The following is a 57,671-nucleotide window of genomic DNA, read 5'->3' on the forward strand; positions in this document are numbered from 1 at the left end:
GCTAGGAGCGAGAAGCTAGCAAATAGGTGGTTACACTGCTGAAAGACCAAGTGTGCTCCTAACTTCTAACTTCTCGCTCCTAGCTTCTGCTAATTACCGGCCAAGGTACACCATGAGCACCGAAATATCAGCGGGCGAAACGCCGCTGATGCGAGCCGCCTGTCCGATAGTCTCGGGTTGCACCTTGAGCAGCTTCTCGCGCGCTTCGTGCGAGAGAGCCGGCATGGCTTTATAATCGAGGCGGCCCTGAATCACGAAGTTTTCCAGCTCGGCGGCTCGGATGGCCTGCTGGTTTTCCTTCTCGATATAGGTTTCGTATTTCACCAGAATCACGGCCTGCTCTAGGGCCTCGGGACCGTACGGCGCCAAGGCCAGCGTGAGGCCAGGCAGCACGCTACTCAGGTTGGGCAACTCGATGTTGGGCCGACGCAGCAGGTTGATGGCGCGGGTCCGCTCACTGATGGTAGCCGACCCTAGCTCCGCCAGGAAACCATTGATTTCGGTGGGCTCGATGGCGAAGGTGCGCAACGTTTCCAGCACGTCGGCGGTCTGCCGCTCTTTCTCACGCACCAGTTCCATCCGCTCTTCCGAAGCCAGCCCCAGCGCGTAGCCCAGCGGCGTCAGGCGCAAATCGGCGTTGTCTTGGCGCAGCAGAATGCGGTGCTCAGCGCGGCTCGTGAACATGCGGTAGGGCTCGTCGGTGCCTTTGTTTACCAGGTCGTCGATGAGCACCCCAATGTAGGCTTCGCTCCGCTTCAGGATGAACGGCTCTTTGCCGTGCACCCGGTTGTGGGCATTGATGCCGGCCATCAAGCCTTGGCAAGCCGCTTCCTCGTAGCCCGTGGTGCCGTTGATCTGGCCCGCGAAGTAGAGGTTGCGCACCTGCTTGGTTTCCAAGGTCAGGTTGAGCTGGGTTGGCGGGAAAAAGTCGTACTCGATGGCGTAGCCGGGGCGGAACATCTTGGCCTTTTCGAAGCCCACGATTTTGCGGAGGGCGCGGTATTGCACGTCTTCGGGCAGGCTGCTCGAAAAGCCGTTCACGTACACTTCCACCGTGCTCCAGCCTTCGGGCTCCACGAAAATCTGGTGCCGGTCTTTGTCGGCGAAGCGGTTGATTTTGTCTTCCACCGAAGGGCAATAGCGCGGCCCTAAGCCTTTGATGCGGCCCTGGAACATCGGCGACTTCTCGAAGCCTTCGCGCAGGATTTCGTGCACCTCGGAGTTGGTGTAGGTGATGTAGCACGGGCGCTGCTTCACCAGCGGCGGCGTGGGCAAGTAGCTGAATTTGCTGGCTACCTCGTCGCCGGGCTGCTCCTCCATTTTCGAGTAGTCGAGGCTGCGGCCATCTACGCGGGGCGGAGTACCGGTTTTCATGCGGCCCGCCTCGAAGCCTAGCTCCTTGAGCTGCTCGGTGATGCCAGTGCTGCCTTTCTCGGCAGCGCGGCCACCCCCAAAGCTTTTCTCGCCAATATGAATCAGGCCGTTCAGGAAAGTGCCGTTGGTGAGCACCACCGCTTTGCTGCGGAACTCGATGCCAAGCTGGGTTTTCACCCCGACTACGGTATCATTTTCCACCAGCAGGCCGGTTACGGCTTCCTGCCAGAAGTCCACGTTCAACGTCTGCTCCAGTGTGTTGCGCCACTCCTCGGCAAAGCGCATCCTATCGGACTGCGCCCGGGGGCTCCACATGGCGGGGCCTTTCGAGCGGTTCAGCATCCGAAACTGAATCATCGTTTTGTCGGTGATGATGCCCGACTGGCCGCCGAGGGCGTCCACTTCGCGCACAATCTGGCCCTTGGCCACGCCCCCCATGGCTGGGTTGCACGACATCTGCGCGATGGTGTTCATGTTCATCGTCACGAGCAGGACCTTGGAGCCCAGGTTGGCGGCGGCGGCGGCGGCTTCGCAGCCCGCGTGCCCCGCTCCTACTACAATAACGTCGTATTCTTCTTGCTGAAACATAAGAGTAGCGCCAAGCTCCGGCTTGGCGAGGCATATGGAATGTTGGTACTAACAGCAAATGCCGCGCAGGTCGTTCAACAACAGCAGCAGCTCACCGAGCTAGTGCTGGGAGTTACCTGCAAAAACGCCCGCGTTGCGGCGGGCCTTCCGTTGAAATCAGGAATGAAAAACGAAGCGCAACTTGCTAGAAACCTGTACAAAGATAGGTAGTTGCCGTGGTTGTTGCGCGGAGTTGCGTGGTTTACTCGGGGTCGTGGGCACCTAGTTCCTCATCGAGCATCTCGGCCATTAGGCTGGCTGAGTGGGCGGCCACAGCGTCCCACGAAAACGGCAGCCACTCGCTGTTCAGGCAATCGTACACTTCGGTGGCTGCCACGCTGGGGAACAGCTTGTAGTCGAACTTAGGGTAGTTGTGAACCAGGTAGCCGGGGTAGTAGAACGTTGTCTGCAACTGGCGGGCGTGGTTGATTTTCAGCAGCATCAGGTACTTGCCCAAACTGTATTTGCGGTAGCTGGGGTCGTAAAAGTTCATGATGCCGGCCAGGGTGCGGGTGCCACTATCGAAGATGCCGGCGGCAATGAGCTGCTGGCCGTCCCGGATTTCAATCATCTCGGTGGTGAAGATGCTGTGCGTGGCCCCGCCCAGCAGAAACGAATCCACGGTTTCCGGCGCGTCGAAGGTGATGGAGCTGCGGTATAGGGCGTAGAGGGCTTCCAACTCGGGTGTGATGCGCAGCGGCCGGATTGTAACGGAAAACTTCTCGTTGAGGCGCAACAGCCGCCGCTGCTCGGGGCCGTACTGCACATCGGCTAGCCGCAGCCGGAGCCAGTGCACTGTGTGGTATTCGCCTTCTACGGCCAGTAAGCGGCAGGTGAACAAGTCCTGCACCATGCGGTAGTAGCCCAGGCCCAGGTAATAATCCAGCATGAGGCCGCTTACAACAGGCATGTAGGAAGAACTGGCAGACATAGCAGAGGTAAATAAGTACAACTGCCATTCCGACGCAGGAGGAATCTGAGTAAACCCATTGAACGATTACACTCAGATTCCTCCTGCGTCGGAATGACAGGGCTGGTACGCAAAAAACGCCCGCTGGAAGGCGGGCGTTTCACTCAGTGAAAGTACGGTTGATTTACTTAAAAAGCGCGCAACGACAGGCAGTAATCCTCTTTGGCCCGCATGGCGGTCTGGCTGATTAAGTCCTTATCGGCGTAGCCTAACAAGTGCAGCACGCCGTGAATCATGACGCGGTGCAACTCATCAATAAACGGAATACCCAACTGCTGCGCGTTTTCGCGCACCCGCTCCACCGATATAAAAATGTCGCCCTCAATCATATCGGCGTCATCGGCATTATCGAAGGTGATGACGTCGGTGTAGGTGTCGTGGTCGAGGTACTCGACGTTCACGCGGTGCAGGTATTCATCGGAGCAGAAAATGTAGGTGAGCTGCACCAACTCGTACTCATGCACTTCTATCACCCGCTCAATCCAGGAGCCCAGCGCCTCGGCGTCGGCCAGTTCAAAAGGCACGTCCTCCACCAGAAACTCAATTCCGTGCGACTCGTGCGAATCTTGGGGCAAACCGCTGTTCATTTCGTGTTCGGTACCGGGCGGGTGCTGGTTCATGCCTAATGAGAACTGCTGGATGTACTGTCTTCCTGGACATCGGCTGCCTCCGAAGGGGCAGATAGCAGGAAGGTAAGCTGCACGTTACGGCCTTCTTTGGTGAATTCCACCTCGTCGGCCAAATGGCGAATCAAAAAGATGCCGCGGCCACCGGGGTTTTCCAGGTTTTCGGGGGCGGTGGGGTCAATCAGGTTGTTATAATCGAACCCTTGGCCTTCGTCTTCCACTTCAAACTTCACGCGGTCCGTGTCCACGTACAGCGACAGATACACATTCTTGTCCTTATCGAACTTGTTGCCGTGGCGGATAGCGTTGTTTACGGCCTCCGTCACCGCCACCATGATATTGCCATAAATATCATCTTCGATGTGGAAGGTGTCCTTCGAGTTGTCGATGAAACTCTCCACGACGCGAATGTTCTCGACCAGCGAGGGAATCTGAATTTTGACTTGCTTCATATACAGGTGTGAGGAACGGCAGGGCGCAAACTTAGCGGAACGCTATTTCATTTTCTGAAAATATTCGCTGACCTCTCGTTGATAATAAGGAGTAAGGGTGGTAGGCACAGTACGAAGCAGCTCGGTCTGGCGTTCCTTTTGGCGTTTGTATTGCTGGAAAGCAGGCGGAAATACGGGTGGTTGGTTTTGGGCGGACTGCGCCTCGCGCTTGTCGTCCTGGTCCCGTTCCCGCGCCGATTTCTCGGCTTCCAGTAACCGGGTCAGGATCTGACGCTGGCGCATGACCGTCTGTTCTGTCAGGCGCTTGTTTACGAGGTCGGTTTCGGTTTGTTCCATCATTTTTTTCAGCTCCCCGGTACCGTTACCGCCCAGGTCACCTTTGCCATCTTTTCCGCCCTGTTTGCCGCCGGGCTTGGTGCCTTTCTGCTGTTTTTCCAGCTCCTGTAAGGCCTGCCGCAGCATCTGCTGTTGGGCCGCCAGCTTGGCTAAATCTTCGCTCAGGGCGCGGCCCTGCTTGCCGCTTTGCTGCAACTGCTGAATCTGCTGGTTGAGTTGCTCTTGCATCTTGCCCATGCGGCCGGCTTGGCCCTGGCCGGGCTTCTGCCCTTTTTTCTTGCTTTTGCCGGGCTTGCCGTCGCCGGACTGGGGCTGGCCCATCATGCTTTCGCGCTGCTCCTGCTGCATCTGTTGCAGCGCCGAGTTCAGCATCAGGGCCAGGTTGTTCATGCTGGTCATAGCCTGCTGCTGGCTGGCGGTGGCGCGGCCCACGTTGCGCTGTCGGATGTGCTCCAACGACTCGTCCATGCGGCCGTTCATCTCGCCTACCTCGCGCGTCACGAAACTTTGAATCTTCGGTTCTTTCTTGGCTAATGCATATAGAGAGTCCTGCACCACGCGAGCGTCGTCCTTGAGCTTGCGCTGGTTTTGGCCGAGCTGCACAAAGCGCGGGTCACTCTGGTCCACCTTGCGAAAGTCCTTCATCAAGTTTTCCTCGTCGAAGCTGAGCTTGAGCAGGTTCTCCAGAATGTCGCGCAGGTCGTCGATATTCTGAGCCTGCTGGTCCTGTTCTTCCTGGTCCATCTGCTGCTGCATCTTCTGGGCCATTTTCTTCATGCCACTGGCAGCCTGGCTCTGGTTTTGGCTGGCTTTCTTGTTCTGGTTTTTGGAGAGCTGCTGCTCACTCTGCTCCATCTGCTCGTCTACCTCCTTCTGCTCAGGCTTCATTTCCTCGGCGCCGTTCTCGTTGCCGAGCTGGTCGTCCATCTTTTTCAGGTCTTGCAGGTCTTTCTTCAGTTCCTCGAACTGCTGCTTGTTGTCTTGCTGCTGCTTTTTCAGGTCTTCCTGCTTTTGCTGCTGCTGTTGTTTGCTGTCCTTGCTGTCGGCGTTGTCTTTGTCGTTTTTCTGCGTTTCCTCGGCCAGCTTTTCCTGCTCCTTAGCTAGCTCTTGCAGCTTATCGAGGGCTTCTTCCTGCTTCTGCTCGAACTGTAGCTGCTTGAACATTTCCAGTGCCCGTTCCAGCTCTTTCTGTAAGGTGTTTTCCTTGTTTTCCAGCTGTTGTAGCAGTTTCTGCATGTCGGGCTGGTTCATATCCTTTTGCTGTTCCAGCAGTTTCTGGAGCTCGTCGTACAGCTTCTTGGTTTCGGGGTCGAGCAGGCTTTCCATCAGCTTTTGCAGCTCCTTGGCCTTCTCGGCTAGCTCCTGGCTTTTGGGGTCTAGCTCGTCCTGCTTTTGGGTCAACTCCTCGAACAGCTTCTTCATGTCGGCCATCTGCTGGTCCATCTGCTGCTTCTGGTTCAGCATGTCCTGGAGCTGCTTTTTGTCCTGGAAGTTTAGCTCGCGCTTGGTTTTGAGCTTGTCCTGGCTTTTGGCTAGCTCCCGCTCCAGCTTCTTGCTTTCCTGCGCAGATTTGCTCAGTTGGCTTTGCACCGATTCCGACTGCGAGTTCATCTGGTCGCGCAGCTCTTGCTTGCTAGGCAGCCGGAACTCCGCCGCCCGCGTCCTAGCCGACTTGGCACCGTGTACGCCGTCGTTGTCCCACACCTGCACGAAGTACTCCAGCCGGTCGCCGGGCTGCATTTTCAGCGGCCGCAAATCCCACTGATACGCATAGGTTTGGGCCGGACCACCCGTTAGCGGCAGTGCCCGCGCCTGAAATGCCGCATTAGGCCGGGCCTTGCTGGTGATGCGGTAGTGCAGTTGCAAGCGCGAAAGGCCATAGTCGTCGCGCACGGAGCCGCCCAGCGCGAGGTAGCGCAACGATACCGTATCGGTGAAGCTTTCCAGGCTAATTTCCGGCACTTGGTCGGGTATGGCAGTCAGCTGGTATTCGATAGGGTCGCGGTTGAGGCTGGCCGGGTTTTGCAAGCGCAGCGCGTAGTTCTGGGTGCGCATCACCCGGTGCGAAGCCGTAAACTCTTCGCCGCTTTCCTGGGCCGTTACGGTTTCGTCGGGGCTCTTGAACAGCAGTTGCAGCTGGTCGGTAGCTTGGGTGGCAAACTGCCAGCGCACAGTGCTGCCCTCGGGTACGGTGAGGTTACCGGTGTTCTGAATGGTTTCGGCGGGCTTGCCAATGTAGGCCGGGTAGGTTACCTGCACCTTGAAGTCACGCAGATTGGGCCGCTGGCGCAAGGTCAGGTCGTAGTCCTCAGACGTGACATTGGCCGCCGTAAGCTGGAACTCCACGTCCTGCTGTAACTGGTCGAACTGATAAGTGAAGTGGTTGCCGCGTTCCTTGGTGAGGCGCCGCTCCCGGCCGCCGTACACGATGCTCACCTCGTTGGGCAGAGCCTCGCCTTCCACGCGCACATCTAGCTTGAAGTCTTCGCCCTGGAACGCTGTGAGACTTTTGTTTTCCACCACAAACGCAAACGGCGCGGGCGGCGCGTACTTCTGGCGGTAATTGAGAATCCGAGCCGTACCCTGCACAAACAGCGCCGGGTACACCAGCAGCAGCAGCATAATCACGCCCGCCGGCACGGCCACGTATTTCCAGAGCGGCCGGGTTTGCTTCTGAATATCAATGCCTTCCTCAAACCGGAAGCCGGCTAACTGCCCGGCCCGCTGCTCCAAGCTGGCGGCAATCAGAGCGTTGCCCTGGGCCTTGTCCTGAAGCTGCAAAGCGTTCAGCAGCTTATCCTGAATATCGGGGAACAGCTCCCCTACCCGCTGGGCAGCTTGCTCATCACTCAGCAAGCGGCGCAGGTTGGTAAGGGCTGCCAATGGCTGCCAGATCCAGCGCACGAAGGCGTACACCGACAATCCCAGAAAACCGAACAACAGGCCGCCCCGCACCCAGGTAGGTAAGTAGAGGAAGTATTCGAGCGTATTCAGGACCAGAAACAAACTTAGCAGCAATGCCCCAGCTACCAGCGCCCCACGCACTAGCAGGGAGAGGTAGAACTTGCGCTTGAAAGCTTCGAGGCGGGCCAGCACTTCCCGCAAAGCCGATGAAGTAGATAGTGGTTCTTGAGGCACAGGCATAACTATTCAAAAGGCCGTTGTCAGCCTGGGAAAGATACAGAATAAGCGCACGGGCTGCACACCCACGCCCGTAGAACCGGGTTTGCTGCTTGCCGGTTCCGGCCGGTGGCATTCGCCAGCCTACTCCTCCGCAATGATGCGCTGCAAGTCTAGCAGGTTGGTGTAGTTGGGCCGGATGAAACCCTGCTCCGGGTCGTCCAGGTCACGGATAGACTGGATGGTAAACACTGAAATAACCACAAACAAAATCGGTACGAAGTAGTGCCGGTCGTGCTGCCAGCCGTTGGTGAAGCCCACCAGCACACCAATGGCCCACGACGAAATCAGCAGCAACCTGATGATGGAGTTAGGCGTCCGTTCCTGAAAAGAATAATGCAGCCGAAAAACGTTGACGTTGAACCTATTGTAAGCCGGCAGTAGCAATTGTAAATCGGTGTGGGACAACTGCTGAGTGCGTACTGTTTCCACAAGCTGCTGCCAGAAGCGCCGGTTGATGACCGCTAGCTTTTGGGTGTGAGTTTCCTTTATCAAATGCCCCGGCTGGTGTTCTTGCAGCTCTAGCGCCAAAAACCGCAGCAAATAGCTCCGCACCGAGTCGCGGGCAACAGGCGGCAACAGCTGGCTTTCCCGGTACAGCTCCGCCACCGCATCCGACGACTGATGAATGAGGTTAGTGCGCTCCTTGAGGGAGTTATTGGACGAAAGCAGTGTGAACGACAGAATCAGCCCGAACATGGTAATGAGGGCGCTTTCAATGCCCGATGCCTTCCACTCCCGGTTCAGGCGGCGGTAGCGCACATCAGCAAACCAGTAGCCAACACAAACGGCCGCCAGCAGTGAGAAGAAGTACGCCGCCGACAGCCACACGGCATTGAACAAGCTGTGCCACATAAGCAGGAAGTGAAAGTGAACTAGGAACAAGCTTCCGCTGGCCGTTCCTCTACCGAACTATAAGGTAGCAGGTTACTTGGCACTGAAGCTATAAGTCTCTTCAACAAGGCGGGCGGAGTGGTTGTACAGCTATTGTTGGTGGGTGATATAACGCACGCTATGAAAGAGATTATTTGAGCAGTCTGACTTCTTCAATAAATAGCAGACAAGACAAAGTTTGTTGGTACTTTCAAGACAATAAATTATTAGATAGTTTATATTAAAGACTTGTGCACAATATTGAAATTAGCCTTGATAATGACCTGCGTATCTAGCTAATAATCACTACGGTTGAGGTTAATTGATTCCCGGAATGAGAATAAGATTCTTTATTTGAAACTAATAAATAGGATATTTAGAAGTATTTTTAAAAATCTTATTTGTACTAAATTGTTAAGATATAACTATGTCTATCGTGTTTTTACTAAGGTTTGTAGAGCGTAGAGGTGCATTCATCTAAGGCGGAGCACAGTGAACGGAGTATGAATCTGTTGTTTAAGTGCAAATAGGCGTGATTTCGTTCTATAAATTTGCATCATAATCTGAGAGACACACCGACCTACTGCCCTACTTTATGAAACTAAGTGCCAACCCTTTTCACCCTACTACTGGCGAACTGCTTGCTACGTACCGGGATGCTTACCTACGCGGAGACCTCACCAGCAAGAACACGGAAGCTGTTGATGCTTATCTAAAAGCTAACTCTAAGAGCGGCGACGCTATCCTGCGTCGTTATTATGAAATGAAGCAGCTAGGCCACACCGTAAAGCCAATGGGCTGGGTGGAGCGCCAGTTCGAGCTGATTCGGACCGAGCCGCAACGTTTTCGTCGCCGGGCTACGTCGTTGGTAGCAGGTAGCGCCCTGCTGGGCGGCGCCGTTTTTGCCGGCACCAGCCTACCCACCGATAGCACGCCAACCGATGTGGTGCCTACTATGGAGATGCCGGCCGAGCTTTTTGCTTCTACTGCCAGCACCGAGGCTTCGGCCATGCGCATGACCACAGTACGGGGCCGCATCCTCAACGAAAATGGCCAGCCGCTGATTGGCGCCACGGTTATCGACAAAACCAGCGGCCGGGGCGTGAGCACCGATGCTGCCGGCAACTACTCCTTGCCAGTGCGTGTGGGCCAAGCACCGCTGCTGCAATACGGCTACGCCGGTTATCAAGAAGAGGAGCTTCAGCTGAAGGGCCGTGGCACCCAGAACGTAACATTACTCCCCCGCGAAAAAGCCGCAAAAAAGCGGTGGTGGATTTTTTAATAAGCTGTTAGCGAGTTTAGCGTACCCAGTTTTTCTGAGCTTTTACCTGCATGCAATTTCCGTTTCTCAATAGACCTAGCATTCGTAAAGTCACGGTAGGGACGGCCGATGAGGCCGGCCGAGTGGCCCGGACGGTAATGGAAGGCCTGCTGGCCGAACTGCCGGAGCTACTATTGGCTTGCTTGGTGGAAGTGCCTTCGGGCCGCGTGGTAGCTTCTTATACCACCGCCGCCAACCTCAACCCCAATCAGATCAACTTGCGGTACGCCAAGCTGCTGCGCGCCACCGATGCCGCCCTCGCAACCCAACAGATTCCGGGAGGCCCTCTAACGGAAATGACCTTGCTGCTAGAGGACCAGCTTCATATCGTACGGCCGTTACCCAATAGTTCGTGGTACTGTTTTCTGGCAGTCCGATTCGCTGATACTAATCTTGGGATGGCCACCGAGATACTCCGTCGTCACACCTCAAAACTTTAATAAAATCCTTTAAAACTTTACCTCCTTACCATCATGACTTCTGCTAAACAAGCCGTAAAAGATATCCTGAACGAACTGCCTACCCTGCTCGCCGTTGCCGTTGTTGAAACCGAAACCGGTATGCCCCTGGCGTCGCACTCCAACCTCGCCGAGTTCGATATTGAAACTGCCGCTGCTTACAATACCGAAGTGGTGAAGCAGAAGCTGAAAGCTGTACAGGCCCTAAAACTGAACCAGACCGTACAGGATATTCTGCTCACGCTCACCGACCAGCTGCACGTTATTAAGTTGTCGCCTAAAGGTGACAAATTCATTTACCTGGCTGTGAACTCGCGCGACACCAACCTGGCCGTGGCTCGTCAGATTTTGAAAGCTCAAACCGCCGTTCTGAATTAATCAATCAACTCTCTCCCTATTCAGGAAAACCCGCTGGCATTGTCAGTGGGTTTTTTTATGCATCAACAAACACAAAATATCAGTTGGCAAATAATAGACGATGTAAAAATGCGGCACTGCGCGTCTCCTGCCAGAACGATTGGTATTGTGCATTCTAAACAACCTCAGTAACACCGAGACGTGAACCGAAGGTCGGCGTAGCCAAGTGTCGCGTCTCTACATCGTTCAATGATATGCTAATACGTTGTTGCTAGTGCGAGAAATAGGTAGCGGTGCTACGTATAAAGTCAGTAAAAAAGCCCGGCTCGTTTCCGAACCGGGCTTTCCACTACTTAAAGCGCAAGGCAATTATTTGCCTTTGCCTTTTGTGCCGTCTTCCGACGTTTTCTGCTTGCGCTTCTCTTTTTTGCCTTTGCCGTCCTTGGTTACCACTTTCACCTTTTCGGCGTCAAGGGCTGCGGGGGCAGGCGTGGCAGCTGGGGCCGGGGTAGCCACCGCCGGGCCCGATACCCGGTTGCCATCAAGGTCCAGTTCCACCACTTCATAGCCTAGCTCACTAAGACCAGGGAAAGCCTTGGCCCGGTCACCTACCACCACAATGTACATGTTGTCGGCGGGCAGGTACTTTTGGGCGCTGGCTTGCAGGTCTTCGCGCTTCAGGGCCTTCAGAATGTCGCTCTGCTGGCGCACGTAGTCGTTGGGTAGGTCATATTCCAGCAGGCGGCCCAGAAAGGCGGCTTTCTGCTGCGCGGTTTCGTAGCGCAAGGCATCTTGCTGGCCCACCGAGGCTTGTAAGAATTGTAGCTCCTCGTCGGTAGCGCCGTTGCGGTAGTTCTTGATTTCGCTCATAAACTCCTTCACCGAAGCCGCCGTGGCATCGGCGCGCACACCAGCGCTGGCCGTGTAGGGCCCCACGTAGCGCGTGCTTTGGAAGCCGGACCGGGCGCCGTAGGTGTAGCCTTTGTCTTCGCGCAGGTTCAAATTGATGCGCGAGTTGAAGGCACCGCCCAAGATGTAGTTGGCCAGATACGCCCGGTAATAGTCGCCGGTGGCATCATAGGGCAGATTGGTGAGGTAGCCCACCCGGATTTCCGACTGTGCGGCACCGTCCTTGTTCACGAAGTAGATGCGCGTTTTGTCGGGCTGCTGCGCGGTTTCGCCGGCGGGCAGCGTCACGTTTTTGCGGCCCCAGCTTTTCAAAAACGCCAGGCGCGGCGTTACGTCCTTCTGGTCTACGTCACCTACTAGCGTGAGGTAGCTCACGTTGGGCGCGTAGTTCTGCTGGTAGAACTGCTTCACGTCGTCGAGGGTAAGGCCCTGCACGGTGGATGCGCTACCTGAGGAAGGTACGCCCATAATGTCGCCAGGGCTGTAAAGCAGGCGGGCGTAGGCTTTGTTGGCAATTACTACGGGCTGAGTGTTCTGGTTGGCAATGCCTTCCAGGGTCTGCTTCTTCAGCCGGTCGAAATCAGCTTGGTCGAAGCGGGGGCGCAGCAGAATTTCCTCGGCCAGCGCCAGCGTAGCAGGCAGGTTTTTGGTGAGGCTGCTTACCACCATCGTGGTGTTGTCTTCACCGCCGTACACCCGGATGGTGCTGCCCAGCCGGTCGAGGGCCGCCGAAAGCTGCTCGCCGGTGTATTTCTGGGTGCCTTCGTTGAGCATAGACGCCGTAAGCGAAGCTACCCCCGCCTTATTGGGCGTGGCCTGTTCCAGCCGGTGGCCGCCGCGCATGGTCAGCAGCATGGTCACGGTCGGAATTTCGGCGTTGCGGCTACCCATCACCCGCAGGCCGTTCTCAAAGTCTTCGCGCCACACGGGCGGCACCTGCACCACGGGGTTGGTGCCGCTCTTGGGCTGCTTGCTCCGGTCGAAGCTGTCGGTGGCTTTCACGTATTTCAGCCCGGCGTACTCGTCTTTCGGCGCTTTGTAGCTGGCTTTGCTGACCGTGAAGTTGCTGGCTTTGGCCACCAGCTGGCCGCTGCCTTTGGGCACCACGCTCAGTATTACGGCGTGCTTGCCTTTGATGTATTGGTTGTACACCCGTAGCACATCGGCCTTGGTGAGGGCGCGCACGCGCTGTAGCTCCACGGGCAGCCGGTTGGGGTTGCCGGTGTAAGTTTGAAAGGCGGCCAGCTGACTCACTTTGCCGCTCACGCTGCTGAGGCCGTTGATCAGGCTGGCTTCGCGGCTGGCTTTAAAGCGGGCCACATCGTCGTCGGTTACACCACGCTTCTCAAATTCGGCCAGGGTGCGGCGCACCAGCACTTCCATGCTGTCGAGGCCCTTGCCCGGCAGGCTTCGGGCGCTGATAGTGAATTCACCAGCCAACTCAGAAGTGGGGTGATAGGCCTGGGCCTGCACTGCCTTTTGGGTTTTGATGAGGTTTTTGTAGAGCAACGACGTTTTGCCGCCCCCGATTATTTCGGCCAGCGCGTCAACAGCTACTTCATCGGGGTGGTATTGCGGCACGGTTGGGAATACCATTTCCAACAGCGGAAACCGCACGTTGTCCTCGTAGCTCACGTACCGGTCGGTGGCAAGCACTGGCGCCGGGAGCTTCACGTTTTGCACGGCTGGACCCCGGTTGATGGGGCCAAAATATTTCTCCACCAACTTCACCACTTCGGCCGGCTTCACGTCGCCGCCCACCGTGAGGGTCGCGTTGTTGGGGCCGTACCAGCGCAGAAAGAAGTTCTTGAGGTCGTCCACGTTGGAGCGGTCCAAGTCGGCCAGCGAGCCAATAACGGACCAGGAGTATGGGTGACCGTAGGGATAAAGGGTTTTGCTAACATACTCGCCGGCCTGGCCATAGGGGCGATTGTCTACGTTCTGGCCCCGCTCGTTTTTCACCGTGGAGCGCTGCACTTCAAACTTCTGCTGCGTTACGGCGTCTAGCAGAAAGCCCATCCGATCGGCTTCCAGCCACAGCGCGGTTTCCAACTGGTTGTTGGGTACGGTTTCATAATAGTTGGTGCGGTCCTGGCTGGTGGAGCCGTTGAGCGTGCCGCCCGCCGAGCTGACAATCTTGAAATGCTGCTCATCACCCACGTGGTCGGAGCCCTGGAACATCATGTGCTCGAAGAAGTGCGCGAAGCCCGATTTGCCAATCTGCTCCCGCGCTGACCCCACGTGGTAGGTTACATCTACGTGGGTGAGCGGGTCGGAGTGGTCTTCGTGGATAAGCAGCGTCAGGCCGTTGGGCAGCACGTACTTCTCGTACGGAATCACCATTTCCGAGCCGTTGCGGGTTACTTTTTCCACGAGGCGGGTGCCGCCGGTTGTGGCTGCGGCTGGTTTGGCGGCTGGTTTCTGCTGAGCTACAGTAGGCATTGCCAGAGTAAGGCCCAGGCCTAGCAGCCACATAGGTTTCAATCTCATAAAAAGGAGTACGAAGTAGGGGATGGAAAACGTGGTGAAGATAAGTAGCCAATAGACACTAGCAATTACCCGAAGACGCACGGCACAGCCGAGCTTGGCGAAGTCCCAAGCTACTCGCCTTTATTCGTGGAGAACATGCAACTTTCCACTTCTTACCAAGCTCTGTCAAACAACACAATTCCTAGTTTCGGTTTTGGTGGCTTCATGATAAATACATGTGCTCAGCGTAGCTTAACTGAAGAAATCGGCACTTATCTTTACTTGCTTATGCTGCTGCCATGCTTGTAACCAACCTTGAATACCTGCTGCTTTCCCACCGCCCCGATTTAGAGCAGGTATTTCTGCGTTGGACCCGTCCAGCCACTTCCGAGGAACATCGGGCGGGCTACCGGGCCGCCTTGGAAATGGCTAGCCGAGAAAAGGTAGGGCGCTGGCTGATTGACCTGCGCAGCCGTGGATTAGCCGAGCCAGCTGACTTCCGGTGGATTATTACTTCGTTTCGAGAGCAATTGGCTGCTGCTTTGCCGGGGACGCGCCCCAGTCTGGCATACTTAGTTCTGCCTTATCATGCCGAACTGCTCAGCCAGCGTTTAGCCGAAGAAATGGCTACCGATTCGGTGAATACGGTGGCTATCCGTGTCTTCACGGAAGAACAAGCCGCTCAAACGTGGTTGCAGAGCAAATAGGCTATCAAACAAGTGTCTAATTGTCAATTGATTATCTGTCTGGAATCAGTAGCATTTCTTACTGCTTCGTAGCCAATCTTAGGCATGTCTAGCCCTCTGCCCACTGGTAGCGGCGCTGTTTCCATTGGATGTAGCCGGGCCACAGCGTGTAGCCAATTACTGCCATCGACATCACGCACAGATAAGGCTCATACAGGAGCAACAAACCCAAGGACTCGCGGCGGCCAACTTGGCGCAGTGTAACGGCCAGAAACAGCATCTGGCACAGAATTTTGGCCGCATACAGGCTTACTACGAAGGAGAGCGGCAGCAAGCCCGGCCAGAACAGCACGAGGTAGAAGGCGCCATACAAGCCAAACAGAAACGAAAGCTGACTGGGCAGCCGAACGGCGCCTTTCATCCAGCGTTTGCGCTGCCACAGCAGGTGGCGCATGGTAGGTTGCGGTACTGTCACGCCGAGCACGCGCGTATCGCAGAGGTTGCGAAAGTGCCAGCCCTGCGCCACAATGCGCGAAAATAGCTGCAAGTCCTCGGTGATGCTGAATGCCAGCGCCTCGTAGCCCCCAATGGATTCGTAAGCGGCCCGCGTCACGAGCATGTTGTTGCCGACTGAGGTGATGGGCCAGCCCCGGTCAGAAAGCAGCCGGATTACATTGAGGCCGAACAACCAGTCGAGGCCCTGGAGGCGGCCGAAGTGGCTGCCTTCGGCGGTGGTAATACCTGTCACTACGCCCACCTTGTCGGTTTCGGTGGCAGCCAGCATGGCTTGCACCCAGTCGGGCGGCAGGGCCATGTCGGCGTCGGTGAGTAAGAAGTAGTCGGTGGTGGCGGCGCGGCAGAGGTGGGCCAGCGCGTTGCTTTTGCCGCGGGCCGTGCCGAGCTGGTGCCGCACGTGTAGGAGGCGGAATTGCGGCTTGCCTTCAATAAAGCGTGCTACCACGGCGGCGGTGTTGTCGGTGGAAGCGTCGTCGGCAATCAGAATTTCCAGCAACTCGGGTGGGTAGTTGAGGCTGGTTAGGGCGGTCAGGCACCGCTCGATGGTGGCTTCCTCGTTGCGGGCGGCTATCAAGATACTTACCCGTGGCCGAGCTGTGCTATTGGCGGGGGCAGGTCGGGCCAGCAACAGCAGTCCCAGAAATAATACGAACAGCCCAAAAAACAACCCAAAGAATAGCGCAACCAACAGCATACACAACCAGAAAATAAGAAAGGCCACCCCGCACGAATACCAGCAGCAAGCGCGGCCTGATTTGCTTATGATTGTACGGCGTAAAGCCGATTATCTACGGTAGATTAAATGCGGATTTTGGTTGGTTTTCACTCCGTATAAATGCGGAGTAAGAATTCAGGCTCCTGAAACAGAACGCAACAAAAAGCCCCAGCTGCGCAAAGGCAGCCGGGGCTTAGAAGATAGGCAAGTTGTAAGGTGCTACACCCGTGGGTCGAGCTGCACGGGCGTGTCATAGCCGGGGCCTTCCAGCGGCAGCGTAGTGGCGGGTAGTGGCTCGTCGTCGTCGCGCACCCAGAGCGTGAGGATGCCTGCCAGCACCATAGATGCGCCACCCAATGCAATGGTATGCAAGGTGTTGCCTTGGAAGAAGTACATGGTGCAGAACCCCAGAATAGTAGCGGCTACAATCTGCGGAATCACAATAAAGAAGTTGAAAACCCCCATATAATACCCCATTTTATTGGCCGGCAACGACCCCGCCAAGATGGCGTACGGCATACTCAGAATGCTGGCCCAGGCCACGCCTACCATGGCCATCGACACCATAATCAGGCTGGGGTTGGTGATAAGCTCCAACGATAGCAGGCCCAGGCCCCCAATCAGCAAGCACAGCAGGTGCGTGCGGCGGCGGCTGGTGCGCGCCGCAATAAGTGGAATGACAAACGCAAATACCGCGGCTACCCCGTTGCGCACCGATGAGGCCAAGCTCAGCCAGTCGGCGCCGTCGTTGTACTGCTCCTGCACCCGCTCCAGCTCCGCCCGGTCCGCGGCGGCTGGCTGGGCGTGCGTGAGGTAGTAGTTGGCCATGTTGATGGTGACAATCTTGCTGGGCTTATCGGCTTGGAACTGGTTGATTTCCTTGATGTCGGCCAGCAATGCACTCAGCTCTTTCTGGGCTTTGGCGTCGGTTTCGCGGCCGGCGGCTGTGCCAATGAAGGTAGAAACCCGGCCGTACAAGGCGTTGTCTACCTTCATGTTGTAGATGTTGCTGGTAACGGCGTTGGTGGAATATATCCACATCGAAAACAGCGCAAACCAGGTGAAAAACTGCACCAACGCGAGTTGGCGCATGGCCGTGGGCATCTTGAAAACCCCCATAAACGACTCGCGCAGTCCGTCCCAAATACCGGCTTCGGCGTTTTCCTTGCGGAAGGCTTCCATGTCTTCGGGCGGGGTTTCCTGGGTGGTAAATACCGTGTACATGACGGCCAGAATGAAGGCCAGCCCGCCCACGTAGAACGACCATTTCACCGAGTCGGGGATTTCGCCGTTGGCGGCGGTATTGCTCAGGTTAAACCAGTTCTTGAAAATCCAGGGCAAGGCCGCCGCAATAACCGACCCTACGCCAATAAAGAAGCTCTGCATGGCGAAGCCGCTGGTGCGCTGCTCGCCCGGCAACTTGTCGCCGACGAAGGCCCGGAACGGCTCCATGCTGATGTTGATGCTGGCATCCAGAATCCAGAGCATGCCGCCGGCCATCCACAGCGCCGACGAGTTAGGCATTATAAACAAGGCCAGCGTAGCCAGAATAGCGCCAATGGCAAAAAACGGCCGGCGGCGGCCCCAGCGCGGGCTCCAGGTCCGGTCGGAGTAATAGCCGATGATGGGTTGCACGAGCAGGCCGGTGAGCGGAGCCGCAATCCACAGAATTGGAATGTCGTCCTTGTTGGCGCCCAGCGTTTCAAAGATGCGACTAACATTAGAGTTTTGCAGCTCGAACCCGAACTGAATGCCCATAAAGCCGAAGCTCATGTTCCAGATTTGCCAGAAACTCAGGCGGGGTTTTTGGCGGGTTTCGGCAGATGCTGCCGCTACGCTGATAGCCATTAGTGTGGGAATTTTGGTGGGAGAACGGGAGGTGAAAAACTAACGATGAAACGTCATGCTGAGCTTGCCGAAGCATCTCTACCAGTTCGTTGCAACGGTTCAGACGAAGCGGTAGAGATGCTTCGGCAAGCTCAGCATGACGTTCTTTCTTAATTGCCTTTGGGCTTGATTTCGAAGATATAGGCGCTCAGCGGTGGTAGCGTGAGCGTGAGGTACTCGGTGGGGGGCGTGTTGTTCAGCAGGTCGGTGTAGGTGCAGAACCGGTCGGGGGCTAGGCCCATGAGTTTGCGGGCTTCCTGCGGAATGGTGATGGTAGGCTTGCTGGTTTTGTCGCGGCTGAAGTTCACCACGATAAGCAGGCGCTGCTTATCAGTGTAGCGCAGAAAGCTGTACACGTGCTGCTGGTCGTAATCTTTGCCGAGGTTGTTGGCGTCCTGCAACTCGTAGAACTTGCCTTTGCGGATGGCTTCGCTGGTGCTGGTCAGGTTGAGCAAGCGGCTGTAGAAGTTGCGCAGCTGCTTCTGGCTTTCCGAGAGCTTGCCACCATCAAACTTGCCGCCGTTCATCCATTTCTGGTGCTCCGGCACGCCCCAATAATCAAAGATGGTGGTGCGCCCATCCTGGCTGGAAAAGCCTTCGGCCCCCAGCGCCGGCTCGCCTACCTCCTGCCCCGAGTACACCATCACCGGCCCCGAACCCAGCGTAGCAGTAACCACCATGGCCGGAATGGCCGTGCGCGGGTCGGTGGCAAAGTCCTTAGAAGCAATGCGTTGCTCGTCGTGGTTTTCCAGGAAGCGCAGCATCTTCGACGAGAAGCCGCGGCTTTCTTCTTTCCAGACTTTGGTAATTTCCTCGGTGTTGCCGCCGCCGGTCATCAGGCGGCGCAGGGCGTCGTAGAGGCCCACTTTGTCATAGAGAAAGTCGAACTGGCCCTTCTCCAGGTAGGTGCGGTACTCCTTAGGGTTGTAGGCTTCGGCCAGGAAAATGATGTTGGGCTTCACCTTCTTCACCTCCGGAATCACCCAGGCCCAAAACTCCACGGGCACCATTTCCACCATGTCGCAGCGGAAGCCGTCCACGTCTTTCTTGGCCCAGAACACCAGAATGTCGCGCATCTTCTTCCACGTATCCGGGATGGGCTCGAAGTGGGTCTGGCGGTTGCTTTGGTAATCGACGCCGTAGTTGAGCTTCACCGTTTCATACCAGTCGTTCACGCTGGGCGCGGCCGAAAACACGTCGTTGCCGGTGGCTTTAGCGGGCGTTTCGGTGTACTTGCCGTCTTCGCGCGGGCCGAGGGCGGCGCCCAGCGGGTTGCCGGCTTTCGGTACTACCAAGCTCTGGCCGGGCAGGTAGTAGAAGTTGTTGTTGGGCGCGAAGGCCTTGGTTTTGTCGTCGGTGGCACCCAAATCCACCACGCCGCCGGGCTTGGCATCCGACTTATAGCTGCGCGCTACGTGGTTCGGAATAAAGTCCATGAGCACCTTCAGGTCGTTGGCGTGGGTGCGCTTGATGAGGGCCTCGTACTCGGCCATGCGGTTCTTCACGTTCACGGCCAGGTCGGGAGCCACGTCGTAGTAGTCCTTGATGGCGTAGGGCGAGCCGGCGCGGCCTTTTATCACGTCGGCATCGTCGGGGCCGGGGCCGCCTTGCTTGGTGAAGTCGGTCATGGTGGCGTGCTCAATCACGCCGGTAAACCATACGTGGCTGACTCCCAGCTTCTTGATTTCCTGGAGGGCCTTGTCGGTGATGTCGTTGAACTTGCCCGTGCCGTTTTCCTGCACGGTGCCGTAGGGCTTGTTCACGGCGGTTTTGTTACCAAATAGGCGCGTCATCAACTGGTAGATGACCAGCTTGTTGTCCTGGGGCACCTCGTCGGTGGTATTGGGGTCCGCTAGGATGATTGGTTCAGGCACGGCGGAAGAAGTAGGCGAGAATGGAAAGGAAAAGGCCGCCAACGCAAAAGCGGTAGCCACAGCCGGCAAAAAGAGGTTCTTCATACGCTGTGTAAGATAGATGTTTGCGTGGTTAGCTAGCGAAGTTGCGGCCGGTGGGTTTCTCGCAGGGTTTCGCGGGGTTAGGCGCAGGGTTTCGCGGGGTCGTTCTATAGCCCGTTAACGATGCGGACGATGTGGTCTTTCAAGGAAACCACATTGAGATTGATGAGTTGACCGAGCTTCAGGTTTGTTAATTTCAGGTACGTCAGCAGCTGCTTATGATGTACATCAAGCAAGCCTTCCACCGACTTCACTTCCACAATTACCTTCTTCTCAACCAGAATATCCAGCCGGAAACCTAGCTCCAGCCGCACGCCGTCATACACTACTGGCAGCGGTACCTGGGCGGCCACTTGCAAGCCCGCTTTCCGCAGCTCGTGCACCAATGCGGCCTCGTACACCGACTCCAGCAGACCTGGCCCCAGCGTAGTATGCACCCGAAAAGCGGCCCGCATCACCGTTAAGGAAATTTCGTTCTCGTGCATAAAAACCCTGCGAAACCCTGCGTAAAACCCCGCGAAACCCTGCGAGAAAAACCTACTTCCGCAACTCCACCACCAGCGCCGACCAGCCCGGCACCTTGAAGGATTTTAAATCGGTAACGGCAGCGCCCGACACCACCTCGGTACCAGTGCTAAACCCACCAAGTCGCTCCGCAAACCGGGTGCCGTCCACGGTTTTTTCGTCTTGGTTGGAGTTGAGCATCACCATCACCGTTTCGCCTTGGTCGTTGTAGCGGAAGTAGGTGTAGATGCCATCCTGCGGGATAAACTGCATTAGCTTACCGGTTTGCAGTACCGGGTGCGCTTTGCGGTAGGTGCCCAGCTTACTCAGGTACGTGAAGGCCTCCTGCTCCTGCGGCGTACGGCCGGTGGCCGTAAACTTGTTCTGCTTGTCGCCGGAGAAACCGCCGGGGAAGTCGGCGCGCACCAGGCCGTCGGGGTTGGAGAAGTTCTTCATCAGAATCTCGGTGCCGTAGTACAGTTGCGGAATGCCGCGGGTGGTCAGCAGCCAGGCAAAGCCCATTTTCAGGCGCGGCAAACTCTCCCCAATCACCGAATACACCCGGCTCATGTCGTGGTTGTCCATGAACACCACGTTGCGGGTGGCATCCTCGTACAGCCAGTCGCCTTGCAGGGCTTCGTACAGGCGAGTGGGGTTGCCTTTCTCTTTCAGCGCGTCCCAAATGGCGTTCTGCGACTGGAAATCGAGCACGCCGGGCAGGTTGCTCTTGAAGCCATCCACGGGCGGCAGAATGTTGCGGGCGAAGAAGGCCTGCTGGGCCGTGCTACCCACCCAGGCCTCCCCGAACATACCCAACTGCGGGTACTCATCGAGCAGCGCCTTGCCCCAGTCCATCAGAAATTTGGGGTCGGAGTACGGGTACGTATCAATGCGGTAGCCGTCGAGGCCAGTGTATTCCACCCACCACAAAAAGTTCTGAATCAGGTAGGTAGATACCAGCGGGTTACTCTGGTTGACGTCGGGCATGGTGGTGTCAAACCAGCCTTTGTTGTACAGGTCCCGGTCGCGCGCGGAGCCGTAGGGGTCGTTGAGGGCAGAGGAGTTGTAGTTGCTGCGCGTGAAGGCAGGCCACTGGTTGAACCAGTCTTTGGCCGGCTGGTCCAGGAACAGGTAGTTGTAGCTGCCCATGTGGTTGAGCACCACGTCATGAATCACCTTGAGGCCGTTCTGATGGGCCTTCTGCACAAATTGGGCGTACTCCTCGGTAGTGCCGTAGCGCGGGTCGGAGTTGTAGTAATCCGTCACGGCGTAGCCATGGTAGCTGGCCTTGGGCATGTCGTTTTCGGTTACCGGTGTGGGCCAGATGGCCGTCACACCCATGCTTTTCAGGTAATCGAAATGCTGCTCGATGCCCTTGTAGTCGCCGCCGTGGCGGGCGTACATCGAGTCGCGGGCCACAGTGCGGGCGCGAGCCGTTTTGATGATGTCGTTTTTCGGGTCGCCGTTGGCGAAACGGTCCGGCATCAGGAAGTAGATAAAATCGGAGCTGTTGATGCCCTGCACCCGGCTTTTGTCGGTGCTGCGGGCGCGCAGTTCGTAGTCGTACTTCAGCTTGGTTTTGCCGCCCGCAAATTCCAGTTTCAGCTTGCCCGGCTTGGCATCGGGCGCAATGTTCAGGTTGACTAGCAGGTAGTTGGGGCTTTCCAGCTTCTGGGTGCCCTCCAGCGTCACGCCGGGGTAAGCGGCCATCGTTAGCTTGCTGTCGGCAATACCGGGGTTGTGTACCAGCAGCTGGAGCTTGGGGTTCTTCATGCCCACCCACCAAAAAGTCGGGTCAATGCGCTGGATGCTAGCGAGCTTTTTGGCAGGCACCACCGAGGCGGCCGACGGATGAGCGTGAACCTGCATAGTAGGGATAGTCAGCAGGCAAGTTGCCAGGGCTGGCAGCAGGAAACGAGAAAGCTTCATGGGAATGTGGGAATAGTAGAATGGGGGCGGCAAGGTAACAATTCAATAGCCTACTGGATGGTCAAACGTGGTTTCTCGCAGAGGTCCGCAGAGGAGAAACGCAGAGGTTCGCAGTGTTCTGGCGCTGGCAATTTGTGCAAACGCAAGAAGCCCCGCCAAATGGCGAGGCTTCCAAAAAACCAGTTACGAACAACGAAAAACGGCCTATTGCAGCTTAGCCAGCCAAAGTGAGGCGTTCAGGTGCAGGCGCGGGTGGCTCACGTTCTCGCCCCAGCCGTCGTACACGGTGTTGCCGGGCGAGCCGGTGCCGTCGTCGGCGGGCGAGGAGTCACCGATAATCACCACGCGGCCCGAGCCGAACGTGCTGCTGGCGGCCATGGCCAAGGTGTTGCCCTGTGAAGTGGCCGAGGTGCGCCAGATCAGGCCCTGCACGGTGCTGTTGGCGGTGGGGTTGAGCGTCATGGTCGCGCCGTTGTGGAAGGAAAGCTGCGACACCGCGCCCTGCGAACCATTCAAGATGGGGTTGGTACCAGCGCGCACGTTGCTGCTATTCTCCACAATGTTGTCGAGGTTCACCGAGAAGCCGAACGGGTTGGCTTGCACCGAGTTATTCTGCATCAAATCGTTCCAGATGTCCGGTGAGTCGTAGCCGTCGTTGTTGCGGTCGGAAATGTCGTGGTCGGAAATCATGAACAAGCCGCCCCCGTTCTGCACGAACCGCAGGATGGCCGTTTTCTCGGCCGCTGTGAAAATGATGTTCGGCTCATCGACCACAAATACGTTGTAGAAGCTCAGATCTTGCGGGTTGCTGGTGTTGCCGTAGCTGATGGCGGTTCCGGCTGGCAACTGCTCCACCGTGTGGCCCTGCTTGGCCAGTGCCACGCCCCAGGCCGAAATAGCGCCCGTCCAGTAGGTTTCGGCGGTGCTGCTGGTGATGCCGCTTTGCGCCGGCGTAGGGTAGCGTGAGGGGATGCCGCTGTTCACGTCCAGCACCCAGTCGGCGTTGCCGGCCAGTTCGCCGTGCGAGCCGTCGAACAGGAATTTCTTGGCGCCGGTGGTTGGGGGCGGCGTGGTGGTACCGCCGCCGTACTGCTCCACGGTCACGTTATCGAAATTGATGCGGTTGGTGCCGCCGCTGATTTTGCGGAGTTGCAGGCGTACCGTGCCACTCAAATTTACCGTGAACGAGGCCGTGCTCAGCGTAGCGCTGCTGCTGGTGACAGTGCTACCTACTTTCACGTACGAGCTGCCGCTGTTCTGGCTTGCCCATAGCTCCCACTGCGAGCTACCATCGGTGCCGTACACAGCGTGCCCTACGGTAACCACGCCCGCGCCGGCCGTGGTGTTGAAGTTCATGCCCACCGAGCCCACGTTGCGCACCCGCACCGATTGGCTGCCGGTTTTGGCGTCGGCGGTGGTGTTGCCCAGCAGGGCGTCGTTCAGGGTCCAGGAGCCCGAGCTGAGCGTGACGGAGCCCGTGGTATAGGCGGTTTTGGTGCCGGTTTCAAAGGTTTCAGGAAAGCCGGTAGCACTTACATCGGCAATGCTGGAAATAGTGGCTGGGGCGGCGCTGGGCGTGGGTTCCAGCTTGGTGCAGGCCGCCGACAAAGCCAGCAGAGCACCTGCAAAAATGGGGTTGAACTTCATGAAAGGGTTGGTTGTGGTTGGAAGGGAAGAGGACAGAAGTGCAAAAATAACCTACCGGTCAGGCGGTTACCGCAACGGGTAAGTTACGGTTATGTCAACTTACTGCCGGGCTCCCCTCCCCTGCGCGCTGCTAAGAGGCCACCAGCTAAGCATTCAGCAAGCAAGGGCGCTGCTTTGACTGCAGAATGGCGCCTGCTCGTCTTTGGCTGGCGTCCAAGCTCAACCGGGCCGTTGTTTTTGGCGCGGATTGTTGTCACCTTGGCCGGCACTTGCCCCGAACGTATTGCCCTAGCCGGCCGTATGCCGGGCAGTAGGTAGCTCAATGGGGCTGCCTTTTCTCTGACTTCACTTCTTTATGGCATTCGAATTCAAACCCTACGCACCAGCTGCCGAATTCACCACGCAAGCGGCTTACTTCTCCATGGAATTCGCGCTGGATCAGGCGCTTAAAACCTACTCGGGTGGCCTGGGCTTCCTGGCCGGCTCGCACATGCGCTCCGCCTACGAGCTCAAGCAGAACCTGCTGGGCATCGGCATCCTGTGGAGCTTCGGCTACTACGACCAGGGCCGCAACGAGGACCAAACCATGCGCGCCGAGTTCACACAGAAAACGTATTCCTTCCTCGAAGACACGGGCCTTGTTTTCCCCATCACCATTCACGATGCCAACGTGTACGTGAAGGCGCTGTACCTGGCCCCCGACACGTTCGGTACGGCCCCGATGTTCTTCCTGACCACCGACATTCCCGAAAACGACTACATCTCGCGCACCATCTCGCACCACCTCTACGACGCCGACACGGCGGCCCGCGTGGCGCAAAGCATCCTGCTGGGTGTAGGCGGTGGCAAGCTGCTCGACTTGCTAAACGTACCCGTGGATGTATACCACCTCAACGAAGGCCACGGTCTGCCGCTGGCGTTCTACCTCTACGAAAAGCACGGCCGGAAGCTGGAAGAAGTGCAGAAGCGCTTGGTTTTCACCACCCACACCCCCGAGCTGGCCGGCAACGAGGAGCACCCCATGAAGCTGCTCTCCGATATGTCGTTTTTCGGGAAAGTACCGGCCGAGGAAATCACGCAGGTAGCCGGCGTGGAAAACGACCGGATGAACTACACGCTCACCGCGCTGCGCTTCTCGCGCCTCTCCAACGGCGTGAGCAAGGTACACGGCACCGTAGCCAACGAAATGTGGGGCAGCAACAAAGGCATTTGCCCCATTATTGCCATCACCAACGCCCAAAACGGCACTTACTGGCGCGACCAGCAGCTGCACGCCGCCCTCGAAGCCAACGACGACAAAGCCCTGCTGGCCCGCAAGCGCAAGCTGAAAAAGCAGCTCTTCGACATCGTGGCCGACCAGACCGGTACCCTCCTCGACCCCGAAGTACTGACCGTGGTGTGGGCCCGCCGCTTCGCCGGCTACAAGCGCGCCGACCTGATTCTGCGCCACTTCGAGCGGTTCCTGGAAATCATCAATAACTCCGAGCGGCCCGTGCAGGTTATCTGGGCCGGCAAGCCGTATCCGAAGGATTACGGCGCTATCGGCCTCTTCAACGACATCATCCGCAAGGTGAAGCCGCTCAATAACTGCGCCGTTCTGACCGGGTACGAGCTGTCGTTGTCGGGCTACCTGAAGCGTGGCTCGGATATCTGGCTGAACACGCCCCGCTACCCGCGCGAAGCCTCCGGCACCAGCGGCATGACGGCCGCTATGAACGGCTCCGTCAACCTAAGCATTGCCGACGGCTGGGTACCCGAATTTGCCCGCCACGGCGAAAACAGCTTCATCATCCCTCACACCGACCCCTATCAGCCCGACAACGTGAAGGACGACATCGAAGCCACCAGCCTACTCGATGTGCTCGAAAACGAAATTGTGCCGCTGTACTACGGTGAGCCCGCGAAGTACCTGGAAGTGGTGAAAACCGGTATGCGCGAAGTGGAGCCCGAATTCGAGTCGCACCGCATGGCTACTGAGTACTACAAAAACCTGTACAACGCGAAGTAGTTGATGCTAGAGAGTTAAAAAAGCTAGCCCCCTCCTTGAGAAAGGAGGGGGCTAGCTTTTTTAACTCTCTAAGTTTTTAACCGCTAGCACCTGTTCCAGTATCGCCCACACGTTATCGGCTAGAATCTTCTGGCCGGCGGCGTTAGGGTGTACCCCGTCGGGGAGGTTGAGGTGACGCTGGCCGAGGACGCCTTGCAGCAGGAAGGGCACGAACGGTAGGCTGTTGCGGTCGGCCAGGTCGCGGAATATGGCTTTGAACTCCTGGGCGTAGCGGGCCATCTGGTGCCCACCCAACGGGCCCAAATCAAATGGGAACTCCAACCCTACCAGCACCAAGCGGGCCTCTGGATATTTCAGCTTCACTTGGCTGATAATGTCCTGTAAGTTTTGGGTGGTTTCCCGCACCGGAATGCCGCGCAGACCGTCGTTGGCGCCTAGGGCCAGCACGAATACGTCTACGGGCTGGCGGTTTAGCACGCTCGGCAGCCGGAGCCGGCCACCGGCACTGGTTTCACCGCTTACGCCGTAGTTGAAGGTTTTGTAGGGTAAGGTAAGAGCGTTGATGCGCTGCTGAAGCAATGTGGGAAAAGCTGCGCTGGCGGGCAGTTGGTAGCCGGCCGTAAGGCTGTCACCAAAGAAAATTATGTTCTGCATTACAGAGGAAAACGGTGGAAAAGCTGGCGTGAAAGCAGCCAAGTAACTTCCTTAGTAAGACGATTGTAACCCCAAATTACTGGAAGCTAAGTAGTGCAAAGCCGGCGTAGAATGCACCCGAACACCACAAACAGGCGGGCGCCACTCACTAAAGCAAACGGCCAGAAAGCCCAGCTGGTTCCTATTCTTATTTGTTCACAGAACAACTACGGGCCTAGCTTCCTTGTGAAGCTAGGCCCGTAGTTGTTCTTGAAATTATAGGGTAATCAGTTAGTTAGCCGCTTACATGCGGGCGAAATGAGTGGTGGCCAGCCGGGCCCCTTCCTCGGTGCAAAGACCGCGCACGTAGTAGAAAAAGATGTTGCGGTACACGTCGGCTTGGTTGGTGTGGTCAGGTGGAAAAATATCCTCGTTGAGAATAAGACCGAATTGAGCTAACATGATACGAGCTATGAATGATGCGTTAAGGTCAGCCCGAAGCTGGCCCTCAATGATACCTTCCTGCAACAGGCGCGTAAGCAACGGGTACGAGTACTGCTCCAGAAAATCTTGCATGGTATCCCAAGCTTGCGGGTATTGCTCACGCATCACGTGATAATCGTAGTGTGGAGAACGACGTAGCTCTTGCAAGCTATGATGCAGTAACGCCAACAAACATTCGATGGGAGTGCCCAGGTTAGCAAATAGTTCGGCGTGCTCGTGCTGCTGGCGGGTGATGTTGCGCTGCACAACCTGTACAATCAACTCCTGCTTGGAGTTGAACTGGTTACGAAACTCAAGGTGAGTTAAATCGAGAGCTGCGGCAAGCTGCTCTTCGTGCACTATACCAAGCCCTACGGAAAGGAACAGCGAATTGGCTTTATCAAGTAATTGATGGAGTAATACTTGCTCCATATAGATAGGGTGGTTTTGGCCAGAAAAAATCACGCGTAGAACGCTCCCACCTACAGCAAATAGTATTCCGGAATAGCTTTATTTTTTAGTGGAGAAGTCCAAGTCCAAAAAAGAAAATAAGCTGGAGCATGTATACGAACGGCGCTAGGTCGTTGCGCTTGTCGAAATCGGTGCGGTTGAAGAACACTTGCAAGATTAATGACACGGCAAACCAGCCCTTAAAGTTCTGAAAAGGAATGACATCGAAACGCCACTGCCAAAAATCGTAGCGCACTGCCATGGGCTCTAGGCAAGCATCAAGGCCTACCATAAGTAACGTGGCTAGCACCGCTCGTCCGAAATTGGGAATTGGAAGGTAGCGCGCCAAAACGCCGGTGGTGTATGTCAGCATCAGCCAGTTCACTCCAATCATGAGAGGCACACTCAGCCACTGCACCCCTAGCGTGGGGCCGTATTTATAGAACCCAAACAATAATCCGGTTCTTACGCCAATCACTTCAATGAAGAAACCCACCGCCATAGTTACCAAGCAGAACCACACAAAGCTAGGTGTGTATTCCTTCTGGAAAGCCAGCAGCAGCCCCACGGTGAGCAACAAATTCAGGGGTACAAATTGCAGGTAGAAGCTGGGGTCTTCGGCAAAACCCAGCCCCACGAAACCCGTCACGTGGAATAACAGCAGGATGCCTTGCGCAATGCGCAGCCGCTTTTTATGTGCAGCCGCTTGCTCCATTGCCGGAGCCGGGTATTGTTGAGTTGGATCGGGCATGAAGAGGAATTAAAAATTAAAAATCAAGAATGAAAAGACTGTACCCGTGGCCTAGGCTACCGTGTTGTAGGTCTCATTCTTTTAATTTTTAATTCTGGATTTTTAGTTGATTAAACCGGATACGATGCGGGCGGAGAGCAAGCAAAGCGGAATACCGCCACCGGGGTGCACCGAACCGCCGCAAAAGTACAGTCCTTCCAGCTTACGCGAAAAATTAGGATGTCGCAGAAAAGCCGCCAGCATGTTGTTGCTGGAACTGCCGTACAGGGCCCCCCCAAACGACGACGTGCGCGCTGCAATGCCCGGCGGGTCCCACACGTGCTCGGCCCTAATCAGCGGTGCTACATCCTGCCCCAGCGCCTTACTCACGCGTGCCAGCACGGCGGCGCGGGTTTGGTTGATGAGAGCCGGCCAGTCCTGGCCTTGGTCGTGGGGTACGTTCACCATCACAAACCAGTTTTCGTGGCCGGCTGGGGCATCGTTGGGAGTGTGGCCGCTGGTGATGTTTACGTACACCGTCGGGTCGGAGCTGATAGTTTTCTGCTGGAAGATGGCCTCGAACTCCTGCTTGTAGTCTTGGGAGAAAAAGATGTTGTGCACGCCCAACTCCGAAAACCGATGAGCTACGCCCCAGTAAAAAATCAGGGCCGAGGAGGAGCGAGGCTGGCTGAGCGTACGCTCCGGCGCAGGCTGAGTAGGCAGCAGCTTGCGGTAGGTGGGCACCACGTCCATGTTGCTGATCACCAGTCCGAAGTCGTACACATCTTGAGCAGTGCGCACGCCGGTTACTTGCCCCGCCGCCGTCAGAATTTCCAGCACTGGCTCCTGGTAGCGGAACTCCACACCTAGCTCTTCGGCTAGCCTTACCAGGCTTTGGGCAATGGCATAGATGCCGCCTTCGGGGTAGAACGCGCCCAGCCCGTGCTCCAAGTGCGGAATCATGCTGAGCGTGGCGGGGGCTTGGTAGGGGTCGGAACCGTTATAGGTGGCAAATCGGTCGAAAAGCTGGACCAAGCGCGCATCACCGGGGAAGGCGGCTTGGTGGCGCTGGTGCATGGTTTCCAGCAGGCCTAGCTGGGGCGTAGCAGCCACGGCCTTCAGCACGTCGGGACTGAGGTAGGTGCTGGCCTTGTGCAGCGACTTTTGCAGGAACGTATCGGCGGTGGCGGAGTAAGCCTGGCGGCTGCGTTGCAAGAACGCCAGCACGTCGGCAGCCGGTACGTGCAGCTTGGTTTCCACTTCGGCGGCAAATTTCTCCTCGTCGGCCCAGGCAGTGAGGCGGGTGCCATCGGCGAAGAAGTACTGCGTAATTGGGTCGAGACGCTGGTAGCGGAAGTAGTCCTGCGGGTTGCGCCCGGCCAGCTCAAACAGCTCATCGACAAGGTGCGGCAGCGTAAACAACGACGGGCCTCCATCGAACCGGTAGCCGCCCGGCAGCTCCAGCTGGTGCATCTTGCCCCCAAAGCTTTCCTGGGCCTCAAATACCGTGACGTGGTGCCCGCGCACGGCCAGCCGCACCGCCGTAGCAATGCCGCCAATGCCGGCCCCCACAACGGCCACAGGTCGAGAAGCAGGAGAAACGTAGGTTTTTTTGCGCGCCACAGATCAAGCAGGAAGGTATACCGGTAGCTATAACTCGAAAACGTGCCTTATGGCTGCGGTTTCCAGATTAAAAAGTAAAGGCTCTGGGTTATAAACTGGGCTGTCCAGACCGGTAACAAGCAAGCCATTAAATGCATGCATATGCAGGACCCGGAAACTTTGTTGAAACACTATTAGCTTTCGACGCTGCGTATCCAGCACGGCAAGATGCTCTCTGATTCCGCCTAGCCTGGACGGCTGCCAACGCGGTAAAGCGACGCGTTGGCCTGTACCATTCCACACAGGCGGGCCTCCATAGCTACCAGGAAGTTGTACAGGTAAAGAGTTAGGCAGTACCCAGAAACATTCTCCATTCAGAGGGCTGCCCTGGCTAAATTCACCTAAAGAGTTGTACCGCAGACATTGTTGCCCGCTAGGAGCCATAAATTCGTTGGGGAAATTCCAAGGATCTGACAACAGCTTTCCTTTTTCCATACGGCATCTGGCAACCACCTACTCCACAGCCAGCACCAAGCCCTTCAGGTACTCGCCTTCGGGGTGGAACAGGCTGACGGGGTGGTCAGCGGGTTGGGTGAGGCGGTGCAGGATGCGGGCCGGGCGGCCGGCTTCGATGGCAGCGGCTAGTACCGCGCCCTCAAACAGCTCAGCCGAAACTACTTGCGAGCAACTGAACGTGAAGAGCAGCCCACCTGGCGCAATCTGCTTGATGCCGGCGGCATTCAGGCGCTTGTAGCCCATCAGGGCATTGTGGCGGGCCGAGAGGTGCTTGGCAAACGCCGGTGGGTCGAGCACAATGAGGTCGTACTGCTCTTGGCTGGACTTGAAGAAGCTGAATACATCTTCGGCATAGGCGGCGTGCTTGCTTTCCAGGCCGGTGAGGGCAGCGTTGCGCTCGGTCAGTTCGATGGCTTTTTTGCTGGAATCGACGGAATGCACCAACTCGGCGCCGGCTTGCAAGGCGTAAGAGCTGAAGCCGCCGGTATAGCAGAACGTGTTGAGCACCCGGCGGCCCGGAGCGTACCGGGCCAGCAAACTACGGTTGTCGCGCTGGTCGATGAAGAAGCCGGTTTTCTGCCCGGTTTCCCAATCTACTGCAAACGGGTGGCCGTTTTCCTGCACAATGTGCTCGGCGCCGCTGCTTTCCCCGAACAGGTAGCCGTTTTGCGCCCCTGGGGCAGCTTTAGCGGGTACGGTTTCAGCGCTTTTGTCGTAGATGGCCCGCAGACCCGGAATTACCGCCTGCAACGCAGCAGCAATAAGCGGCCGGGCTTTGTACATACCGGCGCTGTGGGCCTGCACCACTGCCACGTCGCCGTACACGTCAATGATGAGACCGGGCAAACCGTCGCCTTCGGCGTGCGTGAGGCGGTACACGTTGGTGCTGCCCGTGCCGGTAAGGCCCAGGCCTTGCCGGAGCTGGTAGGCGTTGCGCAGGCGGTTTTCCCAGAAGCTGGCTTCCGGCATTTGCACGGCGGGGCCGAAGTCGAGCATACGCACCGCAATGGAACCGGGGGCGTAGTGGCCCATGCCTAGCACCTCGCCGTTGGCAGCCTGCACCATCACTACTTCGCCCTCCACTACCTCGCCCTGCATCCGGGCAATGGCCCCCGAAAACACCCACGGGTGACGACGACGAAGGGACTGGTCTTTACCGGGCTTAAGCGTGACAGTAGCGGAACTCATAGCAGCGAAAATTCAAACGAAACGAGAAAGCCCAAAGGTACGCCAAAGCCATTTGGCGGGCTGCTGGTTCCATTGCTGAATTAGGATTGGCTGCCTGACGTTCAGCCCCACTCGCCTTAACCAAACGGGTCGAGGTAGGCAATGAGGATAGCCAGCGCCGATAGGCCGGCCAGAATAGCCCAGATAGGTCCGCCCCAAATTAGCAATCCAATCAGAGAAATAGGCAGTACAATCAAGCCCAGCACCCCGAATACCGTAGTACCCAGGCCAACTTCTTCCATTTGGTGGGGCCGGGCTGCCTGATGCATGCGTTGCGCCGCGCTACGGCTGGCAGTAGCTCTGGTAAGTTGCTGTCCTATCTTGTAAGCTACCACACGGCGTATCTGCCGAGCAGGCTGCAAGCTTGCTTGAACTGGTTTGCTGGCAGTAACTGGCGCCGCTGTAGCGGGAGTTGCCGCTGTTACTGCCACCAAAGCCGATATCATTACCGAGTCGGGTGCAACTTTGGTAGCTGCGTTGGATGTAGCGTACGAGGGTGCTGGCCGAAACTGGTAGGCTACTTGGGTGCTGTGGCAACTGGCGGCCAGTAGCAGAACTAGTACAGCAAGCGAAAGGCGGGTGAGGTGCCGCGACAGGCGGACAGAAGCAGGCGAAATACGCATGGGCAGAACCAGGGAGAGGCAGCAAGATACAGGCTTGTGTGAGCATATACGGTAGCCGCTTGCTTAGCGCTGCCTAGTTGCTCCACCTGGGCTGGCTATTGCGCTGTCACCTCTCCAAACCACTGTTGATAAATAGGCCGCCGCCACGCAAACTGCGCCCACATAATGGGCCACAGCAACCGGTCCAGTACGGTGGACGCAGTGTGGTATTCAATGTCCTCTACGATGTAGCAGCCACCATTGGGGGCGGGCTGCATCAGGTGGCGGTGCTGCCAGTAGCGCAACGGTGCGGGCAGCAACTGTCCCTCATCCACAAAGTAATACGTGCCATCAGGGGTAGTGCCGTGGTCGGTGATGAGCGAGTTCCAACGGGTGCTGAGTGGCCCCGCTCCCATCTGAATGTGCACCTCGTCGCCACGCTGGCAGCCATCAAAGCGCAACAGCTGAAACGGTGGAAACGGCGGAGCTAAGGCCAGAAACAGCTCCCGCGTGAAGCCCGCCCACACTTGGACGGGTGAAGCGGCTACGTGCGTGCGGAGGTAGAGGTGCATGCAGATAATACTGCTTATCCGCAGGGTTTGTTTGGCTTAGAACAATAACTGAAGTGTTGCTTACCCTCAGGACAAAAGGGCTTTTCAAGCAAGATAAATTAAGTATTCATTATTTTTAATTTTCATATAAATTTTTGTAATATGCTATGTCTCCTGCCGACACGCTGTTTAGTCATCATAGGCCGGAGCTAGTTGTATTCACCTCAACCTGTTTCTTATGAAAAAGTCCATTCACTTCTACCAGGGCTGCATAATTTTTGCAGGTGTAGCCGGTATTTTGACCAGCTGCTTGGTTAGTGAAAAAGATTCAAAAACTGCAAGGTTTTTGAAAGATCCTAAATATCCTGGAGGTATTATACTGCCTATTGAGACTAGAGAAGATAACGCAGCAATAAAATATCAGAAGAAGTATGATAATGGATTTAAGGCAGTAAATATTAGTATTTCTACCTTAAATAAATTTATTGAAAATTGTTCAGACTGTGATGCAATACGTATATACAGAACAATTGAGGATAATGAAATTGAATACGAAGGAGCAATTGGTATAGTAGTGGTTGGAACAAAAGAAGGTAAAGAAGTTTCAAAGCAAATGATGTTAAGCTATGATAGATGTCCACATAATTGTGATGATGAAAGTGTATTTTATAATAAATAATATTTTGTAAAATTAGGTATTTAAGATAAAAATGTGATGACTACATGAATGGAAAGCTGGATTAAAGTTATTCATCTTACTAGTAGAGTCTTGGAAGCAGCACCATTGCTTTTATTTCTCTTCTTGTTTGTAACAGGCCTTAGTACCCCAGCCAAATTTAAGTTGTTATATTTTTATGTTAGCATAGAGGCATTTTTGTATGTTGTTAAGATTTTTAGTAGATATATTTTTCATAATGATATATATGTGTACCATATATCTACATTTGTTTCGGTTGTCTTGTTATTAAAAATATATTATAAATTATTTTATGCAATTGATATATTAAAATGTATTTCAGTTGCGCTTTGGATATTTATTATTGTGTCTATTTTAGATGCTAGTTTATTCAACGGATTTTTCACCAATTTAAATATTTATGCACAAGCTTTCGGTGGTGTTATTCTGGTGGGAGTAGCGATACTTCATATAGTGCAGCTAAGTTGGGATAACTTTGCTTTGATGAAGCAACCAGAGTTCTTTTTTAGCGCAGCAATATTATTTTATTTCTCCTGCGCTATTGTTACATATGTATCATCAAATATAGTGTATAATTCAGGGTACGATACAGTAACTATAATTAAATTAGACCGGATTATCAGTGCCCCTGATGCCGTTCTTTACGCCGTGCATATGGGCCTGTTGGCTTGGATGTTTAGCTTCTTTCCATCAAGTGTCAACCCACTACGGGCTTTGCCGCGCTGGCTGCACTACAGCCGGTGGCACGCACGGCCCTATAAAGTGCTGTGGCAGCCACTTAATCTTCACCAGTCAACAGTCGCAAACTGAGCAAATCCATGCCCAACGCCCTGCTGCCGTTCCTGCTGATTGGCCCGGTACTGCTGCTGTTGGTGGCGGGAATAATAGTCATACTAGTACGGGAGCAGCGGCAGCGGCTGCACCAAGAGCGGGAAAAGCACCAGATACTGGCACAGCAGAACGAGCTGCTGGAGTGGCAGGTGCAGGAACGTACTGCTGACTTGCAACAGTCGTTGCTGCGCTTGCAGGCCACGCAGCGCCAACTGATTCAAAGCGAAAAGCTGGCTTCGTTGGGCGAGCTAACGGCCGGCGTCGCGCATGAAATTCAGAATCCGCTCAACTTCGTGATGAACTTTTCGGAAGTGAGTGTAGAGCTTGTTGACGAAGTGAAAGAAGAAGTTCTGAACAAGCTTCCGGAGCCAGAAAAAGCAGTAGCTACCGAACTGCTGACTTCTCTCGGAGACAATCTACACCGAATATTGCAGCACAGTCACCGCGCCGGAGCTATTGTTACGGGCATGCTGCTGCACGCACGAAATACCACCAGTGAGCGGCAGCCTACCGATTTGAATGCCTTGGTAGATCAGTATTTACGGCTGGCTTATCAAGGAATTAGAGCGAAAAACAAGAGCTTTAATACCGCTATTGTTAGCAACTTGACGGCGCAAATAGAGCCTATCAATGTAGCGGCGCAGGATATTGGGCGGGTGCTGCTCAATTTGTTCAACAATGCCTTTTATGCCCTGCAAAAACGCCAGCAACAACAAGATGCAGGTTACCAACCCGAGCTACGAGTTAGTACCCAGCTAATCAACAATCACTTTGAATTGCGGGTTTGGGATAATGGAATTGGTATTCCGCTATTAGCACAGGAGAAAATCTACCAGCCCTTTTTTACTACTAAGCCTACCGGTGAGGGGACTGGTCTTGGCTTATCTATTAGCTACGATATTGTTACGCAGGGCCACGATGGTACGCTTACATTTGAAACCAAGGAGGGCGAATACACTGAGTTTGTAATGCGGCTGCCGCTGTAATGCTTCTACCTTGCCTCCATTTATATGTTGTTGGGTAACTACTACTTCGGCATGAACCAGTGCAGGTAGCCGCAGTTGTCGCACTCGTAGCAGATGGCAATGGGGTCGGCCCAGTCGGAAGTGAACAGCCCGGCGCGGTCCAGCTTTGCCTCGTTGCGGTGGAAGCTCTGGTGACCACAAATAACACATTGCAGCGCGTGACCTTTGATTTCCACCCGTACGGGTTCCGGCGCGTCAAATAAACCCATGAGTATGAATTAGTGCTACCACCGGAGCAGTAGGCAGTGAAACGGATATAGCTTACTTCAGTAGTTCCTCGATATCCTCCTTGGTGAGGCTTTTGATGATGGCCTCGTCGGTGGTTATTAGGTCCGTGACGAGTTGAATTTTTTTGTGCTGAAGCGCCAGGATTTTCTCTTCCACGGTGCCCTTGGTGATGAACTTGTAGGTGAACACCGTGCGCTCCTGCCCGATGCGGTGGGCGCGGTCAACGGCCTGCGCTTCCACAGCGGGGTTCCACCACGGGTCCAGAATGAACACGTAGTCGGCGGCGGTGAGGTTGAGGCCCACGCCCCCCGCTTTCAGGCTGATGAGGAACACCCGGAGGTCTTCGGTTTCCTGGAAGTGGTTCACCACCTTGTGCCGGTCTCGGGTGTTGCCATCTAGGTAGGCGTACTCAATCTGCCGCTCATCCAGAGAGGCCCGCACAATATCCAAGTGTTTTACGAACTGGCTGAACACAAGCACTTTGTGGCCTTCGGATACCACGCTCTTAATCATCCGAATTATCTCGCGCAGCTTGCCCGACTCGTGCTCGTAGTCCTCGTGGGCCATGCGCGGGTGGTTGGCAATCTGGCGGAGCTTGGTGAGGCCTTGCAACAGCATGAACTGGGTGCTGGCCGTGCCGTGCTCCTCGATGTTTTGCAGAATCTTGTTGCGGTAGTAGCTCTTGGTTTCCTCGTAGCAATGCTGCTGCTCCTCGGTCATGGGGCAGTAGCTGAGGTGCTCGATTTTATCGGGCAACTCGCGAGCCACCTGGGCCTTGTGGCGGCGCAGAATGAACGGCTTGATAAGGGCGTGCAGCTTACGGGTTTTGCCTTCATCCTTGCCCTTCTCAATGGGCTTAAGAAACTCCTTGCGGAAAAATGCCTGGGTGCCTAGCAAGCCCGGATTGATGAACGACATCTGCGACCATAAATCCATGGTGCTGTTTTCCACCGGCGTACCCGTCAGGATGAGGCGGTAGCGCGACACCAGCCCCCGCACCGCGTGCGACGTGGTGGAGCTAGGGTTCTTGATAGCCTGCGACTCATCCAGAATCACATAGTCGAACTTGTAGGTTTTCAGCAGCTCGGCATCGAGCCGCACAATGCCGTAGCTGGTCAGCACCACGTCGTAGTCAGCAAACTGCGCTACGTTTTTGTCGCGGTAGGTGCCCGTGTACGTCAGGATACGCAAGCCCGGCGTGAACTTCTGGGCCTCGCTCAACCAGTTGTAAACCAGAGAGGTAGGCATGGCTAGCAACGAGGCCGCACCACCTGCTTCGCCGCTTTCCTTGCGGTGCAGCAGCAGCGCCAGCGTCTGAATGGTTTTGCCCAGGCCCATATCATCGGCAAGGCAGCCGCCGAAGTGGTAGTCCTTCACGAAGTGCAGCCAGTTGTAGCCGGCCTTCTGGTAGGGCCGCAACTCGCCTCGGAAACCGGCTGGCATCGGCTGGTCTTCCACCGTCTCGAAGCCGCGCAGCTTTTCCAGCTTGTGGCTCATTACTACGGTAGCCAGGTTGCCGTTTTGCAGGTCTGACACCAGGGCCAAATGGTGCTTGCGTAGCTTCAGCTCGTGCTCGTGCTCCTCGGCAAACGCAAACAGCTCCAGGTACTGCGTAAACCACTCTTCCGGAATGATGGCAATCTGGCCGTTGGGCAGGCGGTACTCGTGGCGACGCTGCAAAATGTAGGGCCGCAGCTTGATGAACGGAATTTCGAACTCGCCGAAGCGCACCGTACCGCGCACATCAAACCAGTCGTTGGCCTCGGAAATGCCCACTTCCACGGTTACTGCCCCAATGAAATAGTCTTTGCCCGAGGTGCTGCCTTGTTGCACTGTGAAACCCAACCGGGCCAGCTCGTCGGAGTGGTGGTGCAGCCAGCGGAAGGCCGTGGCTTTTTCCAGCACGGCGCGGCCGTTGCGCACTTCCAGCGCCCGGTCGGCCAGCTCCTGAATGATTTCCTGCTCCCGGTCGAGGTTGCGCACCAGCCGGTGGAAAATGTAGTTGTCTTCCTTCTTCTCCAGCTGCACCCACACGCGTTTGTCGTGGCCGTTGTGCACGGTGTAATTGCCGTAGCGAAACGAGAGGTCGAAGTGGATGTGGTCGGATATGGCCGGCAGGGTAGCTACGGCTGCGCCCACAGCAGCTGTGGCGCGGGGCCGGCCCGGCGCGGGGCGGCGGCGCTCTTCTTCCACTACCACCTTGGCAGTGGGGGCATCAGAGAAGGTAAGCTGGGGCCGGGCCACGTAGCGCTCCGAGCGAATGTCGAAGCCGCGCGCATGTACATCAAACGATTCCACAAGCGGCGCCACAAAGCGCTGGAAGTAGCTTTCCTCCACCTGCCGCGGAATCACAATGAACTTCTTGTTGAGAAACGGCCGCAGCTTTTTGCCGTCCACGTCGTGCCGGAAGTAATACAGCACGTCATTGAGGAGCAGCCAAGCCGGGTGCTCGCACACGATTACCGCGTTTTTGTACTGAAAATCAAGCTTCTGTCCCTGATACTGGATGGTAGGGAAATAATGGGTATTGTCGTCGTTGCGGCGGAAGTGGAACAGGATAGATGCTGCCTCCGCGGCCAGCCCGATTTCGTGCCAAGTCGGCTCGCCGTCCTTGCCCATGATAAACACCTGCTTGCCATGCAACCGACTCAGAATCTGGCCCATGCGCTCCTGCACGTAGCGGCAGATTTCGTCCTGCAATGGTTTGTCGCCTTTGTCGGGGTCATAGGTTTTGAAGAAGAAATCGGCGGGCGTGGTTTTCTTGGCTGAAAACTCCTTGATAACTGCGTCCTGCTGAATCTGGTCGGTAAGGGTAATCAACTCGAAGTCCACGGTATCGAGGCCGTCGGCAAACTCGGGGGCGTTTTTGCCGGAAACCGTCTGGTGCTGAAGCGTCAGTTGGCCTTTAGCGTTACGCTGAACTACATATGATTCAAACAGATAGCCTAGGTACTCGTGCTCTAGCAGCGAATAAACAATCTGGAAAGGCTGAGAAGTAGAAACCTTCATAAAAACTCGGATAGACTCAATTCAAACGTTAAAAGTAAGTACTGCTAATAAATATTATGGTTTAAAGTCAGGAATAAAATCAAATGCCGAAATGATATAACTATTTCGGTGAAAAGTAGATACAGGTTTGCACCTCTGCCTAAGCAGGAGCGCTTAAGGTTGAGTTAGAAGAGGTTCTAGAGATTCTCGCGCACGTCAATGGTGGCCGCGTTGAGAGCTGGCCGGACGGAAACGATAAGCGTGATGACGATGATGGCTAGCCCCGTCAGCACGAGGTCGGAGAACTGCATCTTCACCGGGTACGAATCCACGACGCTGGTAGCCATACCCATGCTCACGATGTGGAAGGTCTGCTGAGCCCAGCAGATGGCAACGCCCAACGCCAAGCCTGTAAAGGCCCCCACGAAAGCCACAATGGCGCCTTCGAGCAGAAAAATGCGCCGGATGTTGCGCGGCGTAGCGCCCATAGCCAGTAAGATGGCCACGTCTTTGCGCTTATCGATAACCAGCATCGAGAGCGAGAAGAAGATATTGAGCGAGGCAATCAGCAGAATGAATGCGAAGGTGATGAACACAAACATTTTCTCCACCTTGATGGCCTTCAGCAAGCTCACGTGCTGCTCGTCGGAGTCGAGGACCTTGAACTTGGCGCCGAGCTGCTTTTTCACAGCGGCTTTCACTTCCTGAATGTCGTGCTCGTCGCCTACGTTCACTTCCAGCGCGGTGCGGCGGTTGCCGTAGCTGAGCAGACTTTGGGCAAATTCCAGCGGCACAAAAACGTAGCTGTCGTCCATGTGCTGCTCAATCAGAAACACGCCGCCGGCTAGGATGCTTTGCTCATTGAAGGCCGTTTCGGGATTCATCGACAGCGTTTTGCGGCCGGTGTTGCGCGGGTACAGCAAGTGCAGCGGCGCGAACCGATTATTGAGGGCAATGCTTAGCTCGTGCTGCACCCCAGCCCCCAGCAGTGCATACGGCTCATTGCCGCCGCGCAGCAACCGATGGTCGCCTTCCACAATGGCCGAATCGATGCGGCTTTGAGTGTAGTAGTTTTCCGACACGCCCTTCATTTTCACCACCATCTGGCGGTCGTGGTATTGCAGCAGAGCGTTGTCTTCAATCACCTCGGTCAGCAGCCCCACGCCTTGCAGGCGGCGCAGGTTGTCCAGCATCAGCGTGTTCACCGGGAACGACTTGCCCTGCACGGCCGTCACCAGCAAATCGGGGTCCGATTTGCCGTAGAGCGTGCGCACGAGGTCCTCAAGCCCGTTGAAAACCGATAGCACAATGACCAGCGCCATCGTTCCCACCGCCACGCCAATCATGGAGATGTTGGAAATGATGCTGATAATGTTGCGCTTCTTCTTCGAGAGAAAATAACGCCGGGCAATGAGCAGGGGTACGTCCATGCGGGGCGTGCGGGGTGGGCTTAACGAATTGATTGTAAGAGAATAACACGCTTGCTAGCCTGCTAATAGCCCCTAAAAGTCGATTCTGTTTGCTATAACTAGAACGTATAGAGAGCCAAAAGAAGGCCTAAGAAGCAAAACAAGATACGCCGCCGGGCGCAAAAAGGTCTACTTCCAGGCTTTCACAATTAGGCCGGTGCCGGAGTCGTGCTTGGTGTTGGCATCGAGCCAGTTTAGTAGCAGGCAGAACGGGAACGTAACCAAGTAGTAGAACGGCAGCAAAATGAAGAACAGCTTGGATTTGCCCAGCATCAGAATGGGGTACTTCATGCTCAGGCGCCACGAAATCTGGCCTGGCTCACCGTAGCTGTACTGGGCCTCAATCCGCTCGAAGCCGGCGGTGCGTAGCTTCTGCTGAATCTCGTGGATGTTGTAGCCGTCGCGTACGTGCTCCTCAATAAAGCTGGTTTCACCGTCGGAATGCACATCGGAGCCGCCTTGGTCGGAGGGGGTGGAGATAAGCAACATGCCGCCGTCCTTGAGCGAGGCGTGCACGTTGCGGAATACTTCCACGTCTTCTAGAATGTGCTCCATTACGTCCACCGACAACGCCATATCGAAGGTGTTAGGCTCCTGATACAGCACCAGGTCCTGCACTGCAAACTGCACGTTGGTCCGCCCGATTTCACGGAAGAACTTGTTGGAGTCGGCAATCTGCTCGTCCTTCACATCCACGGCCAGAATGTGCCACTTCTCACTCAATCCCGACAGCCAGTAAGTGTACTGCCCGTAGCCGGAGCCGGCATCCAAGATGTTCACTGGCTCGTTGGTGCGGCCCTTGGCCCATTGGCGCAATTCCCGGTGTACGTGCCAAGTGCGCAATAACAGCAAATCGAGCAGGTGGTAGAACAGGCGCCGCAGCAGCGGAGTGCGGTTGAAGACCTCGCCCAAAGAGCGTTTTATCGGGTCGTAATGCAAGGTGTTTGGTGAATTTGTGAAGTTGAGAAGTTGTGAAAAGTAAGAAGAATGAATAGTTGTACCCATAAGGTCACAACTTCATACTTCCACAACTTCACCTTTACTCACTGTCGTCTTTGAAAAGCCGGGGGCGTTTGGGCGCTTCAGCGTCGGGCTGGTCGTCGGTGTCAGGCTCGGCGGCCGGAATATCGAGCTTGCCCAATACTTCGTCCATCTTGGCAGCATACGCGGCCGAATCGTCGAGGAAGAACACCAGGTCCGGCACGATACGCAGGGTCTGGCGGACGCGCTTGGCCAAGGCCTGCCGGATGAGTTTCTGATTGTCGTGCACCATGTCCAGCATTTCCTGGCCGCTGCCTTCACGCATGAGCAACTGGCTCAGGTACACGCGGGCTACCCCCAAGTCGGGCGATACACGTACGCCCACAATGCCCGGCGCGAGGCCCGGAAACAGGTGCGGCAGGTCGCGCTGAAACACGGTGGCCAGTTCCTGCTGTAACAGGCTCGATACTTTTTGCTGTCGTTTGCTTTCCATAAGAGTTGACAAAGATAGGAACTTAGGGGCTTAGGGTCTTGGGTAGGTGGTTTTTTGCAACTCACAGTTGGGCCGGTAACTATGAAGTCCAGCTGGAGCCAACTGGCCCACTGGAAACCACTACCCTCTTGAACGTACCTTTACCCAGCAAAGGCCTAGCCTTTCCAAGCTTCCTCAAGATTCTAAGACTTCTGCCTTCACTTGCTTCAATTTTTTAAAAGTCCGCTGCCCACGCGCCTGATTGTGCTGCTGCTACTGGTGTTGGCTGTCCGCCTGCCGTTACTGTGGCTAGGGGTACCGCTTACCATGGCGGAGTTGCGAGCCATGCTGGTAGGTGAGCGGCTGCACGCCGGCGCGCTGCCCTACCGCGACCTGTACGACGCCACCGCTCCGCTGGCGGCCGTGCTGTTTGCTGCGCTGGATTTGGTGGCTTCCCGCCCGCTGTGGCTGTACCGGATGCTGGCTTTCGCGCTGCTGCTTATTCAGGCGCTGCGCCTCAATTTCGTGCTCAACCGCGCCGACGTGCACCCCGAGCGTGGATACGTGGCCGCTCTTACTTACCTGGTGCTTGCCAGCGCCACCACCGACCTCGATACCTTGTCGCCGCTGCTGCTGGGGCACACGTTTATCATCCTGGGGCTCAGCGCTATGCTGCCCACCTCGCGGGAGGGCTACGACAACCGGCGGCTGTTTCGGGCGGGGTTTCTGGTGGGCGTGGCGGCGCTGTGCTACATGCCGCTGGCGCTGTTTCTGCTGGTAGGCTTGTTTGCCGTTATTGTATTCGCCGCCAATTCATTTCGGAGCTTTTTGCTGCTGCTGTGCGGCTTTGGATTTCCGTATGCGGTGGTGGCTACCTTCTTTCTGTACAGCGACGCGCTGCCTGCTTTCCGGCAGCTGCACCTGGTGCCTACACTGAGCGGCCTAGTAATGGGGGCCGACGGGCTGCCGCTGCCGCTCCAATGGAAGCTGTTGATACTACCGGGCGCAGTGCTGCTGCTGGCCTTGGCCCGCTCGTTCACTACCGCGCTGGGGCTGGTTTTCCAAGTGAAGTTTCAGCAGCTGATGTTGGTGTGGCTGCTAGTGGCGGCGCTGATGATGGCCGTTGGCCGCGGCACAGCGCCCGGCTCGATTGGTTTGCTGCTGCCGCCCATCACTTACTTTAGCTTGTTTCTGTGGCAGAAAGGCCCGCGCATGTGGGTGGTAGAAGTGCTGTTTCTGGTGCTGCTGGGGAGCGTGGCCGGGCTGCGCTACCGTGAGCTGCTGCACCTCGAAGACCCGTTGCGGTTCCCCGCTGAGGCGCGCTACGCCGTGCAGCCTAGTGCCCGCTATGCCAGCGTGAAGGGACAGCGCCTGCTGGTGCTCGGGGATGATATGCGGCCCTACCTCAACAATTCCGTCGGGACGCCCTACTTGGATTGGCGGCTGGCCCAGACCGATTTTAGCCGTTTGAGTCAGTATGCCGGCGTCTATCGGCTCGCCCGCAACCTATCAGAAGCACCGCCCACAATGGTCATCGACCAAACCAACCGCTGGGTGGAACTGCAATACAAAGTACCCGCCATCTTCGGCCGTTACCAACCCACCGCTACGCCGCGGGTATATGAGTTGAAATGAGAATTAATTGTTGAAGGGCTGCTTGTGGAATCGTTAGGCACAATACTTAGAGTGTCATCAACAATTTCACAAGCAGCCCTTCAACAATTAACAATCAATCTTGCTTACGCGGGTTTGGTGGCGGCCGCCTTCGAAGGCCGTATTCAAGAACTGGCTGACGATGGCACGGGCGTTTTCCTCGCTTATAAAGCGCGCCGGCACGCACATGATGTTGGCATCATTGTGCTGGCGGGCCAGCTCAGCTAGCTCGGGCTCCCAGGCAATAGCCGCCCGAATACCGCGGTGCTTGTTGGCTGTGATGCACACGCCGTTGGCCGAGCCGCACACCAGAATTCCCCGCTCTAGCTCGCCGTTAGTAATGGCCTCCGCCAGTGGGTGCACAAAGTCCGGGTAGTCCACTGAATCGGGAGAGTTGGTGCCGAAGTCGCGCACCTCGTAACCGTTGTCGCGCAGCCAGTGGGCCAGCATCTGCTTGTACTCGAAGCCGGCGTGGTCGGAACCGATGGCAATGGCAGTCATTGGAATAAAGAATTTGAGGGTGAAATGAGAAGGCTGAAAAACAAAAGGGCGAGGAACACGCCTCGCCTTTTATGTCATTGCCTGGCTTCTGACTAAGAAACACCGCCGTTTTCAGCTAGCCGTTCGTTGAGCTGCTTGGTGCGGTTGCGCGTTACCACACGGGCAATGTTGATACTCAGCTCGTAAAGCAGCACAATCGGAATCGTGACGATAATCTGGGCTGAAATGTCGGGGGGCGTGATGATGGCTGCCACAACCAGAATGACCACAATGGCGTGCTTGCGGTACAGGCGCATGATTTCGGGCGTTACAATACCGGCTTTGGCCAGGAAGAACACAATCATGGGTAGCTCGAACACGCCCGCGCACGACAAGCTCATGGTAGTCAGCGTGCTGATGTAGCTCTGCAAGTCAATCTGGTTTTCGATGGTCGAATCCAGTTGATACGAAGCCAGGAAGTTGATGCTGAGCGGCGCGGCAATAAAGTAGCCGAACAGCAACCCGATGATGAACAGCACCGACACGAAAAACACCGCGCCGCGCGAGTTGGCTTGCTCGTGTGGGTAAAGCCCCGGCTTGATGAAGCGCCAGATTTCCCAGAATGTGTACGGAAACGCCAGCGCCAGCCCCACCACGAATGACGAGCTGATGTGCATAGTCAGCTGTCCGCTCATCTGGCGGTTCTGCAAATCGAAGGTGGGTTCCCCAATGCACAATCCCTCGGCGTGAATCCACTGCCCGAACTTGCAAAAGGCGCGGTAGGTCCAGAAATCCCCCCGGGAAGGCCCCAGAATCAGGTCGTGAAACAGGAAATCCTTGGCCAGAAACGCGGCTGTAGTGAAGACGACAATGGCAATGGCCGAGCGGATGATATGCCACCGCAACGCCTCCAGATGGTCGATAAAAGACATTTCCGGGTGCTGTCCCGTTACGGGGTGCCCGGAAGAAAGGTGTTGTTGATCCACGAGGGAATGAATTAGTGACTTAGTGATTCGGTGACTTAGCGAAGGAGGTCGGGTGAACAACAAACGAAAACCAGTGGTGGCAGGATGCTGCTCCACTGGTTTTCCGTTCACTAAATCACTAAGCCACTAAATCACAAGGTTAAGCGAAGAGCGGAAACTGCTGCATCCACTCGTTCACCTGGCCGCGCACGCGCAGCAGGTAAGCGTCGTCGTCGTTGTGCATCAGCACATCGTCAATCAGATCTACGATGCGGGCCATATCGGTTTCGCGCAGGCCACGGGTGGTAACGGCCGCCGACCCAATGCGCATGCCGCTGGTCACGAAGGGCGACTTGTCATCGAAGGGCACCATGTTTTTGTTGATGGTGATGTCGGCCTTGATGAGGGTATTTTCGGCCAGCTTGCCGCTGAGGCCCTTGCTGCGCAAGTCAATCAGCATCAAGTGGTTGTCGGTGCCGCCCGAAATAATTTGGTAGCCCCGGTCGGTGAAGCCCTTGGCCAGCGCCTGGGCATTGCGGATTACCTGCTGGGTGTACTCGGTGTAGGAGTCGCTCAGGGCCTCGCCAAATGCCACGGCCTTTGCACCGATAACGTGCTCGAGTGGGCCACCCTGGGTGCCAGGGAATACGCCCGAGTCCAGTAGCGCCGACATCATGCGCAGCTCGCCTTTCGGGGTCTTCAACCCGAAGGGGTTTTCAAAGTCTTTGCCCAGCATGATGAGGCCGCCACGCGGGCCGCGCAACGTCTTATGGGTGGTAGTAGTAACGATGTGGCAGTGGTCGAACGGGTTGTTCAACAAACCTTTGGCAATCAGGCCACTGGGGTGCGAGATGTCGGCTAGCAGCAACGCGCCTACCTCGTCGGCAGCTTCGCGCAGGGCTTTGTAGTCCCAGTCGCGGGAGTAGGCCGAGGCGCCGCAGATGATGAGCTTGGGCTGCTCCTGGCGGGCGGTGGCTTTCACCTTCTCCCAATCGATGAGGCCGGTTTCGGGCTCCACACCGTAGAACGACGGCTTGTAGAGCTTGCCCGAAAAGTTGACGGGCGAGCCGTGGGTAAGGTGACCACCGTGGCTGAGGTCGAAGCCCAGAATTTTGTCGCCGGGGTTGAGGATGGCTAGCATAACGGCGGCGTTGGCCTGCGCACCGGAGTGCGGCTGCACGTTCACCCACTCCACCCCAAATAGTTCCTTGGCCCGGTCGATGGCCAATTGCTCGATCTGGTCCACGATTTCGCAGCCACCGTAGTAGCGCTTGCCGGGGAGGCCCTCGGCGTATTTGTTGGTCAGGATGGAGCCCTGCGCCCGCATCACTTGCTCCGAAACGTAGTTTTCAGAGGCAATCAGTTCAATACCGTGCGTTTGCCGCTCTTTTTCGCGCTGAATCAGGTCGAAGATGGCGGTGTCTTGGGCGAGGGTCGGGGCTTGCGTTTCCATAGGTTCAAAGGTACACGCACCGTCCGGAACTGCCAAGCTGCTTGTAAGCGCCCAACTCGGTGGCGGCAACTGACTCCGGCCGGTGGCTGTTTGCGGGTCCGTAAAAAGTTTTTCCAAGCGGTGTGGAATCCGGAAGGCGTGCGCATCAAACAGGTATCCGGTTCACTAACCCCTGCCTGTTATGAAAAACTTTCTGCTTCTGCCGCTTTTGGTAGCCGCCGGTAGCCTGGCCATCGGAGCTGCTACCACTAGCCGCCCCACCGCGCAAGCCGCTACCCTCCGCCCCGTTCCCACCCCCGACACGCTCACGGTGCGCGGGCGCATCACCGACCGTTCTACTGGACAGGGACTTCCGGGCGTAACGGTGCTGGTGAAAGGCACTACTACCGGGGTTTCTACTGCTCCTGATGGTGGGTATCGGGTGGTGATGCCTGCCGGTCATCGGGTGCTGATTATCAGTTATGTAGGCTATGTGACGCAAGAGCATACAGTCAGCAAGGACTACCAAGTGCTGAATGTTGCACTGCAACCCGACTCCAGAACACTGAACGAGGTAGTAGTTGGTGGTGCATTGGCTGGAAAAGCAGCCGGTGTGCAAATCACAGCTCAGGGTAATGACCGAGGCTACGCAGCACCCGCCCGCAAAAGAAAACCCGGGGGGTGGTCGGGCGCCGGGTACGTTGCTGCTCCACGCCCTGCTCCTAGTGCCGGCGAAACCTATGCGCACACCCAGGAAGGTGGGTTTCGGAGCACCACCAAAGACCCGCTGAGCACCTTCAGTATTGATGTGGATGCGACCAGCTACTCCAACGTGCGCCGCTTCCTCAACCAGGGCCAGCTCCCGCCACCCGATGCCGTGCGCATCGAGGAAATGCTGAATTACTTTCAGTACGACTACCCGCAGCCCACCGGCCCCGAGCCGTTTTCTGTCACCACGGAACTAGCCGCTTGCCCCTGGAACCCAACCCACCAGTTGGTGCACGTGGGCTTACAAGGCAAAATCGTAGCCACCGACAAGCTGCCGCCCGCCAACTTAGTATTCCTCGTGGACGTGTCGGGCTCGATGATGGGCGACGACCGGCTGCCGCTGGTGCAGGCTGCTTTGCGGTTGCTGGTGAAGGAGTTGCGCCCGCAGGATAAGGTGGCGCTGGTGGTGTATGCCGGCGCGGCCGGGCTGGTACTGCCGCCCACTGCCGGCAACAAGCGCAGCGAGATTCTGCGGGCCATTGATAACCTACAGGCTGGGGGCTCCACGGCCGGCGGCGCTGGGTTGCGCCTGGCCTACCAAGTGGCGCGCGACAATTTTCAGAAAGACGGCAACAACCGCGTGATTCTGGCCACCGACGGCGACTTCAACGTGGGTGAGCAAAGCGACGATGCCATGGAACACCTGATTGTGCAGGAACGGGAATCGGGGGTGTTCCTGACGGTGCTAGGCGTGGGCCAAGGCAATTATCAGGACAAGAAAATGGAGCTGCTGGCCGACAAAGGCAACGGCAATTACGCCTACCTCGACAACCTCGATGAGGCCCGGCGGGTGCTGGTGCGGCAGTTCGGCGGCACCCTCTTCACGCTGGCCAAAGACGTGAAGCTGCAAGTGGAGTTCAACCCGGCGCGGGTGCGCGAGTACCGCCTCATCGGCTACGAAAACCGCACCCTGGCCGCCGAAGACTTCAACAATGACCGCAAAGACGCCGGCGAAATGGGCGCCGGCCACACCGTGACGGCCCTTTACGAAGTGGTGCCCGTAGGCGCCCCCGCCGCCATCGACAAGCTGAAATACCAAGCGGGTGCTAGCGAGAAGCCAGCGCCGGCCTCCGCCGACTTGATGACCGTAAAGCTGCGCTACAAAGAGCCCCAGGGCAACACCAGCAAACTGTTTGAGCGCACCTTGCGCGGCCCTGTGGCTCCGTTGGAGCGCGCTTCTGAAAATCTCCGTTTTGCAGCTGCCGTGGCCCAATTTGGCATGTTGTTGCGCGCGTCCGAGTATCGGGGCGACGCCACTTGGGCGGCTACGGCGAAGTTGGCCGAGGGAGCCCGCGGCAAAGACCCAGAAGGGTACCGGGCCGAGCTAGTGCGGTTGATGAAAGCAGCAGAGGGCTTGCAACCTTCGGTGGGTGCATATGACTCTCGTTAAGAGAGGGTTAGATAGTTGGTCGGGCTGGGGCTTCACTCACCTATTGCGGCGGGAATTCCGGCGGGTTGCAGACCGCCGGGTGCACAGTGCCCGTTGTACCCGGCCTGACCTTTGGTATTAAAAAAGAAGGCCCCACCGAAGTCGGTGGGGCTTTCTTGGTTTACACTAAACGAAAAGTGCAGGGCGCTTAGAACGAGTAGTTCAATGAGGCCTTGATGACGCGGTTTTGCGCATCGAAACGGTTGTTTTTATCTAATGACGACAGGCCGTAATCGTAGCCGGCGCTGAGGCCGAAGCCGCTGTCGAACTGGTAGCCCAGGCCGCCTACCACGCCAAAATCGACGGTGCGGAACTGGTCTTTGACATCAAAATCCTGCTTGTAAGCCGAGAAGCCCAGGGCACCCGCTTCCACGCGGGCCTTGTTGCTCACCAGGAACGATACCTGCGGGCCGGCATAGAGGTAGAAGCCGGGCGTGAGGTAGGCCTTGGCCAGCACCGGCACATCAATATAAGCCATGCGCGAGGTGGCCGTTACGCGGGCATTCAGGAAGTCGAGGGCCGGAAATGGTACGGTGCCCTGTAGTTTCGCGCCTTTCTCAGAGTAGCTGATGCCGGGCTCGATGGCGAAACCAGCGCTGATTGGCAGCGTGGCGTACATGCCCACGTGGAAACCAGGCTTCATCTCCTTGGTCACGGCGCCGTTGGCGAAGCTGGCCACGTCCATCACGCTCTGCACCGCATCCCCCGACCAGTCCGACACGTTCACGCCGGCCCGGATACCTATTTTGGGCGTTAGGGCCGTGCCAGTAGACCGGGTGGAATACACGGGGCGGGCCTGGGGCCGGCCGCTGTAGGCCGGTACGCGGTGGGTCTGGACTTGGGCTTCGGCAGCCAGCGAAAAACCGGAAAACAAAAGGGTAGCCGCAGCCAGGCGGCCGAAAAGTCGCTTCGTATTCATAGCTGAAAGAGTGTTGAGGTTGGGGGCCGGGCCACGTTGCGCAGCGTGGGGCAGCCGGTGTTGTAAGGGGTAATTACAAAACCGTGCCAAACTTTTACCGGGCCTCATACGACCAGTTCAGACATTAGCCGGTGCAGAAGATTCCGGCAACCATTTCGGTTGCGATAAAAAGCTCGCCGGCCGCTTGATAAACTGTGGCAGCAGGTAGATGCAAGAACAAGCCGATCTGCATTAGCTGCACGCCTTATATTGTGTTACTGTGAAAAATACAGCTGCATCTAGGCAAAACCATAACAGCAGCATCTTGCAGCAGTAACATTGGCTTTACCGTCGGCTAGAACCTTTGCGGCCTCATTCTAGCCCGTCGCTATGCGCAAAGCTTTTCCTCTCTTCCCTACTATTGTTTCAGTAGCTCTGCTGAATGCCGCTTCAGGTTTCGGCCAGTCCACCGACGCCTCCATTGCTGGGCGCGTGGTGGACGAAAAAGGCGTGACGCTGCCCGGCGTTACCATCATCGTCCGCAATGAAGCCACTGGCTTCCAGACCACTACCGTTACCAACGGTGAAGGCCGCTACTTCCTACGGCAACTCCCACTAGGCAAGCCCTACACCGTGCGGGCCAGCTACATCGGCTCGACCAACCAAGTGAAAAACGAATTGGCCCTGAACCTAGGCGACCAGCTAGCCGTGGATTTCATGATGCAGCCTGCCGCCGTAGGCTTACAGGAAGTGGTGGTGCGCGGCAATGCCCTCAACAGCCGCATCGACCGGCTGGGCAGCAGCACGGCCATCACCGACCAAACCATCCGGCAGATTCCGGTGCTCAACCGCAGCTTTGCTAACCTGGCCTCGCTAGCGCCTACCACCAACGGCGGCAGCGTGGGCGGTCAGTTGGCCTCGTCTACTAACTACCTGATTGATGGGGTGAGTGCCCGCAACAACCTCACGTCGGGGGCAGTAGGTAACGGGCCGTACTCGCTTTCCCTGGAAGCCATCCGCGAATTTGAGGTGGCCACCAACGTGTACGACGTGACCCAGGGCCGGCAGGGCGGCGGCACCATCAGCGCCGTGACCAAGTCGGGCACCAACACGCTTACGGGCTCGATTTTCGACTACTACCGCGCCGATTTTCTGGCCAGCCCCTACGACATCCGGGGCAACCGCCGCACCCAGAATTTCACCACCAACCAGTACGGTTTCAGCCTCGCGGGGCCCATCATCAAAGACAAGCTGCACTTCTTCACGGCACTAGACCGGCAAGACCAGTCAGCGCCGTTTTTCATTGCCGATATCAAGTCGGATGCCGATGCCAATGCCTTAGGTATCAGCAAGGGCGCGCTGGATACGGTGCTTACTATTGCCCGCACCAAGTACGGCCTGAGTGAGGCCCGGCAAACGGGCGAGTTCGGGCGCAAGACGGTGAACAACACGTTTTTCGCGCGCCTCGACTGGCAGATCAACGACCGGAACCGCCTGACGCTGCGCAACAACTACAGCGACTACGACAACCCCAACAGCACCGACGACAACTCGGCCATCAACCTGTACGAGGTGTACGGCAACTTCAAGTCGCGCGAAAACAGCACGTTGGCTTCGTTGCGTACCCAGTTCAGCCCGAACCTGCTCAACGAATTGAAAGTGCAGTACCAAACCGTGAAGCGCGACTACACGCCCAACGACCAGCTGCCAAGCGCCAATATTCCGCGGGCCATTGTGACGGTTCGTTCGCGCCTGCCCAACGGCCGGCAGGGCAGCACCTCGGTGCAGCTCGGGGGCCAGCGCTTCACGCCCGAAAACAACCTGGAAAACCAGGTGCAGTTGGTCAACACCACCTACCTAACCAAGGGCCGCTACAACTTCACCTTCGGCACCGACAACACCCTGACTTACCTGGATACCTACATTTCCAGCGAGCAAAACGGGCGCTTCGTGTTCAACAGCGTGCAGGAATTCGACGACCTGAACCCGACCCGCTACGCCCGTGAGGTGCCACTGCAAGGCGTGCCGTCGGTGCAGCAGTATGTGTTGAATACCTCGTTGTTTGGGCAGGCGCAGTACAATCCCATGACCAACGTGGAAGCCATTGTGGGCTTGCGCTGGGACATGACCAGCTACCTGACGGCGGGTGCCTACAACCCCGTGGTGAAAGAAGCCTTGGGCTTGCGCACCAACAACAACCCCACCGACTGGAACAACTTTCAGCCCCGCGCGCAGCTAACCTGGGACGTGAAAGGCGAACGAAAAAGTATCGTGCGGCTGGGCGGCGGTATTTTCTCGGCCAACCCCATCAACTACGCACAGGTCAACAACATCCAGAACAGCGGCACCAAGGTGGCCTCCATTGACGTGACGCGGCCAGCAACGGGCGAGAATCCGGTACCGCGCCCCGACTTCATTGCCTACCGCGCCGACCCAAATACGGCCCCCGGTTTGCTGCCCGGCGTGCCGTACGTATCAACCATCAACCTGAACGACGAGAACTTGCAGGTGCCCAACATCTACAAGGCCAACCTGAGCGTGAACCGCATTGTGAACAGCTGGCTGCGGGTGGGCGTGAACCTTATGTACTCCTCTACCCGCGACAACTACGTGTACCTGGACCGTAACCTGGTAGACCAGCCCTACTTCACGCTTGATAACGAAGCCAACCGGGGCGTGTTCGTGCCCGCCAATACCATCACGGCGGCGGGCATTACCAACAACGTGCTGGGCCGCAAAACGCAGGCGGTGGGCCGCACCCTGGAGTTCACCAACGGCGCCAAAGTGCGGCAGGCGGCTATGGTGGTGGATGCCGAGGTGCGCTACTTCCGCGACGGGTATTTCAACGCCAGCTACACCCTCAACGACACGCGCGACAACACGTCCTACAATGGTAACGTGGCCAATACGTCCACGTTCCGGCCCATCAAGTCGGACCCGCGCAGCCTGAGCGAAATCAACTACTCCGACAACCAGTTCCGGCACAAAGTGGTGTTCTTCGGCTCCTCGCCTACCGTGAAAGGTTTCGCGCTGAGCGCCCGGTTTACCGGCCTCGGGGGTAGCCGCTACTCGCTGCTCGTGGATGCCGATATCAATGGCGACTTCGTGGGCGGCCCCGGAACCGACAACGACCTGGCCTTCGTGTTCGACCCTAGCAACCCGGAAACCAACCCGGCCGTGGCGGCCTCCATGCAGAAGGTGCTCGACAACCCCGACAACCGCGCCAAAGACTACATCCGCCGCAGCCTCGGCACCATTGCCGACCGCAACGGCGGCGTCAACCCCTTTGCCGGTACGTTTGATGTGCGCCTGCAAAAAACCTTCAAACTGTTTAAAACCCAGGGCCTCACCTTCAGCGTGGACGCCTTCAACTTCGCCAACCTGCTCAACAAGGACTGGGGCGTGAATTACAATCTGCCCAACCAGAACCTGCTGTCGGTGACGGGCTTCAACCAAACGACGCGCCGCTACACCTACCGCGTCAACGAAAACGTGGGCGTCATCAACCAGGGCGGCACACCTTACCAATTGCAGCTGGGCGCCCGCTATTCTTTCTAAGCATTCGTTACCTTTTTCTTCTCTTGTATGAAGTCGTTTATTGCCACCGTAGGGTTGAGTTTTGGACTTGCACTGACCTCGTTTGGTCAGGCCGCTAAGCACGTAGTGCTGATTAGCATCGACGGGTTCCGGCCCGATTTCTACCGCGAAGCCAAGTGGCCAACGCCCAACTTGCAGCGCATGGCCGCGCAGGGCACTTCGGCCGATGGCGTGCGGGGCGTGTTTCCGAGCGTTACGTATCCGTCGCACACCACGCTCATTACGGGCGTGGCGCCGGCCCAACACGGCATCTACTACAACTCGCCCTTCGAGCCCGATGGCGCTACCGGCCGCTGGTACTGGGAGGAAAATCTCATCAAAACCGAAACCCTCTGGGACGCCGTGCACAAAGCCGGCCTGAAATCGGCCTCCGTAATGTGGCCCGTATCGGTGGGCGCGCCGATTGACTACAACGTGCCCGAATATTGGTCGCTCGATAAGAACGTGGACCGGTTCACGCCGGTACGCCAGCAAACCATGCCCAAGGGCCTGCTGGAGGAAATCGAACTGAACGCCACCGGCAAACTCACGGCCCGCGACATGAGCAGCGACTACGTGAGCGGCGACGAAAACGGCAGCCGCATGGCCGCTTATATCCTGACCACCTACAAGCCCGCCCTACTCACTCTGCACGTATTCGGGGTAGACCACGCCGAGCACCAAGACGGCCGCGACGGGGAACATGTGCGCCGCGCCCTAGCCACCGCCGACTGGGTGGTGGGCAACATCGTGGAGGCCCTGGCCAAGGCCGGTATTGATAAAGAAACGGCCGTGATAGTTACCGGTGACCACGGCTTCGTGGATATCAATACCACGCTGGCACCCAACGTGTGGCTGGCCCAAAACGGCCTGTATGGCGCCAACAAAGGCGAGTGGAAAGCGCAGTTCCACACCTCGGGCGCGGCCGCTTTCCTGATGCTGAAAAACAAGAACGACAAGAAAACCCTGGAGCAAGTCCGCCAGCTGTTGGCCGCTGCCCCCGCCGAGCAGCGCAAGCTGTTCCGAGTGGTGGAGCGCGCCGAGCTAGACCGAGTAGGCGCCGACCCGAACGTGGCGCTGGCCTTGGCACCGGTGCCCGGCGTATCAATGAACGGCAGCCGCGAAGGCGCGGTGGTGCGGCCCGGTAAAGGCGGTACCCACGGCTTCTTCCCCGATTTCGCGCAGATTCAAACCGGCTTTATCGGTTTCGGTGCTGGTTTCAAGGCGGGCGAAGTGGTGCCGCAAATGGCCTTGCAAGATGTGGCGCCGATTACGGCGCGGCTACTAGGGTTGCCTTTCACCGGTGCCCAAAGCCCGCTGCCCATGCAGATAGTAAAGCAATAAGGGCGTAGCGGCTGGCTGGTACGGTACCACCTAGCTGCTGAAACCGCCAGATGGAAAATAAGGTCTGAGTTGAACAGCCGCTACTGCTCAACTCAGACCTTATTTTTTCTTCTCCGCACTGTCTTCTTTGGTGGGTGGCGTGGTAGTGGCCAAGCGCCGCTCGATGTCTTCGGCCATGAATTCAGCATCTTCTTTCAGAGGCGAGTTCTCCTCGGCAAACAGCTTGGCGGCCGTGCGTATTTCCTCCCGGGCCTCGGGTAGTTTCTTGAGTTCGTTGTAGCTGTAGGCGAGGTTGAAATGGGCCAGTGGATAATTGCCGCGCAGCTCAATCGAGCGTTTGAACAGCGGCACGCTTTCAGTGAAACGGCCCTGGCTCATGCGCACGAAACCGAAGGCGTAGTAAGAAAGATAGTCGCCGAGGCCGTGCTTGTGCGCCGAGGTGTAATAGCGGCTAATCAGCGCCATCAGCGCCTTGGGCGACTTCTCGGCTTCGGCGCATTCGCACTGTAACACCTGGTAATAATAGTCGCCCAGGGCGCGGTCGAGCTTGTAGTTGGTGGGGTAGCGCTTTTTCAGGTTCAGCAGAATCGGCTCCACTGCAAACGGGTAGGGAATGGCCGCCCGCGTGTACTTGACGCGCAACGAATCAAGGCGTTCCAGCGGGGCCAAGTCGCGGAACCCGAACCCTTCCAGCTCCCGGCTACGGAGGTAGTAGTTCAGTGCCAGCTCGGTTTGCTTAAGCGCAATGGTGGGCCGACGGTGCTTGGGGTCGAACTTGTTGAGCAGTTTAAAAGCCGACTCGTACTTGCGGTCCAGCATAAGTTCCGACGCTTGCGTCAGCACTTCAGCTTCAGTAGGGGCTTTGGTAACAGGTTTAGGAGAGGTGGTTTTCTTGACGGCGGGCTTAGCCGTTTTGGGCTTGCTCGGGGCAGGGGCAGTGGTGGCGGGTTTGGTGGCGGCTGGTTTAGTTTGGGCCAGGGCAGGCAGCGCCAAACTCAGTGGCAGGAGCAGAAACAGAAGGGAGCGGTGTAGCATAGGTAGCACTATATACGGCGCAAAGGGGAGTACCAGTTCAGGGATTTATGCTTGATATAATTGACTTTCCGAAAATCTTTCTCCACCTTGCCAACGCTAAGGCACTAACACATGCACCAGAACCGCTACTTTTTTGGCTTTTATTACTTCTACGCCTCCGCGTAGTCGAGTAGCCGCCGTGTAGCCTTTTCAACCTGAAAACTCCAGCGCCTCTCGACCCCGAGAGGCGCTTTTTTTACGTCTTTGCTTTCATGCACCAGTTCAGCTTCTTCTTTACCTTTTTCTATTACCTGTTCTTTTATCAAAAGAACCGGGCCTGTTTTTGCCGCTGCTGACCTACCACTCCGCACCCCCGCAAACCCAGGCCCCCGCACACCGGAGGCCTTTTTTATTGCTCAGTTGCTTTCCTGTCACCTCATTACCAGTTTCTTCTAATGCCACTTTCTCCTTCCGCCATTGCCATTCAGGGATACGCGGGCAGCTTCCACGAGCTAGCCGCCCGCCACTACTTCGGTGCCGAACCCGAAATTGTGCCCTGCGCGACGTTTGGGGAAGTGGTGCGGCAGGTAACCAGCGGCGCGGCCGAAGCCGGGTTGATGGCCATCGAGAATTCCATTGCCGGCAGCATCCTGCCCAACTACAGCCTGCTCCAGCGCTCGGCCGTGCAGGTAACCGGCGAAGTGTACCTGCACATCCGGCAGCACCTACTGGCCTTGCCAGGCCAAGCCCTGGCCGATATCCGGGAAGTGCATTCGCACCCGGTGGCGCTGCTGCAATGCGCTGATTTTCTGGCCCTGCACCCTTGGCAATTGGTGGAAACAGTGGATACGGCCCTCAGCGCCCGGCACCTGCGCGAACGGACCAGCTTGGGCATAGCCGCCGTAGCCGGTGAGGCCGCGGCCCGGCTCTACGGCCTGGAAGTGCTGGCCCCCAACATTCACGCCGACCCCGAAAACTACACTCGCTTCTTGGTGCTGGAACGCCAGGACCCCGAGCGGCCTACCAGCCCGGCCAACAAAGCCTCGCTGTATTTCCACACCGACCACCAGCGCGGCAGCCTGGCCCGGGTGCTGACCTGCATTGCCGGCCACGGCTTCAACCTCTCCAAGCTCCAGTCGTGCCCCCGGCCGGGCCGCACCTGGCAGTACTACTTCCACGCCGACGTCGAGTTCGAGGAAGCCGCCCAACTCCCGGCGCTGCTGCAAGAACTCACCCTGCTCACCGACGACCTGCAAGTACTAGGGGCCTATCAACGCGGCGAGTATTACTGATAGGTGGCGGATGATTGTCAATTGTTATTGACAATCATCCGCCACCTATCAGCAACAAACAACCAACAAGTCAACAACCAGCCAGCAACCCATGCAAGTCTCCACTGCTCAGCGCTTAGCCAACACTGGCGAATACTACTTCTCGCAGAAGCTGCGTGAAATTGCCGCGCTCAACCAGGCGGGCGCCGACATCATCAGCCTGGGTATCGGGAGCCCCGATTTGCCGCCGCACCCCACCGTAACGGCCGCCCTCACGGCCTCGGCCGCCCTGCCTTCCGCGCACGGCTACCAGAGCTACCAGGGCACGCCGGCTTTACGGGCGGCTATTGCGGAGTGGTACGGCCGCGCCTATGGTGTAGCCCTGGACCCCGCCACGGAAGTGCTGCCGCTGCTGGGCTCGAAGGAAGGCTTGATGCACATTGGCATGACGTTTCTGGAAGCCGGCGACACGGTGCTCATCCCCAACCCCGGCTACCCCACCTACCGCGCCGTAGCCGAAATCTGCGGGGCCACCATCCGGGAGTACGACCTGACCGAAGCCGGCGGCTGGCTACCCGACCTGGAAGCCTTGGCCGAATCGGATTTGAGCGGCGTGAAGATGATGCTGGTCAATTACCCGCACATGCCCACTGGCACCCGTGCCGATGTGGCGTTCCTGACCCGGCTGGTGCAGTTTGCGCAAGAGCACCAGATTATGCTGGTTCACGACAACCCGTACAGCTTCATCCTCAACGACAACCCCACCAGCCTACTCTCGGTGCCGGGGGCGCGGGAAGTGTCCTTGGAGCTGAACTCGCTCAGCAAGTCGCACAACATGGCCGGGTGGCGCGTGGGGCTGCTGGCCGGCCGCGCCGATTGGCTGAAGGAAGTGCTGCGCTTCAAAAGCAATATGGATTCAGGGATGTACTTGCCGGTGCAGCAGGCCGCCGTGGCGGCGCTGGCCCTCGGCCCCGAGTGGTTCGCGGAGCTGAACGCCATTTATCAGGCCCGCCGCGCTGTGGTATTCGAGCTGCTGCACGCCCTGGGCTGCCAGCCTGACCCCAGCCAAACCGGCCTGTTCGTGTGGGCCGCCGTGCCCGCCGGGTACGCCGATGGCTACGCCTTGAGCGACGAATTGCTCCACGATGCCCGCGTGTTCATTACGCCCGGTGGCATCTTCGGCAGCAACGGCAACAATTACATCCGCGTGAGCTTGTGCCAACCGGAAGCGTTGCTGCGCAAAGCCATGGAACGAATTGTGTCTAGTTCAAAAGCACGTCATGCAGAGCGCAGCGAACTATCTCGCGTGCTGACGCAGGAATAGTAACCCAACGTCAGCACGCGAGATGCTTCGCTGCGCTCTGCATGACGGTCTATCTTTTTGAATAAGTGTTACTTGCCATGAACACAGTAGTTGTAATTGGAATCGGGCTGATTGGTGGCTCCCTGGCGCTCAGCTTGCGGCAGCAGGGCTTGGCCACTCGCTTTATCGGGATGGAGGCCAACCTGGAAAACGCCCACCGGGCGCTGGAACTGGGGCTGGTTGATAAAATCGAA

General features: G+C 56.9%; 46 protein-coding genes (1 of these 46 only partly in view). 15 read left to right on the forward strand and 31 right to left on the reverse strand.

Features of this window, described 5'->3' with window-relative positions:
• Positions 1 to 93: 93 nt before the first annotated feature.
• The 6 genes from mnmG to G536_RS0121165 all read right to left on the reverse strand — a co-directional run bounded on the left by mnmG (position 94) and on the right by G536_RS0121165 (position 8,420).
• Positions 94 to 1,962, reverse strand: coding sequence for a tRNA uridine-5-carboxymethylaminomethyl(34) synthesis enzyme MnmG (mnmG, locus tag G536_RS0121135; RefSeq protein WP_022825600.1), 1,869 nt, complete (start codon positions 1,960 to 1,962; stop codon positions 94 to 96).
• A 241-nt stretch (positions 1,963 to 2,203) separates the two neighbouring features.
• Positions 2,204 to 2,932, reverse strand: coding sequence for a GNAT family N-acetyltransferase (locus tag G536_RS0121145; protein WP_026880447.1), 729 nt, complete (start codon positions 2,930 to 2,932; stop codon positions 2,204 to 2,206).
• Positions 2,933 to 3,099: 167 nt separating this feature from the next.
• Positions 3,100 to 3,591 carry an rRNA maturation RNase YbeY gene (gene ybeY / locus G536_RS0121150; protein ID WP_022825603.1) on the reverse strand — a complete coding sequence of 164 codons (492 nt, stop codon included), beginning with the start codon at positions 3,589 to 3,591 and terminating at the stop codon, positions 3,100 to 3,102.
• A 2-nt stretch (positions 3,592 to 3,593) separates the two neighbouring features.
• Positions 3,594 to 4,049 carry an ATP-binding protein gene (locus tag G536_RS0121155; RefSeq protein WP_022825604.1) on the reverse strand — a complete coding sequence of 152 codons (456 nt, stop codon included), beginning with the start codon at positions 4,047 to 4,049 and terminating at the stop codon, positions 3,594 to 3,596.
• 42 nt (positions 4,050 to 4,091) lie between these two features.
• Positions 4,092 to 7,523 (reverse strand): DUF4175 family protein, encoded by a 3,432-nt coding sequence (locus G536_RS0121160; RefSeq protein WP_425402144.1) that lies wholly within the window; start codon positions 7,521 to 7,523, stop codon positions 4,092 to 4,094.
• Positions 7,524 to 7,649: 126 nt separating this feature from the next.
• Positions 7,650 to 8,420, reverse strand: a complete 771-nt coding sequence (locus G536_RS0121165) for a hypothetical protein (RefSeq protein ID WP_022825606.1) — start codon at positions 8,418 to 8,420, stop codon at positions 7,650 to 7,652.
• Between the two features lie 613 nt (positions 8,421 to 9,033).
• On the opposite strand from G536_RS0121165, the gene G536_RS0121170 reads away from it, so the two are divergent.
• The 3 genes from G536_RS0121170 to G536_RS0121180 are packed head-to-tail and all read left to right on the forward strand — an operon-like array spanning position 9,034 to position 10,595.
• Complete coding sequence (locus tag G536_RS0121170) at positions 9,034 to 9,720, forward strand: carboxypeptidase-like regulatory domain-containing protein (RefSeq protein WP_022825607.1); 687 nt, start codon at positions 9,034 to 9,036, stop codon at positions 9,718 to 9,720.
• Between the two features lie 50 nt (positions 9,721 to 9,770).
• Positions 9,771 to 10,199, forward strand: a complete 429-nt coding sequence (locus tag G536_RS0121175; RefSeq protein WP_022825608.1) for a hypothetical protein — start codon at positions 9,771 to 9,773, stop codon at positions 10,197 to 10,199.
• Positions 10,200 to 10,232: 33 nt separating this feature from the next.
• On the forward strand, positions 10,233 to 10,595 hold the full coding sequence (locus G536_RS0121180; RefSeq protein ID WP_022825609.1) for a hypothetical protein: 363 nt from the start codon (positions 10,233 to 10,235) through the stop codon (positions 10,593 to 10,595).
• 348 nt (positions 10,596 to 10,943) lie between these two features.
• Here G536_RS0121180 and G536_RS0121185 read toward each other — a convergent pair whose 3' ends face one another.
• Complete coding sequence (locus G536_RS0121185; protein WP_026880449.1) at positions 10,944 to 13,973, reverse strand: M16 family metallopeptidase; 3,030 nt, start codon at positions 13,971 to 13,973, stop codon at positions 10,944 to 10,946.
• Between the two features lie 278 nt (positions 13,974 to 14,251).
• On the opposite strand from G536_RS0121185, the gene G536_RS0121190 reads away from it, so the two are divergent.
• On the forward strand, positions 14,252 to 14,659 hold the full coding sequence (locus G536_RS0121190) for a hypothetical protein (RefSeq protein WP_022825611.1): 408 nt from the start codon (positions 14,252 to 14,254) through the stop codon (positions 14,657 to 14,659).
• An 88-nt stretch (positions 14,660 to 14,747) separates the two neighbouring features.
• On the opposite strand, the gene G536_RS0121195 is transcribed toward G536_RS0121190, so the two are convergent.
• From G536_RS0121195 to G536_RS31070, 6 genes are all read right to left on the reverse strand, one after another.
• Entirely contained in the window at positions 14,748 to 15,848 is a 1,101-nt protein-coding gene (locus G536_RS0121195) for a glycosyltransferase (protein WP_022825612.1), read from the reverse strand.
• A gap of 240 nt (positions 15,849 to 16,088) precedes the next feature.
• On the reverse strand, positions 16,089 to 17,717 hold the full coding sequence (locus tag G536_RS31620) for an MFS transporter (RefSeq protein ID WP_022825613.1): 1,629 nt from the start codon (positions 17,715 to 17,717) through the stop codon (positions 16,089 to 16,091).
• Positions 17,718 to 17,866: 149 nt separating this feature from the next.
• Entirely contained in the window at positions 17,867 to 19,714 is a 1,848-nt protein-coding gene (locus tag G536_RS29265) for an alpha-amylase family glycosyl hydrolase (RefSeq protein WP_022825614.1), read from the reverse strand.
• Positions 19,715 to 19,818: 104 nt separating this feature from the next.
• Positions 19,819 to 20,196, reverse strand: coding sequence for a GxxExxY protein (locus tag G536_RS0121210; RefSeq protein WP_022825615.1), 378 nt, complete (start codon positions 20,194 to 20,196; stop codon positions 19,819 to 19,821).
• Between the two features lie 52 nt (positions 20,197 to 20,248).
• Positions 20,249 to 22,144: a glycoside hydrolase family 13 protein gene (locus tag G536_RS0121215; RefSeq protein WP_022825616.1), complete on the reverse strand. Its 1,896-nt coding sequence runs from the start codon at positions 22,142 to 22,144 to the stop codon at positions 20,249 to 20,251.
• 204 nt (positions 22,145 to 22,348) lie between these two features.
• Positions 22,349 to 23,791, reverse strand: coding sequence for a hypothetical protein (locus tag G536_RS31070; RefSeq protein ID WP_051167063.1), 1,443 nt, complete (start codon positions 23,789 to 23,791; stop codon positions 22,349 to 22,351).
• A 355-nt stretch (positions 23,792 to 24,146) separates the two neighbouring features.
• Here G536_RS31070 and glgP point away from each other — a divergent pair, with 355 nt between their 5' ends.
• Positions 24,147 to 25,799, forward strand: coding sequence for an alpha-glucan family phosphorylase (gene glgP / locus G536_RS0121225; protein WP_022825617.1), 1,653 nt, complete (start codon positions 24,147 to 24,149; stop codon positions 25,797 to 25,799).
• A 60-nt stretch (positions 25,800 to 25,859) separates the two neighbouring features.
• Here glgP and G536_RS0121230 read toward each other — a convergent pair whose 3' ends face one another.
• From G536_RS0121230 to G536_RS0121260, 8 genes are all read right to left on the reverse strand, one after another.
• Positions 25,860 to 26,453, reverse strand: coding sequence for an arylesterase (locus G536_RS0121230; protein ID WP_022825618.1), 594 nt, complete (start codon positions 26,451 to 26,453; stop codon positions 25,860 to 25,862).
• A gap of 282 nt (positions 26,454 to 26,735) precedes the next feature.
• Positions 26,736 to 27,347 (reverse strand): hypothetical protein, encoded by a 612-nt coding sequence (locus G536_RS31075; protein WP_157530827.1) that lies wholly within the window; start codon positions 27,345 to 27,347, stop codon positions 26,736 to 26,738.
• Between the two features lie 85 nt (positions 27,348 to 27,432).
• The gene (locus G536_RS0121240) at positions 27,433 to 28,116 is read right to left on the reverse strand and encodes a carotenoid biosynthesis protein (protein WP_084708764.1); all 684 of its coding nucleotides are present in this window, start codon (positions 28,114 to 28,116) and stop codon (positions 27,433 to 27,435) included.
• A 102-nt stretch (positions 28,117 to 28,218) separates the two neighbouring features.
• Positions 28,219 to 29,718, reverse strand: coding sequence for a 1-hydroxycarotenoid 3,4-desaturase CrtD (crtD, locus tag G536_RS0121245; RefSeq protein ID WP_245575872.1), 1,500 nt, complete (start codon positions 29,716 to 29,718; stop codon positions 28,219 to 28,221).
• Between the two features lie 27 nt (positions 29,719 to 29,745).
• A complete protein-coding gene (locus G536_RS32315; protein ID WP_157530829.1) occupies positions 29,746 to 30,192 on the reverse strand; it encodes a hypothetical protein in 447 nt (148 codons plus the stop codon).
• Positions 30,193 to 30,210: 18 nt separating this feature from the next.
• A complete protein-coding gene (locus tag G536_RS0121250; protein ID WP_026880452.1) occupies positions 30,211 to 31,401 on the reverse strand; it encodes a class I SAM-dependent rRNA methyltransferase in 1,191 nt (396 codons plus the stop codon).
• Positions 31,402 to 31,517: 116 nt separating this feature from the next.
• Positions 31,518 to 32,063, reverse strand: coding sequence for a hypothetical protein (locus tag G536_RS0121255; RefSeq protein ID WP_022825623.1), 546 nt, complete (start codon positions 32,061 to 32,063; stop codon positions 31,518 to 31,520).
• Positions 32,064 to 32,158: 95 nt separating this feature from the next.
• Positions 32,159 to 32,614, reverse strand: a complete 456-nt coding sequence (locus G536_RS0121260; protein WP_022825624.1) for an SRPBCC family protein — start codon at positions 32,612 to 32,614, stop codon at positions 32,159 to 32,161.
• A gap of 217 nt (positions 32,615 to 32,831) precedes the next feature.
• Here G536_RS0121260 and G536_RS0121265 point away from each other — a divergent pair, with 217 nt between their 5' ends.
• The 3 genes from G536_RS0121265 to G536_RS0121275 are packed head-to-tail and all read left to right on the forward strand — an operon-like array spanning position 32,832 to position 35,107.
• Entirely contained in the window at positions 32,832 to 33,272 is a 441-nt protein-coding gene (locus G536_RS0121265) for a hypothetical protein (RefSeq protein ID WP_022825625.1), read from the forward strand.
• 48 nt (positions 33,273 to 33,320) lie between these two features.
• Positions 33,321 to 34,100 carry a hypothetical protein gene (locus G536_RS0121270; protein ID WP_157530831.1) on the forward strand — a complete coding sequence of 260 codons (780 nt, stop codon included), beginning with the start codon at positions 33,321 to 33,323 and terminating at the stop codon, positions 34,098 to 34,100.
• A gap of 8 nt (positions 34,101 to 34,108) precedes the next feature.
• Positions 34,109 to 35,107 (forward strand): sensor histidine kinase, encoded by a 999-nt coding sequence (locus G536_RS0121275; RefSeq protein WP_026880454.1) that lies wholly within the window; start codon positions 34,109 to 34,111, stop codon positions 35,105 to 35,107.
• Between the two features lie 41 nt (positions 35,108 to 35,148).
• Here the strand turns inward: G536_RS0121275 and G536_RS29280 are convergent, their stop codons facing one another.
• From G536_RS29280 to rbfA, 5 genes are all read right to left on the reverse strand, one after another.
• On the reverse strand, positions 35,149 to 35,355 hold the full coding sequence (locus tag G536_RS29280) for a hypothetical protein (RefSeq protein WP_022825626.1): 207 nt from the start codon (positions 35,353 to 35,355) through the stop codon (positions 35,149 to 35,151).
• A 52-nt stretch (positions 35,356 to 35,407) separates the two neighbouring features.
• Positions 35,408 to 38,383 carry a DEAD/DEAH box helicase gene (locus G536_RS0121285; protein WP_022825627.1) on the reverse strand — a complete coding sequence of 992 codons (2,976 nt, stop codon included), beginning with the start codon at positions 38,381 to 38,383 and terminating at the stop codon, positions 35,408 to 35,410.
• A 176-nt stretch (positions 38,384 to 38,559) separates the two neighbouring features.
• The gene (locus G536_RS0121290; protein ID WP_022825628.1) at positions 38,560 to 39,792 is read right to left on the reverse strand and encodes an FtsX-like permease family protein; all 1,233 of its coding nucleotides are present in this window, start codon (positions 39,790 to 39,792) and stop codon (positions 38,560 to 38,562) included.
• A gap of 168 nt (positions 39,793 to 39,960) precedes the next feature.
• Positions 39,961 to 40,770 carry a class I SAM-dependent methyltransferase gene (locus tag G536_RS0121295; protein WP_022825629.1) on the reverse strand — a complete coding sequence of 270 codons (810 nt, stop codon included), beginning with the start codon at positions 40,768 to 40,770 and terminating at the stop codon, positions 39,961 to 39,963.
• A 100-nt stretch (positions 40,771 to 40,870) separates the two neighbouring features.
• Positions 40,871 to 41,305: a 30S ribosome-binding factor RbfA gene (rbfA, locus tag G536_RS0121300; RefSeq protein WP_022825630.1), complete on the reverse strand. Its 435-nt coding sequence runs from the start codon at positions 41,303 to 41,305 to the stop codon at positions 40,871 to 40,873.
• A gap of 201 nt (positions 41,306 to 41,506) precedes the next feature.
• Here rbfA and G536_RS0121305 point away from each other — a divergent pair, with 201 nt between their 5' ends.
• On the forward strand, positions 41,507 to 42,919 hold the full coding sequence (locus G536_RS0121305) for a hypothetical protein (RefSeq protein ID WP_022825631.1): 1,413 nt from the start codon (positions 41,507 to 41,509) through the stop codon (positions 42,917 to 42,919).
• An 87-nt stretch (positions 42,920 to 43,006) separates the two neighbouring features.
• On the opposite strand, the gene rpiB is transcribed toward G536_RS0121305, so the two are convergent.
• The 3 genes from rpiB to G536_RS0121320 form a co-directional block, all read right to left on the reverse strand.
• Positions 43,007 to 43,438 (reverse strand): ribose 5-phosphate isomerase B, encoded by a 432-nt coding sequence (rpiB, locus tag G536_RS0121310; protein WP_022825632.1) that lies wholly within the window; start codon positions 43,436 to 43,438, stop codon positions 43,007 to 43,009.
• Between the two features lie 92 nt (positions 43,439 to 43,530).
• A complete protein-coding gene (tatC, locus tag G536_RS0121315) occupies positions 43,531 to 44,403 on the reverse strand; it encodes a twin-arginine translocase subunit TatC (RefSeq protein WP_342664773.1) in 873 nt (290 codons plus the stop codon).
• A gap of 139 nt (positions 44,404 to 44,542) precedes the next feature.
• Positions 44,543 to 45,835 (reverse strand): serine hydroxymethyltransferase, encoded by a 1,293-nt coding sequence (locus G536_RS0121320; RefSeq protein WP_026880455.1) that lies wholly within the window; start codon positions 45,833 to 45,835, stop codon positions 44,543 to 44,545.
• A gap of 181 nt (positions 45,836 to 46,016) precedes the next feature.
• Between G536_RS0121320 and G536_RS0121325 the strand changes: the two genes are divergently transcribed.
• Complete coding sequence (locus G536_RS0121325) at positions 46,017 to 47,972, forward strand: vWA domain-containing protein (protein ID WP_022825635.1); 1,956 nt, start codon at positions 46,017 to 46,019, stop codon at positions 47,970 to 47,972.
• A gap of 187 nt (positions 47,973 to 48,159) precedes the next feature.
• Here G536_RS0121325 and G536_RS0121330 read toward each other — a convergent pair whose 3' ends face one another.
• Entirely contained in the window at positions 48,160 to 48,930 is a 771-nt protein-coding gene (locus G536_RS0121330; RefSeq protein WP_022825636.1) for a porin family protein, read from the reverse strand.
• Positions 48,931 to 49,299: 369 nt separating this feature from the next.
• Between G536_RS0121330 and G536_RS0121340 the strand changes: the two genes are divergently transcribed.
• On the forward strand, positions 49,300 to 52,467 hold the full coding sequence (locus tag G536_RS0121340; protein WP_022825638.1) for a TonB-dependent receptor: 3,168 nt from the start codon (positions 49,300 to 49,302) through the stop codon (positions 52,465 to 52,467).
• 27 nt (positions 52,468 to 52,494) lie between these two features.
• On the forward strand, positions 52,495 to 53,829 hold the full coding sequence (locus G536_RS29285) for an alkaline phosphatase family protein (RefSeq protein ID WP_022825639.1): 1,335 nt from the start codon (positions 52,495 to 52,497) through the stop codon (positions 53,827 to 53,829).
• 99 nt (positions 53,830 to 53,928) lie between these two features.
• Here G536_RS29285 and G536_RS0121350 read toward each other — a convergent pair whose 3' ends face one another.
• On the reverse strand, positions 53,929 to 54,864 hold the full coding sequence (locus G536_RS0121350; RefSeq protein ID WP_022825640.1) for a tetratricopeptide repeat protein: 936 nt from the start codon (positions 54,862 to 54,864) through the stop codon (positions 53,929 to 53,931).
• A 434-nt stretch (positions 54,865 to 55,298) separates the two neighbouring features.
• Here G536_RS0121350 and G536_RS0121360 point away from each other — a divergent pair, with 434 nt between their 5' ends.
• The 3 genes from G536_RS0121360 to G536_RS0121370 form a co-directional block, all read left to right on the forward strand.
• Entirely contained in the window at positions 55,299 to 56,135 is an 837-nt protein-coding gene (locus G536_RS0121360) for a prephenate dehydratase (protein WP_022825642.1), read from the forward strand.
• 91 nt (positions 56,136 to 56,226) lie between these two features.
• Positions 56,227 to 57,438 (forward strand): pyridoxal phosphate-dependent aminotransferase, encoded by a 1,212-nt coding sequence (locus G536_RS29290; RefSeq protein ID WP_022825643.1) that lies wholly within the window; start codon positions 56,227 to 56,229, stop codon positions 57,436 to 57,438.
• A 77-nt stretch (positions 57,439 to 57,515) separates the two neighbouring features.
• Positions 57,516 to 57,671, forward strand: the beginning of a protein-coding gene (locus G536_RS0121370; RefSeq protein WP_022825644.1) for a prephenate dehydrogenase. Its footprint extends 693 nt past the window's final position; only the first 156 of its 849 coding nucleotides appear in the window; it begins with the start codon at positions 57,516 to 57,518; the stop codon falls past the right edge of the window.

Source organism: Hymenobacter norwichensis DSM 15439 (assembly GCF_000420705.1).
In the GTDB taxonomy this organism is placed as follows: domain Bacteria; phylum Bacteroidota; class Bacteroidia; order Cytophagales; family Hymenobacteraceae; genus Hymenobacter; species Hymenobacter norwichensis.

Excerpts from the sequence above, each read along its gene's own strand:
- mnmG (WP_022825600.1), bottom strand. The coding sequence starts at position 1,962 with ATGTTTCAGCAAGAAGAATACGACGTTATTGTAGTAGGAGCGGGGCAC.
- G536_RS0121145 (WP_026880447.1), bottom strand. The coding sequence starts at position 2,932 with ATGTCTGCCAGTTCTTCCTACATGCCTGTTGTAAGCGGCCTCATGCTG.
- ybeY (WP_022825603.1), bottom strand. The coding sequence starts at position 3,591 with ATGAACCAGCACCCGCCCGGTACCGAACACGAAATGAACAGCGGTTTG.
- G536_RS0121155 (WP_022825604.1), bottom strand. The coding sequence starts at position 4,049 with ATGAAGCAAGTCAAAATTCAGATTCCCTCGCTGGTCGAGAACATTCGC.
- G536_RS0121165 (WP_022825606.1), bottom strand. The coding sequence starts at position 8,420 with ATGTGGCACAGCTTGTTCAATGCCGTGTGGCTGTCGGCGGCGTACTTC.
- G536_RS0121170 (WP_022825607.1), top strand. The coding sequence starts at position 9,034 with ATGAAACTAAGTGCCAACCCTTTTCACCCTACTACTGGCGAACTGCTT.
- G536_RS0121175 (WP_022825608.1), top strand. The coding sequence starts at position 9,771 with ATGCAATTTCCGTTTCTCAATAGACCTAGCATTCGTAAAGTCACGGTA.
- G536_RS0121180 (WP_022825609.1), top strand. The coding sequence starts at position 10,233 with ATGACTTCTGCTAAACAAGCCGTAAAAGATATCCTGAACGAACTGCCT.
- G536_RS0121185 (WP_026880449.1), bottom strand. The coding sequence starts at position 13,973 with ATGAGATTGAAACCTATGTGGCTGCTAGGCCTGGGCCTTACTCTGGCA.
- G536_RS0121190 (WP_022825611.1), top strand. The coding sequence starts at position 14,252 with ATGCTTGTAACCAACCTTGAATACCTGCTGCTTTCCCACCGCCCCGAT.
- G536_RS0121195 (WP_022825612.1), bottom strand. The coding sequence starts at position 15,848 with ATGCTGTTGGTTGCGCTATTCTTTGGGTTGTTTTTTGGGCTGTTCGTA.
- G536_RS31620 (WP_022825613.1), bottom strand. The coding sequence starts at position 17,717 with ATGGCTATCAGCGTAGCGGCAGCATCTGCCGAAACCCGCCAAAAACCC.
- G536_RS29265 (WP_022825614.1), bottom strand. The coding sequence starts at position 19,714 with ATGAAGAACCTCTTTTTGCCGGCTGTGGCTACCGCTTTTGCGTTGGCG.
- G536_RS0121210 (WP_022825615.1), bottom strand. The coding sequence starts at position 20,196 with ATGCACGAGAACGAAATTTCCTTAACGGTGATGCGGGCCGCTTTTCGG.
- G536_RS0121215 (WP_022825616.1), bottom strand. The coding sequence starts at position 22,144 with ATGAAGCTTTCTCGTTTCCTGCTGCCAGCCCTGGCAACTTGCCTGCTG.
- G536_RS31070 (WP_051167063.1), bottom strand. The coding sequence starts at position 23,791 with ATGAAGTTCAACCCCATTTTTGCAGGTGCTCTGCTGGCTTTGTCGGCG.
- glgP (WP_022825617.1), top strand. The coding sequence starts at position 24,147 with ATGGCATTCGAATTCAAACCCTACGCACCAGCTGCCGAATTCACCACG.
- G536_RS0121230 (WP_022825618.1), bottom strand. The coding sequence starts at position 26,453 with ATGCAGAACATAATTTTCTTTGGTGACAGCCTTACGGCCGGCTACCAA.
- G536_RS31075 (WP_157530827.1), bottom strand. The coding sequence starts at position 27,347 with ATGGAGCAAGTATTACTCCATCAATTACTTGATAAAGCCAATTCGCTG.
- G536_RS0121240 (WP_084708764.1), bottom strand. The coding sequence starts at position 28,116 with ATGCCCGATCCAACTCAACAATACCCGGCTCCGGCAATGGAGCAAGCG.
- G536_RS32315 (WP_157530829.1), bottom strand. The coding sequence starts at position 30,192 with ATGGAAAAAGGAAAGCTGTTGTCAGATCCTTGGAATTTCCCCAACGAA.
- G536_RS0121250 (WP_026880452.1), bottom strand. The coding sequence starts at position 31,401 with ATGAGTTCCGCTACTGTCACGCTTAAGCCCGGTAAAGACCAGTCCCTT.
- G536_RS0121255 (WP_022825623.1), bottom strand. The coding sequence starts at position 32,063 with ATGCGTATTTCGCCTGCTTCTGTCCGCCTGTCGCGGCACCTCACCCGC.
- G536_RS0121260 (WP_022825624.1), bottom strand. The coding sequence starts at position 32,614 with ATGCACCTCTACCTCCGCACGCACGTAGCCGCTTCACCCGTCCAAGTG.
- G536_RS0121265 (WP_022825625.1), top strand. The coding sequence starts at position 32,832 with ATGAAAAAGTCCATTCACTTCTACCAGGGCTGCATAATTTTTGCAGGT.
- G536_RS0121270 (WP_157530831.1), top strand. The coding sequence starts at position 33,321 with ATGGAAAGCTGGATTAAAGTTATTCATCTTACTAGTAGAGTCTTGGAA.
- G536_RS0121275 (WP_026880454.1), top strand. The coding sequence starts at position 34,109 with ATGCCCAACGCCCTGCTGCCGTTCCTGCTGATTGGCCCGGTACTGCTG.
- G536_RS29280 (WP_022825626.1), bottom strand. The coding sequence starts at position 35,355 with ATGGGTTTATTTGACGCGCCGGAACCCGTACGGGTGGAAATCAAAGGT.
- G536_RS0121285 (WP_022825627.1), bottom strand. The coding sequence starts at position 38,383 with ATGAAGGTTTCTACTTCTCAGCCTTTCCAGATTGTTTATTCGCTGCTA.
- G536_RS0121290 (WP_022825628.1), bottom strand. The coding sequence starts at position 39,792 with ATGGACGTACCCCTGCTCATTGCCCGGCGTTATTTTCTCTCGAAGAAG.
- rbfA (WP_022825630.1), bottom strand. The coding sequence starts at position 41,305 with ATGGAAAGCAAACGACAGCAAAAAGTATCGAGCCTGTTACAGCAGGAA.
- rpiB (WP_022825632.1), bottom strand. The coding sequence starts at position 43,438 with ATGACTGCCATTGCCATCGGTTCCGACCACGCCGGCTTCGAGTACAAG.
- G536_RS0121320 (WP_026880455.1), bottom strand. The coding sequence starts at position 45,835 with ATGGAAACGCAAGCCCCGACCCTCGCCCAAGACACCGCCATCTTCGAC.
- G536_RS0121325 (WP_022825635.1), top strand. The coding sequence starts at position 46,017 with ATGAAAAACTTTCTGCTTCTGCCGCTTTTGGTAGCCGCCGGTAGCCTG.
- G536_RS0121330 (WP_022825636.1), bottom strand. The coding sequence starts at position 48,930 with ATGAATACGAAGCGACTTTTCGGCCGCCTGGCTGCGGCTACCCTTTTG.
- G536_RS0121340 (WP_022825638.1), top strand. The coding sequence starts at position 49,300 with ATGCGCAAAGCTTTTCCTCTCTTCCCTACTATTGTTTCAGTAGCTCTG.
- G536_RS29285 (WP_022825639.1), top strand. The coding sequence starts at position 52,495 with ATGAAGTCGTTTATTGCCACCGTAGGGTTGAGTTTTGGACTTGCACTG.
- G536_RS0121350 (WP_022825640.1), bottom strand. The coding sequence starts at position 54,864 with ATGCTACACCGCTCCCTTCTGTTTCTGCTCCTGCCACTGAGTTTGGCG.
- G536_RS0121360 (WP_022825642.1), top strand. The coding sequence starts at position 55,299 with ATGCCACTTTCTCCTTCCGCCATTGCCATTCAGGGATACGCGGGCAGC.
- G536_RS29290 (WP_022825643.1), top strand. The coding sequence starts at position 56,227 with ATGCAAGTCTCCACTGCTCAGCGCTTAGCCAACACTGGCGAATACTAC.